Source organism: Bradyrhizobium sp. SSBR45G (assembly GCF_030159255.1).
Taxonomy (GTDB): domain Bacteria; phylum Pseudomonadota; class Alphaproteobacteria; order Rhizobiales; family Xanthobacteraceae; genus Bradyrhizobium.
In genome coordinates this window covers 288,358-345,875 of sequence record NZ_BSCT01000004.1, presented here as the reverse complement: position 1 = coordinate 345,875, position 57,518 = coordinate 288,358, and the positions used below count along the sequence as shown (strand labels likewise).

Sequence of the window (57,518 nt, the reverse complement as noted above, 5' to 3'; positions counted from 1 at the left end):
AATGCCGATGTTCTGTCAGCCATGATACGCGACCTACTCGTTTCAACCACCAGCCTGCCGACCGAAGGCTAGGCCAGTGGCCCAGTTCCCGCAAACCCATCGTTAAAGGTTAGTTAACCCGCAGGCTCAACGCCAGGGCCCGCGGAAGTGCCAGATTGCCGCGGATTCAGACCGAACCATGCGCCCCGCATCTCCCGCAGAAAGGCTGCGGTGATCGGAAAGCCGGAGGCGTCCCCGAGCACACTGTCGATTCCACAGAATGGACAACGCGCGGTGTCGTCCTCATGGATCCAGTCGACGATGAGCGGCACGACGAAGATCCGTTCGCAATAGAAGCAGCCGCACAGACGGCTGGCTTCGATCTCGGCGCGGTGCCGGATCGAGCGGCGATGCGCCAGCTTCAGCGGATGGTCGTCAGGCAGATCGGACATCGGACATGCGACAGCTTCTGCTGCCGCCAATCTGTGGTTCGGTCGACGGGCCACACTGCGTGGCCCGCGCCCACGCTCTCATGCCACGCTCACAGCGGCAAATTGTCGTGCTTCTTCGCCGGCATCTCCATCTTCTTGTCGCGGAGCATCGCGAGCGCACGCGCGATGCGGCGGCGGGTGGAGTGCGGCATGATGACGTCGTCGATATAGCCGCGCTCGGCGGCGATGAACGGCGACAGGAAGCGGTCCTCGTATTCCCTCGTGCGGGCGGCGATCTTCTCGGGGTCCGCCATGTCGGCGCGGAAGATGATCTCGACCGCGCCCTTGGCGCCCATCACCGCGATCTGCGCCGTCGGCCAGGCGTAGTTCATGTCGGCGCCGATCTCCTTGGAGGCCATGACGTCGAAGGCGCCACCATAGGCCTTGCGGGTGATGATCGTGACCAGCGGCACGGTGCACTGCGAATAGGCGAACAGCAGCTTGGCGCCGTGCTTGATCAGGCCGCCATATTCCTGCGCGGTGCCCGGCAGGAAGCCGGGCACGTCGACGAAGGTGACGATCGGGATGTTGAAGGCATCGCAGAACCGCACGAAGCGCGCGGCCTTGCGCGAGGCGTCACTGTCGAGCACGCCGGCCAGCACCATCGGCTGGTTGGCGACGAAGCCCACGGTGCGGCCGGCGATGCGGCCGAAGCCGGTGACGATGTTCTTGGCGAACAGGTCCGCAATCTCGAAGAAGTCGCCCTCGTCGACGACCTTCAGGATCAGCTCCTTCATGTCGTAGGGCTTGTTCGGATTGTCAGGGATCAAGGTGTCGAGCGACATGTCGACCCGCTCGATGTCGTCGAAGCTCGGCCATTCCGGCACGCCGTCGCTGTTGTTCGACGGCAGGAAGTCGATCAGACGGCGCATCTGCAGCAAGGTCTCGACGTCGTTGTCGAAGGCGCCATCGGCGATCGAGGAGCGCGTCGCATGCACGGAGGCGCCGCCGAGCTCTTCCGCGGTGACGACCTCGTTGGTGACGGTCTTCACGACATCGGGGCCGGTGACAAACATATAGCTCGTGTTCTTCACCATGAAGATGAAGTCGGTCATGGCCGGCGAGTAGACGTCGCCACCGGCGCAGGGACCCATGATGACCGAGATCTGCGGGATCACGCCTGACGCAAGCACGTTGCGGCGGAAGACGTAGGAATAGCCTGCGAGCGCCGCGACGCCCTCCTGGATGCGGGCGCCACCGGCATCATAGAGGCCGATGATGGGCGCGCGCGCCTTCATCGCCATGTCCTGCAGCTTGGTGATCTTCAGCGCATGGGTCTCGGACAGCGAGCCGCCGAACACCGTGAAGTCCTTGGCGAACACGAAGGTCTTGCGGCCGTTGACCGTGCCCCAGCCGGTGACGACGCCGTCGCCGGGGATCTTGTTCTTTTCCATCCCGAACTCGGTCGAGCGGTGCTCGACGAACATGTCGAACTCCTCGAAAGAGCCCTTGTCGAGCAGCAGCTCGATGCGCTCGCGGGCCGTCAGCTTGCCACGCGCATGCTGCGCCTCGATGCGCTTCTCGCCGCCGCCGAGCCGCGCGCCCGCGCGCCGCTTTTCGAGGGTGTCCAGGATATCCTTCATGCGCTTCCCGCCCGTTCCGGTGTCGTGACTGTTGGCGGCCTTCTAACACGGCTGTTTCGCAACCGAAAAGCGGCTTTCGGCCCCCGCCGGGGATCCTCCCACAGTCGGATTCGGACGCCAAATCATGGATATGGCCATTTGGCCGGACCTCGTCGTCAAACCGGCGGCCGCCTCCGCTGGTGCTTCGGACGGCGGTCCCCGCTCCTGCCGCGACTCGGCGGGGCGGCGGCGGCTCGGCAGGCGCACGAGAGCGGATCGTCCGGGCGTTTCCCCTCTCCGGTCCCGGCGCCCGCTGTCCCGTCCGTCTGTGCCGGCCCTGGATCAGCGCCGCGTCGCCAGGACGCGACACCGCGTTCGACGACGCTGCACTGTACGACAACAAATAGCGGCGAGGATTGCGACATCGACGCAACTAACAACGTTCGCGGCGCATCGCATCGCCGTGCATTTTGTCGGATTCCCGACACCAACTTTTCTTGACCCTCGCCACGCGCGCTCCTAGTTTCCGCACCCGCTTGCGGCAATCAACAACACGGAATGGGTGGAAACGATGGTTCGCGAATTCGAATACAAGGGCGAAGTGTTCCGGGTGACGGCGCATGGCATTCACGGCCATGAGGAGATCTTCATCGTGCACATCGACGACGGCGTCGAAGGCGGCGAGATCTCGATCGACCGCATGACCGAGGAGAACGACACCTCGGCGCCGCTGGAAGCCATCATCGTCATGCTGTGCGACAAGCTCATTCCCGAATCCAACATCACCTGCCGCGATCCCGACGCGCCCTTCGCCTGGCGCGAGGGCAAGGTGGTCTATCAGGTTCATGACGGCGTGCAGGCGCTCAACCACTGAGTGCGGCTGCGCGAACAGAGCGTCTGCTGAGCTGACGAACGCATCCATGGGCGCATTGCCGTCCTGCATTGGCTTTCCTTGCACATCGCGGCACCGGGAGCGATGCTGGCGCATCGTGCTCCCAGGGGATTCGTCATGTCCATCGACACCGCCGCCGCCACCGACCGCCTCATGCGCTTTCTTGCCGTGGAGGGCGTCAGCGGACGCGAGAAGGCGATCGGGCGCGAGCTCATGGCGGTGTTGAAGCAGGCCGGCGTGCCGGCCAAGGCGATGCGGCTCGACGATGCCAACACGCGCATTCCGCTGCCGACCGAGACCGGCAATCTGATCGTCGACCTGCCCGGCCGCGGCACGAAGCACAACCAGCCGCGGATCATGTTCATGACCCACATGGACACGGTGCCGCTGTGTGCCGGCGCGCAGCCGAAGATCTCCGGCCGCAAGATCGTCAACCAGGCCAAGACCGCGCTCGGCGGCGACAACCGCTGCGGCTGCGGCATCCTCGTGACCTTGGCGGCGGAGCTGACCCGGCAAAAGCTCGATCATCCGCCGATCACGCTGCTGTTCTGCGTCCGCGAGGAGACCGGGCTGTGGGGCGCGCGCCACGTCAAAACCGACGACCTCGGCACCCCCGAGATGGCATTCAACTTCGACGGCAGCTCCGCCTCCGGCGTCACCATCGGCGCAGTCGGCGCCGACCGCTGGCAGGTCGAGATCTTCGGCCGCGCCTCGCATGCCGGCGTCGCACCCGAGCGCGGCATCAGCGCCACCATGATCCTGGCGCTCGCGCTCGCCGAGGTGAAGGCCGGCGGCTGGTTCGGCAAGGTGGTGAAGGGGAAGGGCAAGGACGCCAAACAGGGCACCAGCAATGTCGGCCCGGTCACCGGCGGCGAGGGCCGCCCTGCGGGCGACGCCACCAACGTCGTCACCGACTACATCCATGTCCGCGGCGAGAGCCGCAGCCACGACGCCAAGTTCATCCGCGAGATCACGAAGGCCTACAAGGCGGCGTTCGAGACTGCCGCCAAGCGCGTCACCAACAGCGACGGCAAGTCGGGGCGCGTCAAGTTCACGGCCGAGACCGACTATCACCCCTTCCGCATGAAGGAGACCCTGCCCGTCGTCAAGCGCGCCACCGCCGCCGTCTCCGACATCGGCGCCACGCCGACCTTGCGCGCCGGCAATGGCGGGCTGGATGCGAACTGGATGGTCCGCCACGGCGTCCCGACCGTCACCTTCGGCACCGGCCAGAACGAGCCGCATACGATCGACGAGTGGATCAGCCTCGACGAATACGACCGCGCCTGCGCGCTCGCGCTGCGGTTGGCGACGATGGGGTGAGGCTCAGTCGGAAGCCCGCCCGCGAGGCAGGACGACTCTCAAGCCGCACGGACCTTGCTCAGGAACTCGTCCACAGCGACGCGCAGCATGCTGGACTGACCGTCGAGGTCACGGGCATTCGACAGCACATTGCTTGCCGCCGCACCAGTCGCCTCCGCAGCGGCACTGACGCCGCCGATATGGGCGCTGACTTCGCTGGAACCTGCTGCCACCGACTGGATGTTGCGGGCGATCTCCTGGGTCGCGGCCCCCTGCTCTTCGACGGCGGCCGAGATCCGCATGGTGATCTGGCTCATCTGGCCGATGGTGCCGGTGATGGCGCTGATCGAGTTCACGGCTTGGCTGGTCGAGGCCTGCATCGCCGAGACCTGAGCCGAGATCTCCTCGGTGGCCTTGGCGGTCTGGCTCGCGAGCGCCTTGACTTCGGACGCGACGACCGCGAAGCCGCGGCCGGACTCTCCGGCTCGCGCGGCTTCGATGGTCGCATTGAGCGCAAGCAGATTTGTCTGCGCCGCAATGCTGTGAATCAGTTGCACGACCTCGCCGATCTTCTCGGCGCCGCTCGACAGTTGCTGGACCGTTGCGTTGGTGCGCTCCGCATCGCTGACCGCCTTGCTTGCGATCTCGCTCGATTGCGAGACTTGCCGCAGCACTTCGCTGACCGAGGCCGACAGCTCTTCGGCGGCAGCCGCGACGGTGCTGACATTATCCGACGATCGCGCCGACGCGGCGCCGACGGTTGAGGCCCGCGAGCTGGCATCGCTGGCCGTCGCCGTCATCGATTGCGCACTCGCCTGCATTCCCGTGGCAGCGGCCGACACCGAACGGACGATTCCATTGACGCTGCCCTCGAACTCGTCGGCGAACCTCTGCAACGTCGCCTGGCGTTCTGCAGCCGCACGAGCCTGGTTTTCCGCCTCGAGTTGCTCGAGCCCGCGGATCCGCACCGCATTGTCCTTGAACACCTGCACCGTCTTTGCCATCGCGCCGACTTCGTCGCTGCGACCGACACCTGGGATCTCGTCATCGAGCGAGCCGTCGGCAAGCGACCTCATACGTGCGCCGAGCGTGCCCAAGGGGCGGGTAATGCTACGACCGATCAGCCAGGCGATGAGGCCGGAAACGCCGGCAATCAGCAGCATCGCGGTGCCGATCGCCGCGATGAGCGGCTGGAGCTTGAGGTCGAGATCGTCCAAATAGGCGCCGACACCAATGAACATGTTCCAGGCCGGGATGCCGCCGACGTAGGACATCTTCGGGCTCAGGACCTGCTGGCCCGGCTTGACGAAATCATAGTGTACCGTGCCCTCGCCGGACTTGGCGACCGTGTCGCGCAGCATCCGTGTCACCGGCAGGCCGTTGACCAGGACCTCGAGCCGGTTGGTGCCCGCCTTGAAGCCGGGCAGATAAACGACCGTGCCGTCCATGTTGTACACGAACAGATAACCGGTGCCGTTGTCGTAGGTCATCGGCTCGATGCGATTGACGAACTCGGCGACCGCCGCCTCCTTCGTCATCTGACCGGCCTCGACCTTCTTCTGCAACGCCAGTGCAACGTTGCGCCCGACTTCCATCATGGCTCTCAGCTGATCTGTCCGCTCGGCCAACATCTCGCGCTTGACCATAACGGCAGCGAGGGCACCGGCCACGCACAGGCCGAGAATCGTCACGCTCACGAGAATGACGAGCTTCGATGTGATTTTAAGATTGAGCTTCACGACGGTCCCCGATCCAACAGTGAACAAAGGTTAGCCGACATAATGTTTTGATTTACTTACTTGCAGCGCACACGCGGCGGCTGCGCCGACCATCTCTTGACAAAACTTCTGCGCCCGACGGATCCGCGTCCGTAATAGTACGGAAATAAGTATCCTGATACGGGGGTTCGGGAGCGACGACGGTGCTTGCAGGAACAACTTCCATCGCGGCGAAGATAAGCCGCAGCGTGGTCACCCGAATCGACGCCGCGCCGCGCGCCTGGACCACGGAAGATATGAGTCCGCGATCTCGCGGCATGCTGCGCCCGAGTTCTACCATCATTTGGCACCTCCATTAAAGAGGCGCAGGGAAGACCGGGTATCGACTGTCCGCGTGATCCCTGACCACCGTGTGCACCACACTCCGCAAAGCGGGCCCGCGATGGCCGCGCCGATGACGCCGTGAACAAAGCAACTGGGCCACGCGTTGACCGGGCGGTACCCCAGAAGACATCTAGCCGACGCCGGAGGAACATTATGACCGTACGCAAGTTCGCCGTGACCGACTCCTTGTTCGAGCGCTCGCCCGGACAGGATGGCGAGGTGTTCGCAGCCAATGTGATCGACCAGCGGCAAGGCGCGCCTGTCAGCATCGGCTTCGGCCGCTACGGACCCGACCAGAGCCTGGTCGAGACGATGGCCGTCGATGACGTCATGGTGGTGCTCGCAGGCCGGCTGTCGGTCACGAGCATGGGCGGCACCGTCACCGCCGGTCCGGGCGATATCGTGCATATGCCGAAGGGATCCGCCGTCACCATCCGCTCGCATGACGAGGGCGCAGTCACGGCCTACGTCACCTATCCGCATTGGCAGCAGGCGCGCGGGTGAGACCCCTGAATCCCGAGCCCTCCCGCCGCAACATCATCGCACCCGAATGCGCGCGGGATCCGAACGGGGCCAACCTCCCGAGCAGGCCCGCGCGACGACGCTATTGGCCGTCCGGTGCGAGCACCAGCTCGGCGTCGGCGACGACATAGCGGACATAGCGGTAGTCGCGGATGAAGCTGATCCTTCCGTCGCGCCACCCAAGCCACATGAAGTAACTTGGGTTCTGATCCGTCCTCCGGTCGAAGACGGCGATCACCTCCCTACCCTCGAGCCATGCGGGTGCGAGCCAGATGTCTTCCGTTCGGGCGTAGATGCTGAAGAACATGCCGACATCGGCCGCGCCGGAACGCACGGGATGCGTGGACTGGTTTAGCTTGACATCGCCGGCCAGCAGCGCGCGCAAGCCGTCCCAGTCGCGCTGGTTGAACATCGCCACGTAGCGCGCCACCGCATCGGACACCGGCCGTGCAGGCGGCGGATCGGCGGCGGTGGCGTTGATCTCGCGCAGGCGCGCGCGGCCGCGGGCGAGATGCGCTTTCACCGCGTCGACCGTGAGATCGAGCAGCGCTGCGATGTCCGCGAGCGGCTCATCCAGGACATCCTTGAGGATCAGCACGCTGCGCTGGTGGAGCGGCAGCTCGGTGAAGCGCGATATGGCCGTCTCGATCGCCTCCCGGCGCATCATCATCTCCACGGGATCCGGGGCGGCGGTGTCTGCGATGTTGTCCGCCGCGTCGATCGGGTCTGCGGCCCGGAGCGCGCGGCTGCGCAGCAGGTCGAGCGCGCGATTATGCGCGATGCGGAACAGCCAGGCGCGCGGCGACGCGACCGCCCGCATGTCGTCGACGGCAGCGAGCGCGCGCGCGAGAGCGTCCTGGACAACGTCCTCGCCGTCGATGACCGAGCCCATCAGTCGCGCGCAGTAGCGGTGCAGCTCCGGCCGCAGCCGTTCCGCCAGCGCGATGAGCTCGGTCCGCGCAGCCTCGGACGCGTGCCGGCCGCGGCTCAAGCGGCAGCTCCTTCCATGACGGTCACACCGTCATCGCCGTTGAGACCGAACACGATGCCATCGGCGAATTGCGGGTCCTCCAGCACCGAGACCACACGGTCACCGAACACCCGCGGCGGCATCGGCGCGCCGAAGCGGGTGACGAACGCGTCCGGCGTGATGCCCATGGCCCTCGCATAGGCCCCCGCGGCGGCATCGCCGACGCCGGTGCCAGGGATCATCATGCGCGGCACGATCGCCTGGAAGCGGATGCCGAGGTTCTGCTCCTGGGACACGCCGTTGGCGTATTTCGCCATGAACCAGAGCATGCGCTTGGCACCGCCATAGCCGCCCGACATCTGCGAGCCGGTCACCGCTGCGCCGCTCGATCCGACCAGCACGCGGCTTCCAGGCTTGAGCGGGAGCTTGAGCGCCGCCTGCAGCCAGTACAGGCCCGCCTTCACATCCGTCTCCCAGGCCACCGAAAACTCCTTCCAGCTCAGCTGATCCAGCCGGCCCATCTGCGGCGTGGTGCCGGCATTCAGCACCGGGATGTCGGGGCGCACGTCGCGAACGATGCGATGCGCGGCGGCTTCATCGGTGACATCCGCCGCGATGGTGGCAACGCCCAGGCGGGCAGCAGCGGCCTCCAGCGCCTCGACGCCACGGGCGACGACGGTCACCTTGGCGCCGTGACCGACGAGGGCTTCCACCAATCCCAGTCCGAGACCGCGGCTTCCCCCGGTGACGACGACGTTCTTGTCCTTCAGGCTCATGACGATGCTCCATTCTCCAGATGAAGCCAAGACGATCGAGCCATGGGAAAAGAGTCGGGCCTGCGGCACCAGCCGCCGTGCAGGTCCGCAACGCCGCCCCTTGCGCCACAGGCCGCCGATGGAGTCCGGGTCCATCCGCGCGGCTCAAAACGGCCGCGCCATCTCGCGCGCGAGACGGCCACAGCTATTGGCAGGCCGGCTGGCGCGACTGCCCGACGGGCAAACCTTCACCCGTCGCCAACCAGGCGCAGATCGATGCTGCTGATCAGGTCGGAGCGCAACGCCTCAGCGGCAGCCATCGCCGCCATGGTTTCCCGCAATGTGCTGACGTTCGATCCCAGTGAAACGATGCCGCCCAGAACCGCAGCAATCGCACCGAGGGCGGCAACCGCATTGGACCCGAGCAGGCCCAGCACTGCGCCGAGCAGTGTTCCGGCGCCGACATAGATCAAGAACTTCGAGACCAGGATGATCTTTCGACACCGCTCGGCCACGTCGGCAAGCTCATCGAGCCGGGCCTCGATCTGCGATATCTGCCCGCTGCGGTCGTCATCGTCCATCAAACCAACGGCTCTCCGTGATGTTTCGTGCCATCGCATGTCCCGGCAAAACCCGGTCGACGATCGCGCCGCCGGGGGCGCTTAGCACGCGAGCCTACGATGCCGCCATCACCGCGGCAATCGTCCGCGGCCCCGGCCTGGGAGGCCGTTGACCGCGGCGACGACGTTGTCGTCCTGATCAAGGCGCAGGACGCGGGCTGCCATCATCGGCGTCAGAGCTCCAGGATCGCCTTGATGACACCCGCCTCGGGACGCAGCCAGCTGCGGAACAGCTCCGGCCCGTCGCTCAGCGGCCCGGAATGGGTGCGCATCGCGCGGGTCGGCACGCGCCCGGCCTGCATCTGACGCACCACCTCGGCGAAATCGTCCGGCTGCGCATTGCGGCTCGCGAACAGCGTGGTCTCGCGCTTGTGGAATTCGGGGTCGGAGAAGGTGATGTCCGTCGGCACCACGCTGACCAGCACGTAGCGTCCGCCATGTCCCACGAAGCCGAAGCCGCGCTGCATCGAAGGCTGGTTGCCGGTGCAGTCGATCACGACGTCGAAGAAGTCGCCCGACGTGGCGGCGCCGGCCTTGCGCTCCGCATCGGCGTCGGCGATCAGCGTCGCGTCGGCGCCGAGGCTGTGCTGCGTGAAGGCCAGGCGGTCCTCACGCAGATCCATGACGGTGACGTGGGCGCCGCGCGCCTTGGCGAAGACGACGGCTGACATGCCGATCGGCCCCGAGCCGACCACGAGCACCCGGTCCTGCGACGAGACACCGCCGCGCTTCACCCCGTGGGCGCCGATCGCCAGGAATTCGATCATGGCCGCGTCGTCGAGCGAGGTGTCGCCGACCGGGATGGCATATTGCGCGGGAACGCAGAGCAGCTCCGCCATGCCGCCGTCCATATGGACACCGAGCACGCGGATGTTCTGGCAGGCATTGGTGATGCCCTTGCGGCAGGCGACGCAGCGCCCGCAGGCGAGATAAGGCACGATATAGACGTTCTGCCCCGGCTGCAGGCCGCTGCCGGCCGGTGCGGCTTCGACCGTGCCGGACAGCTCGTGACCCATCACCCGCGGATATTGCAGGAAGGGATGCTTGCCCTGGAAGATATGGAAGTCGGTGCCGCAGATGCCGATCCGGCGAATGCGGATCAGCGCCTCGCCTTCCGCGGGTTGGGGTGGCGGGCGATCGATGACCCGCAGCTGACCCGGTTCGTCGCACAGCAGTACTTGCATGGCTTGCTGTCTTTCTTTGATGAAGGTGGAACGAGGCCCGGTCCACCGCGAGCGGTGGACCGGATTGGTCTCAGGTCAGCATGTCCGCCGGCAGATCGGCGCCGTGATAGGTCTTGTAGATGGCGGCTCATGGCGTCGCCCCGGCAGCGCGGGCGACGATGGCGCGCAGCACGGGCGCCGTGAGTTGCGCCCCGCCGTCGGCCGCCCAGGCAAGAAAGCCTGCAATGCGGCGCTCGACCTTGGCCGCATGGTTCTGCGCGATGTCGGCGAGCCGATGCGCCAGGAAGGGGTTGAGAAAACGCTCCAGCGTCGTGGCCATATAGGCCTCCGCCTGGTCGCGCATGCCGCGCATCGCAAAGCCAGGCAAGACCTCCTGCCGATATACATTCTCCAGCTCGCTCCGGATCCGCGGCTCCGCCAGCATCTGCCGCACCGTCTGCTGCGCGGGCTTTCCCTGTTGGAGCCAGAGATCGGCCAGCACGGTGTGGCCGAGATTGAGAATGTGAAGCTTCAGCCGCTCGAACGGCTCGAGGTCGTCGGCAAGCACGACCGACGGATGCGAGAACGGCAGCGTCAGGCCGGGCTGCCGCTCGATGGCCCAGAGCGCATATGGCTCGGCAATCGCTCCGATCGGCTCGATCGCCTCGGAGACGATCCGGTCCACCAGCGTGTTGACCCACAGCACGGATTCGCCCAGCCAGTGCCGGAAGTCAGGCGCGGTCTGCGCAGCCTCGGCGAGCGCGACAACGCAATCGCGCAAGGCGCGGCCGTTCTGTTGCAGCAGCTCGCAGGGCAGGATCGTCAGGGGCTGCCCGCCCTCCTGCCAGCGATGGTGGAGCAGCGCCGTCAGCTTGCCGGGAAACGACGCCGGTGGCGCGGCCGCCAGCAGCGACGGCTGCCTGTCTGCCGGAGCGACATCATAGCCGGTATCCCCGGTGTTCAAGACAACGACATCGACCGACGTCGCGAACAGCCGGCGCAGCTCAGCCCAGTCGTGAATGGCGGAAAGGCCGCGATCGACGCTGCTGACCATCAGCCGGCGCTCGACCGGCGCGCCATTCTCGAGGCCGCGGATGATCACGGGATAGCCGCCGGGCGCGCCAAAGGCAGCGATCCGGCCCGATCGTTCCACTGCAGCGGACGTCTGGACGACGGTGATGGGGCCGACGGTCTGGCCCGCAGCGCGGGCCTCATGCACGAAAAGATCGACATGCGCCTGCAGGAAGCGGCTGGTGCCGAACTGAAGGATGCGACCGGTCATCAGGCCGCACGGACGAACGAACCAACCACCTTGCGCATCACCTCACCCTCATTTTTCGTTGTATTTGATCGACAAAAACCGATCGTCTTGTGGGGTCAAGCTGTTTTCGTATCTGAAATTCATCCAAGCTGTGGAGACGGTGATTTGCGCCGCCAATGGCCCGGCACGACGAGAGCTTGTCCGAGGATGAAGCCAATCAAAATTCCGGCGGAATCACGCCCTTGCTGAAGATGAAGCAGCCGTAGAACCGGCGCTCGCCGGTCGCAATCACGCAATAGGCGCTCTTGGCCATCTCATAGAACCTGTAGCGCTCGACGCCGACCAGCGGCCAGGACCGGCCTTCGGCGCGATCGATCACCGCCTGGACCTCCTGCTGCACCGGCGTCACCTCCTCCGGCTTGCCGACGACCTCCATCCGGACCGCGGCATCGTCGATGAAGGTGTCGAGCGGCAGCACCGACAGCACCGCCTGGACGGCCCGGGCCGCGCTGACATTGTCGATCCGCAGGAGCTCGCCGAACACGGTCTGCCGCGCGATCGAATCGGCCGGAAAATTGGTGTCGCAGATCACCAGCCGGTCGCCATGCCCCATCGCGCGGAGCGCATAGAGCACGTCGGCATTGAGCATCGGATCGATGGATTTGAGCATGGTGTCTCCCTGCATCGTTTGCATTGTCGTTCCGACTGTCCCCGATTCTCGCGGCCGGACCGGCGTCGGCGTTCGGTCGGATGGTGCGTCATTCTGGTTGGCCGATCCAGACATTCCTGACCTGCGCCGATGGCGCCAATGCGTGCGGGCGCACGCGGGCAGCCCCCTGCGGCAGAGCGCTGCGGCACGGAACAAAGCCGGCAAGCGCGGATTGTCGTGGTCGCAATTTCGAACCGTGCAACCCCCGGCAGATCGGCGAGATCCACATGGCTGCAGACAGTCTGAAGACATTGCACACGGCGCTGGTCGATGCGCGAAACGGCTATCAGGAAGCCGCCAAGGACACCGAAACGCCCGCGCTCAAGTCGCTGTTTGCCGAGATGATCGCCCTGAAGGACAGAGATCATTCGGAGCTGCATGACGCGCTGACCCGGATGGGTGAGACGCCGGACGATTCCGGGTCGTTCATGTCCACGGTCCACAGGACCGTCATCAGCGTCCGCGCCGCCGTAACCGGCCTCGGCACCAATGCGCTCTCGTCCTTCGTCAGCGGCGAAGAGCAGATCGTCGCCGACTATGACGACGCGCTGAAGGACTGCGCAGGCGACCCCGCCGTCACGGCGACGCTGCGCCGACAGCGCGAGACCCTGCTGGCGAAGATCGCCGAGATGAAGCAGCTGGAAGCCTGAGCGTGTCAATCCCTGTCAGGGCGAGGATGAGCTATCGCCCCGGCGGCCAGGCTTGCGCCGTGCAGCTCACCGCGGCCGGCGATCGTCGTCGGCCGCAGACGTCACCGTCAGGATGCTCCTCGTGCCGAACCTGAAAACCGACGAACACTTCATGCTGGAGGCGATCAAGGTCGCCATCCAGGATGGCGCAGATCCCGCGCTGTCGCCGATCGGCTGCGTGATCGTGCTGGGCTCCGAGATCATCGCGGCCGAACGCAACCACGTGGCGACCAAGCATGACGCCACGGCCCACGCGGAGATCGAGGCCATCCGCGCCGCCGGACGCGGCTTCGACAACGGTGAGCTGCGCGGCGCCACGCTCTACACCACCCTGCAGCCCTGCGGGATGTGCACGATGGCCTCGATCTGGAGCAAGGTCGGCCGCATCGTGTTCGGCGCCGGCCGCGAGGACGTGCACCAGATGTACTTCGAAGCACGGCACGTCGACACGCTCAAATTCGTCGAGAAAGCCTATCGTGACGACCTGGCGATCGAGGGTGGCATTCTGCGCGAGGCCTGCAGCAAGCTGTATTATCGCCCCTGGGACGATGTCCCGATCGAGGATCAGGGCAACCGATAGACCCGGCAGTGCGCAACGAGAAGGGCCATCGCATCGCGGACCGCTTGCAGCCGGCGGCACGGACCACAGATCCGGCCCGCCGCCGACCACGTTCAGGTCATGACGCCATCACGAGGTCCGGGACATGCGACCGCATCTGCTCACAACCGCGATTCTGCTGGGATTGATCGCCATGACGCCCGCCTCTGAGGCCTCGCCGCTCGACCGCTACCGATGGACCAACCGCGTCCTGGTGGTCACCGGCCCCGACGGCGCCGCGGCGCAGCAGCAGCGCCGGATCTATGACACGGCCAGAGACGGCATGTCGGAACGCGCGATCATCCTGTTGGAGGCCCTCGACGACAGCGCCCTCTCCCGCCAGCTCCGCTCAGCCCTTGGCGCCGACGGCCGCCGCTTCAGGATCACTCTGATCGGCAAGGACGGCCACACCGCGCTGGCCTCGGAGACGCCGCTCTCAGCCGACGCCTTGTTCAAGCATGTCGATGCGATGCCGATGCGTCAGGACGAAATGCGGCGGGCGAGGTCACGACAACAGCCGCGGTGACGAGGAGCCCGCCGTGCAACTCGGGACGGCGCGCTCATCAGGTTCACCGCATCAAGTCTCATCGACGTCCCTGAACAATTGTCAGCTGTTGAATGTCCCGCTGCGCTTTGGCCTCGGGCGCTGGCGGCCCGATCGAGGACGCCGGCCCCACCTACCTCCTCCGCGGAGCGGCACTGGCGCAACCGCATCGAAGTTCGGGCGGCGCCGGAACTCCAAAGCGAAGCAGCGGTTCTAGTGCAATGGACCGCTTCGGGACCGCCGCAGGCTGTCAAGCAAGGCAGGTCCAACCGCAACTGATCATCTGTCTGCCGGCTTTGTCCGGCTCTGACATTCGTCAACAGTTCTGTACAGAGCCGGACGCCGGGGACATTCGCCAATCACGGCGCACTTCACTGGAGGCCTGATATGTCGACCAAGAATGTTCTGCTCGGCCGCACGGCCGTTATCGCTTCATTGACCGCACTCGCGATCGGCGCCCTCGCCCCGACCAGTGCCGACGCGCGAAATGGGCGCTGGCACGGCGGCGGTGGCGGTGGCGCTGCGGTCGGCGCCGCACTTGCGGCAGGCGCCATCGGCACCGGTCTTGCGATCGCCGCAAGCCGGAACGCCTATGACTATTATGATGGTCCGGCCTATGGCGGTCCGGCGTACTACGAGGCGCCGGCCTACTACGGCGCGAACCCGAACGCCTATGGCTATTATCGCAAGGGCGAATATCCCTATCAGATCTATGGCGGCGAAAGCCCGAACGCGGCTTGCGCGCAAGGCACGACCTGGAACTGCCGCTGAGCCGCTTCTGATTGAAACCTGCGTGGCACCGGGCGAGCCCTCGCGGCGCTCGCCCGGCGTCCGGCCTGAGACCTTCGCTGCCGCCGTGGAACCATCTTGAGCTCCGCGACATTGATGCCTGACACGCGAACACACGTACTCCATAAATGAGAAGCATCATGAGCGACGATCCGGCGCTGCCGCCGTTCATCTATGACGGGCTCTACCCTGCGGAGGACAAGCGATCCGCCATACGGTCGTTCGCCGGTCTCGTGAGTGGGGCTGTCAAGCAGGTGAGCCACGCCGTCGAGGCCGGGCGCAAGCCGGGAATGCCGCTCGACGTTCTGAGCGACATCACCCGCGTGGCCCCGCTCTCTTCCCTAATGGTCGCCTTCGTTCTGGGCGCCGCAGTGGCGCGGCGTCGTTGAATAGAGCCTGGAGTACGCAATTTTCCGGGGCACTCACGGAGCTAGCGCCATACCCTGCGCTGCTCCAAGGAGTGTTCAACTGCCAAGCGCAAGCCATGCTGACTGCCCCGACAACTGTTTAGGTCGCGAGATCGCCGAGGCCCTATGAGTTTCGCTTGACCTCCTTCTGCACGCGAGAATGGGTGTCCGAGCGATCAGCGCAATGAAGCGCTGATCAGAACTCACACGATCCTTCCATTGCTGACCTGCAGGTTAACGAGAATCCAGCACCTGCAACGTGGTCGCACGTGAGGTTATTTAGTCCCGCCCGCCCACCCCCTGTTGCGGTGAGCCTTCAGGTGGCCGCCCAAACTTCCACATGTGCTTCCTCTGGGATCCACTACAACGCAATCTGACATCGATAGGCCAATCCGGACGGATCGGCCGCATGCCGTCAGCCGCGCATAGCCGCGGCGGGCGGCGCATTTCGTCGCGGTCTGGATGGCGGAAAGCCGGAATACTTTCAGTATAATGAGTATCCCCCATCTCCGGATTTGGCCTATGCTTCCCAGCAGGGACTTCTCCCAGTCGGTTCATTTCGAGATCATTGATGCCCCTTGTTAAGACCACCAAACTCGCGAATTCGGCGGCGAAGCGCGGGAATGCGACGGCGAAGGCCCGACCGACCACCTCTCCTCCGGCGGCCGCGCGCAAGCCCGCGAAGGCGCCGGAACGCTCCAAGATCTCCGAGCGACTGGCGGCGGCGACCGAGGAATTGGCGAGCGGATTGACGGAAGCCGCGGCGGCCGCCGAGGAGCTTCGACGCGCCATGGAACAGATCGGCGCCGGGGCGGAAGAGGCAGCCGGCGCCTCCCAGGAACAATTGGCGGCCATCAAACAGATCGCGACGAATCTGTCGCTGGCCAGGACTGAAGCGGACAATTCGCGCCGACGGACCGAAGCGGCGCAGATCATGCTGGCCGAAACGGCAGCGCAGATCGGCACGTCGGTCCAAGCGATCGAGAAGAACGCCGAGCGGCAGACCGCCTCCAGCGAGGTCATCGGCGAACTCGAGCGACGGGCACAGGAGGTGGGCGAAGTGACGGGGGCGGTCAGCCGCATCTCCGACCAGACCAATCTCCTCGCCTTGAACGCGGCCATCGAAGCCGCGCGGGCCGGTGATGACGGCCGCGGCTTCGCCGTGGTCGCGGAGGAAGTCAGGGCCCTCGCCGAGGCCGCGGACAAAAGCGCGCTCGAGGTCAAGACCCTGGCCCAGGATATCCAGACCAGGGTCCGGGACGCCGCCGCCACGATCAAGTCTGCAGCGGTGACGGCCACCACGCAGGTGAAGTCGGGACAGGACGTCATCAAGATCCTGTCCGGACTTCGCGGCTCCATGATGGAGCTTGCTGAAGGCAGTCAGCTGACCCTGACAGCCAGCATCGAAGCCGACAGGGCGATCCAGGAAGCGCAAAAGGGGGCCGAGCTGGTTGCCAGTGCTGCGGAGGAGCAGGCCTCCGCCGCGAATGAAGCGCAGTCGGCGGTGCGGCAACAAGCCCAGTCGCTGGATCAGGGCCAGGCGGCCGCGCAAGCCCTGGCGTCGGCCTCCGAAGATCTGCAAAGCGGCGCGTCGGGGGCGTCCGTCGCCGAGAGCATCTCCAGCATGGCCGAAGAGCTGTCTGCGACGATTCAGCAACTCTCCAGTGCGGCCACCCAGATTTCGACGGCGGTCGAACAGATCAACCGCGGATCTCAGCAGCAGGCGGCCGCCGCGCAACAGACGTCGGCGGCACTGGCGCAGATCGAGAAAAGCGCCCGGATCGCACAGGATCGCGGTCGCCTCACCGTCGAACGAACCGCCGCGATGGAGCTCGCGCTCGCGAGCAGTCGTGCGAAAGTCGAGCAATTGATCGACAGCGTTGGAGAAACGCTCGGCAAGACGCGCGGTACTCTGGAGACCATCGTCTCGTTGGAGAGTGTCGGCCGCAAGATCGAGAAGAACGTCGATACGATCGCGCTGGTGACAATCCAGACCACCATGCTCGCGGTCTCCGGCGCGGTCGAAGCTGCCCGCGCCGGAGACGCCGGGCGCGGCTTCGCTCTGGTGTCCAGCGACATTCGCGCGCTTGCCCGCGAAGCGTCGGAAAGCGTCGAACGCATCAAGGATACGATCCGGGGCATTCTGGACCACATCTCGATCCTGCGGCGCGACATCGAACAGATCATCTCGGCGGGGAATCTCGAGATTCAAAACAACCGCGCGGTGGTCAAGACGTTGGAGACCATGAACGGCGAGATCGCGGTGCTTGGAAGCGCCAACAAGACCGTGCAGCAGGGCGCGGATACGATCCTCACCGCGGCGGGAGAAACGACGACGGCCGCGCGCCAGATCGCGGCTGCGGCAGAGGAAGCGAGTTCGGCATCCCGGCAGGCCGCTTCCGCCTCGGCCGAGCAGGCACAGGGCGCGGAAGATCTGGCAGCCGCCATCGAGGAAATCGCTTCATTGTCCGACGAGTTGAAGAACCAGAATGAATGATGTCAGCAAGTACGGCGAGCACACCGACGAACGGTTTCTGACCTTCAAGAGCGACGGGCATCTTTATGCGGTGCCGGCCGCGTCGGTGTCGGAGGTCGTACGACTGCCGCCCATCGCCCGGGTGCCCCAGGCGCCGCGGAGCCTGATGGGGCTGGCCAATCTGCGCGGTTCGGTCTTTCCGGTCGCGAGCGTGCGTGCGCTGCTGGGAGGGGACGAAACGGCCACCACGCCGGCGTCCCGGCTGATCGTTCTGGACGGGACATCTTCCGTCGCGTTGGCCGTGGACCAGGTGTCGCGCCTGGTGCGGGTTGCGCGCGAAAAGATCAGAACGGCGGAAGCCGATGTCGCCTCGAAGACCGGTGAACGCCTCACCGGCGTGTTTGAAAGCCATTCCGAGGTCGTCAAGATCCTCGATATCCCGGAGCTGCTGCGCCAGGCATTCGTCGCCGGCGTATCGCGCCGAAAGACGGCAGATGGCACGGCCATTTCCAAAGCACCTGCTTCCGTTCAGACCGATGTGAGACGCCAGCGGCTGGTGACGTTCGAGGTCGCCGGCCAGGAATACGCCTTGCCGCTCGATACGATCAGGGAGATCGTCGCGACGCCCGATCACCTGACGACCGTGCCCGGAAGCGACGAGGCGGTCCGCGGCGTCATGCCCTACCGTGACGGCCTCCTGCCCCTGCTGTCGCTGCAGCGCCTGCTCGGCCTGCCCTCGACACCGGCACCGCGCGAACAGGCCCTGATCGTCTCGGTCGGTAACACGCTGATCGGCTTCGTCGCAGACCGGATGCGCACTGTGATCTCCGTGGAGGCGGAGCGCGTGGAGAAGGTCCCGCCCGTGCTCGCGGCGCGGGTCGGGGGCGAGACCAAAGTCAAGGAAGTCTATCGCGCCGCCAATGACAGGCTTATCTCGGTCCTGGCACCCGAGCGTCTGTTGCGGGAGGACGTCATGCAGAGATTGATCCAACGCGATGTCGCGATGAAGCCGGCCACCGCCGAACGTTCGTTGCAATCGGAAGCCGTTGAAATGCGGTTCCTGGTCTTCCGGCTCGACAATGACGAATTTGCGCTTCCCATCAAAGCCGTGGACGAGGTCGCGCGTGTGCCGGAGCAGATCACGCGCCTTCCCAAAACCCCGAAATTTCTCGAAGGCGTCATCAATCTGCGGGGCGAGGTGCTGCCCGTGATCGATCAGCGCCGGCGCTTCGAGATGCCCTCGTCCGGCACCTTGGCCGGCAAGCGGCTGGTGGTGGTGCGGACCGATCGGCATCGCGCCGGCCTCATCGTCGACAGCGTCTCGGAGGTTCTCCGTTGCGCGTCCGACAGCATCAAGCCCTCGCCCGATCTGACCGGAGACGCGCACGGCCTGGTGCGTTCGGTGATCAATCTCGAAGCCTCGGCCAGGATCGTGCTGCTGCTCGATCCGTCCGAACTGCTCACGCGCGCGGAGCTCGGTTTGCTGGAGTCGTTCGGCAAGGACATGCACAACAAGGACGGCGCCAAAGGGTCCCGGCAGACGAAGCAGTGATCAATATCCTGGTCGTCGACGACTCGGCCCTGGTCCGTAAACTGATCAGCAAGATCCTCTCGGCAGAGCCCGATCTGAACGTGCAGTTCGCGCGGAACGGCCGCGAAGCGCTCGAGGCCATCGCGCTCGCGCGCCCGGATGTCGTCACCCTCGACGTCCACATGCCGGAAATGGACGGCTTGACCTGCCTCGATCGGATCATGATCGAACACCCCTGCCCCGTCGTCATGGTGTCATCGGAAACGGCCGCGGGTGCCCAGGCCACGCTCGAGGCCCTCCGACTGGGCGCGATTGATTTCGTGACGAAGCCGACCGGCGCCATCTCGCTTCGGATCGACGACATGGCGGGGCCACTGATCGACAAGGTGCGGACCGCTGCAGGTGCCAAGGTCAGAGGATCGCTGCGCCTTCGCGAGCGGATTCGGCATCGGATCGGTGAAGGCGATCGAGCCCTCTCCCAGAAGCCGCGCAAGCAAACAGAACCTGCCAATGGCGGCCCAGGCCTGGTGCTCATTGGCACGTCGACCGGCGGGCCTCCGGCGCTCGAAACGCTGCTCACGGCTCTTCCGGCGACGTTTCCATGGCCCATCGTCATCGCACAACACATGCCGGCGACGTTCACCGGCCCATTTGCTCGCCGTCTCGACGGCATCAGTGAGCTCACCGTGCAGGAAGTTCGGGAGCCGGTCCTGCTCGAGCCGGGATGCGCCTATATCGGCCGCGGCGACGCCGACGTCATCATTTCACGGCGCGGCACGGGACTGTTTGCCATGGCAGCCCCTGCGCAGAGTGGATACCCTTGGCACCCCAGCACCGACCGGCTGGTGCGCAGCGCGCTGAACCATCTCGATCCCAGCCGGTTGGTCGGCGTGCTCATGACGGGCATGGGAAACGACGGAGCCGAGGCGATGGCACTGATCCACGCGCAGGGCGCCAGGACGATTGCGGAAGCGGAAACGACCGCCGTGGTCTGGGGCATGCCGGGTGAGTTGGTGAAGGCGGGCGGAGCCGACTTCGTCGTGCCGCTTCACAGGATTGCAGCGCAGCTGAGAAAGTTGGTGAGCTGATGCCGCTGGTCAAAAGGCCTGCTTCGGACACGTCGCCCTCCGCGCCGGACCGCGCTCAACTCGCAACCAAGCTGCTCGACGGCACGGATCAGGAGCGGTGGGACGCCGCGCGTGATGCCCTCGAGCATCCCGACGGACTGTCGCTGCTGGGCCGGGCCTTGGCCAGTGAACGCGTGCCGCGCGTGCGCGAGGCCATCTTCACGGCTCTTGCCAAAATCGACACGCCGGACGCGGCAAGCGTTGTGCTGCCCTACCTGCGTTCGGACGACGCCGCACAGCGCACCGCCGCGCTCGATGCGCTCAAGGCCATGCCATCGGCCGCCGGCACCCATCTCCCTGCTCTGCTGAGCGATGGTGACCAGGACGTGCGGCTGCTGGCGTGCGAGATCGCCCGGCGGCTTCCTGCGGACGAGTCCGCCCGGGTGCTGGTCGAATTGATCGAACGGGAAGACCAGGCCAATGTTTGCGCGGCGGCGATCGAGGTTCTGGCCGAGACCGGCGGCCCGTCGAGCTTGCCGGCTCTGGCGCGGTGTGGCGCGCGCTTCCCCGACGACCCGTTCTTGGCATTCGCCGTCAAGGCCGCAGCCGACCGCATCGGTGCGCGCTGACACATGGCCGATCCGCCGCCGCTCACGAGTGAAGAATTGAACAGGCTCGCCGAATTCCTGTATCGCCGCACCGGCATGGTGTTCAACGAGGCGAAGCGCTACTACATCGAACGCAGAATTGCCGAGCGGATGTCCGCCACGTCCAGCCGGTCGTTCACCGACTATTTCGTCCAGTTGCGCGGCGATACGCGCAACGAGGTGGAAAGCCTCATCAACGCCTTTACGGTCAACGAGACCTACTTCTATCGGGAAGACCACCAATTGGCCTGTCTCACGACCGATCTCCTCGAAGAGCGGGTCGCGGCGAAACGGCCGGGCGACACGATCAGGATCTGGTCTGCGCCGTGTTCGACCGGCGAAGAACCCTATTCGATCGCGATCTGGCTGCTGGAAAACTGGAAGGATGTCGACGCCTACGACATCGAAATCGTCGGATCCGACATCGATACGGACGTGCTCGAGGCGGCGGCCGAAGGCATCTTCGGCAAGAGAGCGCTGATGAGGCTGCCACCGCCATTGATCGAACGCTATTTTCACGAACTCGACAACGAGCGCTGGCAGATCATCGATGATTTGCGGCAATCGGTCCGCTTCTCGCGGGTCAACCTGGTCGACACCAAACAGACCCGGGCCCAGGGCCGTTTCGATGTCATCTTCTGCAGGAATGTGCTGATCTATTTCGACGACGAGTCTCGCCGCATCGCCGCGGAAAACCTGTTCGACAACCTGCTGCCAGGTGGTTTCATCTGTCTTGGACATACGGAGTCCATGAGCCGGATCTCGCCGCTGTTCGAGGTCTGCCGATATTCCGGCGCTATCGTCTACCGAAAGCCGCAGGAGCTGCGCGCGTGACCGATGCGGCGAAAAAGCAAATTCTCGTCGTCGACGATGCAGCCCTGGTTCGGACCTACTACCGGGCCGCACTGGAAGCCCGCGGCTTCAAGGTCGAAGAGGCGCTCAATGGGCTGGAAGGTCTGGAAAAGATCTTGCTGCAATCGTTCGACCTCGCGATCGTCGACGTCAACATGCCGCAGATGGACGGGATCACCTTCGTACGCACTGTGCGCGCGATGGAGCTTCCGGTATCGTCGACTCCCATCCTCATGATCAGCACCGAGGCCGGCCCTCAGGACATCGCTGCCGCAAGGCAGGCAGGCGCCAACTATTATCTCGTGAAGCCCATCAAGCAGGACACGCTTGCAGAATTTGCCGCCATCTTCTGCGGGGCGCACTGATGGACGAGTTCCTCGAGCAATTCCTTCTGGAGTCGCGAGACCTCATCGCCCAGGCGATCGATGATCTGCTCGCGCTCGAGGAAAAGCCGAGCGACACTGAACGGCTGGATGGCGCCTTTCGCGCCTTCCATACCTTGAAGGGCGCCGCCGGCATCGTCGACTTCGCCGCCATGGCGCGAACACTGCACGCCGCGGAAGACATCCTCGCGACCATCCGGTCGTCGGGCGGCGCGATTGCGCCTGGTCTTCTCAACGAATGTCTGACCTGCCTCGACCTGACGTCGCGATGGCTGGACGCCATGCAGACGAGCGGCGTGGCACCAGCCACCGCCGAAGCGGAAGCCGACGACATGATTTCCCGCCTCGTCGGTTCGCGCGACGCGGACGAGCGTGATCAGGCTCCGCAGCCTCAGGGCGACGACTGGCTGCAGCGATTGGACGCTTCCGCGCTGGCGCGTTTCGATGGCCCTCGTGTCGCACTCCGATACATCCCAAGTCCGGACGCGTTCTTTCAAGGCCATGACCCGATGGCGTTGATCGCCGGGCTCCCTCACGTGCTCGGTGTCGATGTTGCCCTGACGGATCCGGCGGTCTCTCTGGACAGCATGGCTCCATTCAGCTGCGGCCTCGACATCGTCGTCTGGATGGCTGCTTCGGCCGTGGACGTTCGGGCCGCGCTGACCGGCGCCGTGGGTCTCACCGAGATTCGTGAATTGGCGGCGCCGGGTGTGACCCAGGCGGAGAGCGACACGTCGAAAGCGGCCTTGCTGCTGGAGAGCCAGTTGCTGGTCTTGCAGGACGCGGGATCCGACGGGCTGTCCGGCCGGTTGGCATCGGCGGGGCGCACGGCCGTCCATGCGCTGATCCATCTCGGCCGTGACGAGGCCGCCATCGTGGTCGATCAGGCCACAGCGAAGGCGCTTGTCGAGCGTCGCACGTCTCCCTTGGTCGAGGCGATCGAGCGGGCTCTGACCCGGGCTGGACCGGCGTCCGTCAGGGACGATGCCCCCGCGCGGGTTCACGTGCCCAGAGCGCTGCGCGTGGACATGAGCAGGATCGATGCGCTGGTCAAGTTGACCGGCGAATTGATCGTCCTCAAGAACGCCATTGGCCACGCGGCCAAGCTCAGCCAGGAGAATACGCAGCCGGCCGTGCTGGCGGCGTCCCTGCGTGACCAACACGCGCAGTTCGATCGATTGGCGACGGAACTCCAGACGGCCGTGCTTCGCATCCGTGTTCTGCCGTTGCGCTCGGTGTTTCGACGCTTTCCCAGGCTGGTCCGGGAAATCGCCGGCAGTGTCGGCAAGACCGTCAGGCTGGTGACCGAGGGAGACGACACCGAGGCCGATGCGATGATCGTGGAGGCGCTATTCGAGCCCCTCCTGCACATCCTTCGCAACGCGATCGATCACGGCATAGAGAGCCCGGAACGACGCGCGGCCGCAGGGAAGCCGGCCATGGGAACTGTCGTCTTGCGGGCTCGCCGAGAGTCCGACAGCGTCGTGATCGATGTCGAGGACGACGGCGCCGGCGTGGATCTCGCGAGAGTCCGGGCCGTGGCCGCTCAAAGGCGGATTGCAGGGGCGGATGCCCTCGCAGCAATGACCGACGCCGAGGCGGCACACCTGATCTTTGCGGCCGGCTTTTCGACGGCCACGACGGTCACGGACCTGTCGGGGCGCGGGGTGGGGCTGGATTCGGTCAAGGCCGCCGTCGAGCGCCTGGGCGGGAGGATCGCACTCGAGACCAGGCCCGGGATTGGAACCAGCATTGCCCTGATGCTTCCCTTCAGCCTGATGATGACGCCGGTGATGACGGTCGAAGTCGCCGGCCAGGCGTTCGGGCTTCCCCTCGATAGCGTTCTGGAGACGGCGATCGTCAAACGTAACCTCGTGGTTCCAATCGGCTCCGGTCATGCGGTCGTGCTGCGGGATCGGACAGTGCCGCTCATCGATCTCACCCAAGCGCTGGGACTCCCGCATCATCCACCCGCATCGGACCAGGCCAGGATCGTCTTGATGTCGATCGGACCCAAAGTCGCCGGGCTGGAGGTCGATCGGCTGGGTGAGCGGATGGACGTCATGCTGAAGCCGATGGATGGTCTCTTGGCCGGTGTCAGCGGCGTCGCCGGCACTACGTTGCTGGGGGACGGTCGGGTCCTGATCGTGTTGAATGCCGAGGAACTCTTCGATTGACGGCTGTCCTGCACGATAGCGGCATCATCACGCTCAGCGGCGCCTGCCCCGTCGATGATGCCGAGACATTGCTCCAGCTGCTGCTGGCCAATCCCACGGCAGAGATCGATTGGCGCGACTGCACCGCGGCCCATGCCGCCGTCATCCAGGTTCTGCTGGTCGCCAAGCGCCCGCTCCGAGGACCTCCGGCCGGCCCCCTACTGACGCGGATCGTCACGCCGACCATCAGCTCATCCGGCTGAAAACTTTGAGCTTTCCCTGTTACGCCGGAGATGCGACAACGCCACCGGACCTGGTTTCGACGCCGGTCCTTCCGGAGATTGCATGCCCTACACGCTCTTGATCGTCGACGACAGCAAGCTCGCCCGCATGGCGGCAACCAAGGCGCTGAAAGCGCGGTACCCGGACTGGGCGCGGGTCGAGGCGGCCAACGGCGATGAAGCCGTGGCGCTCGCCAAGGAAACCGCTTTCGACATCGCTCTTCTCGATTTCAATATGCCGGGACGGGACGGGCTGCAGCTTGCAGCCGACCTGCTGTCGCTGCGCCCTGCTACACCGCTGGCCATCGTATCGGCGAACCACCAGACCGAGATCGTCGCGCGCGCCAAGCAGATCGGCGCGGTATTTCTTCAGAAGCCATTGAACGAGCAGGCCTTGAGCGCATTCTTGGAGGAGGCTGTACGGCGGCTGGAAAAAGGAAAAGCATGACCGCAGCCCCCCCGGCCTTTCTCACCGAATTGCAGCTCGACGCCCTCACCGAGCTCGTGAACATCGGAGTCAGCCGCGCCGCATCGAGCCTTCGAGAGATGGTGGGGGCTCAAGTTCATCTGTCGGTGCCGACCGTCTCGCTGCAGACCCGCGCCCGCGCCATCGCCATTCTCAGCGAGCGCGAGATATCCAACCTGGTTGCCGTTCATCAGGTGTTCGAGGGCGACATTGCGGGCCGTGCGCTGCTGATCTTCCCCGAGACCAAGAGCCTGGAGCTGGTCCGCGCGATCACCGGCGGCGATCTGCCGCTCGAGGACATCATCGAGCTCGAGCAGGAAGCCCTGGCGGAAACCGGCAATATCCTGCTCAACAGCTGCCTTGCGACCATCGCCAACATGCTGCATCGCAGCCTCAAGATGTCGCTGCCGGAAGTCCTGCGTGGCGATGCTTCGACCTTCTTCAGTCTGGATCCCACGCCACAGGCTGGCGACGTCGTCATGTTTCTCTACATTGATTTTGCGGTTCGCGAGCGCGACATCAGCGGCTATATCGCGATGATCATGGATCTCCCCTCGCTTGCCGCCCTGGTCCATCTGCTCGATGAATTCATTGAACGAGAGACGGGCATCGCGGTAAATACTGAAAATGATGGAGCTTGAGCGCGACCAACTGGCTGACGCGTTTGACGCATTGGATTCGGGCGTCGCGATTCTCGATCGCGACCAGCAGGTCGTTTTCTGGAATCACTGGCTTCAATCGGCAAGCGGCATCGCGCCGGAGCAAGCGCTCGGACGAACATTGCCCGAATTGTTTCCGCAGACCGCTCTGAAACGGCTGACGAATTGTATTTCCGATGCGCTGTCGCTGGGCTCATCCGCCTTCCTGACCTATTCGCTCAATCCCAACCTGCTGCCGTTGCGGACACGGGCGGGCCTGCCGCTGATCCACAACGCGACGATCCGCCCGTTCGGGTCCCAACTGCCCTACTCGCACTGCCTGGTGCAGATCGTCGACGTGACCGTCACGACACAGCGTGAGCGCGTGCTGCGCGAACGGCAGAACGCGCGCTATGACGCCGTCGTCGAAAGCGCCTCGGATGTGATCGTGACCTTGGACGTCAACGGGATCGTGCAGTTCGCCAATCCCGCGGCGGTGCGCGAAACGCAATATGATCGATCCGAGCTGGTCGGCTTTCCGCTCGGCAATCTGTTTGAAGAGCGACATCTATGGGAGAGCCTTTGGCAGGCTGTGCTGACCGGCGGCCCGTCTCGATCGGTGGAATTGGTGGCCCGCCGCAAGGACGGCACCCGCACCTTCCTCGATGTCTCCGCATCGAAATGGTCGAGCGAGGGACGGATCTTCGTCACCGCCATCCTGCGTGACGTGAACGAGCGACATGCGGCCGTCGCGGCGCTGCGGGACTTGAACCTGACGCTGGAGCAGCGGGTAACGGAGCGCACGCAGGAGCGCGACCGTGTCTGGCAGGCCAGCCTCGACATGCTCGGCGTCGCCGACGCGGACGGCCGCTGGATCAGCATCAATCCGGCATGGACCAAGATCCTTGGGTGGTTTCCGGAGGACATTCTGGGAAAGACCTCCGACTGGCTGGAAAGCCCCGAAGACCGTCGCAAGATGCGCGACGACGTCAGCAAGCTGGCGATGCCGGAACAAACCTCGGATTTCGAAAGCAGCTTCCGGACCAGGGAGGGCAACTACCGGGTTTTGTCGTGGACGGCGATCAACGTCGAGGGTCTGCTCTATTGCGTCGCGCGCGACATCACCGAGCAGCGTCGCCAGCAGGAAGCCCTGGCGAAGGCTGAAGACGCCTTGCGGCAGGCCCAGAAGATGGAAGCCGTGGGACAGCTGACGGGCGGCCTGGCGCACGACTTCAACAATCTGCTGACGGGCATTTCCGGGGCGCTCGAGCTGCTGCGGATCCGCATCTCTCAAAGCCGATACAAGGATGTCGACCGCTACATATCCGTTGCGCAAGGCGCGGCCAACCGTGCCGCGGCATTGACTCATCGGCTGCTGGCTTTTTCCCGGCGCCAGACGCTCGATCCGAAGGCGACCGAAGTCAACCAGCTCGTCGCCGGGATGACCGACCTGATCAGGAATACGGTCGGTCCGTCTGTCACAGTGTCGATGTCCGAAGCTCCGGACCTTTGGATCACGCTCGTCGATCCCAATCAGTTGGAGAACGCGCTTCTCAATCTGTGTATCAATGCACGCGACGCGATGCCCGACGGCGGCCAACTCAGGATCGCGACCGCCAATTGCGACGTTGATGATGTCGAAGCGTTTTCCTACGAGATGCAGCCCGGTGAATATGTCCGCTTGTCGGTTTCCGACACCGGCTCCGGGATGAGCGACGAGGTCGTCAAGAGAGCCTTCGATCCGTTCTACACCACCAAGCCGCTCGGTCAGGGCACCGGTCTCGGCCTGTCCATGATCTATGGATTTGCCAAACAATCGGGCGGCCAGGTTCGGATCGTATCGACGCTTGGCGAGGGAACGACGATGCACCTCTTCCTGCCCAGATTCCACGGCCCCGAGCACGCCGCGAGCGAGCGGCAGGATTTCTCCGCCACACCGCGTGCTGACGCCGGCGAAACGGTGCTCATCGTGGACGACGAGCCTTCGGTGCGAATGCTGGTTGGCGAGGTCCTGGCCGAACTCGGCTACCGCGCGATCGAGGCCGCCGACGGCGCCAGCGCGCTGCAAGTGCTTCGCTCGGATGCGCGGATCGATCTTCTGGTCACCGATGTCGGCTTGCCCGGCGGCATGAACGGACGGCAGCTGGCGGATTTCGGCAGGACCGCACGCCCGGACCTGAAGATATTGTTCATCACGGGCTACGCCGAGAAGGCGGTCATGGAAGCGCCCGGGCTCGATCAGAGAATGGCGATCCTCACCAAGCCATTCGCCATGGATGGGCTAGCCAAGCATATCAGGGACCTGCTGCGTTGATTGATCGGCTGGCGCTCCCGGTAACACGCAAGCGGCGCCTCCACGTTGTGGCGAACACCGCGCGACCAGAATTTCGGAACGCGGCGCCTGGCGAGCGACTGCACGATCCGGCAGGCGATAAGCTGCGAGGCGACGATGTCGACTGGTCCCGTTCCCGGCGCGCCCCTTCCGACGGCGCTTCACACCGGCTTTGCCTCAGGCGCCCAAGTGGATGAAAAGGCTTCTGCCCTCATGGCACCTGTAAACCCCCTGATCTCGTGATCGACGAGACGATGGACGGTGAAAGAGTCGCTGGCGAGCATCTCATCGAGCTCAGCGCGATCTTTGCAGTGGCTGATAATGGCTCCACCGGAATTGTCGTCCAAAGGGCCGGCGACAAGGATCCTACCCTTCTTGGTATGCTCAACGAGCCAATCACGATGGGTATCGAGGTGAGCGCGCACCTCTTCGATCGGACGCACATACTTCAAGATCACAGCATAAAGCATCGGTACCTCAATTTCCGCTAGGGTCGACGCGCCAATGCGCCGGACGACATCAGAGGGCACTGCGCTCCGACAGAGTCAGAACGCAACTTGCCCTTGCGATCAGGTTGCAGCGCTCTGGATTAAGATTTGCTGGATGCTCGCCTGGGCCGCGCGCAGAGCATCGCCACGAACCTCGCCGCCTCTGGAGAGGCGCTCGGCCTGGACGAACTTCACGTTCGCGATCCCGAGGAATCCGAAGAAGGCTTTCAGATAGGCTTCCTGGTAATCCATCACGGCGGCCGGACCGGACGAGTACATGCCGCCTCTGGTCGACGCGACGATGACGCGCCGTCCGCCGGACAGTCCGACCGGGCCAGTTTCGGTATATTTGAATGTACGGCCCACCTGCGCGACGCGATCGATCCAGGCCTTGAGCTGGCTGGGGACGGAGAAATTGTACATCGGGGCGCCGATGACGATCACGTCGCTCGCCAGAAACTCCTCGACCAATGTCTGCGATCGGGCATGCTCGGCCAGCGTCTCGGCGTCGTACTCCTTGACGCCCGTTTCGCGAAAGCCGGCAGCGATCCCTCCGTCCAGGTGAGGAATGGCCTCCGCGGTGAGATCACGGTAAACCACGGCGGCATCAGGGTAGCTTCGCTTCAGCTCGTCGACGATGTTGGCGCTCAGCATCCGGGACGCGGATGCGGCGCCCAGAATGCTCGAATCAAGATGCAGTATTTGCACGGTGTCACTCCAATCGCGTTGTCTCCCCGAGAAAATAGCGCATTGAAACGCATGCACTAGCTGTGTAAATCGAGACTCATTGTTCTACGGATAGAACGGTCCGGCAAACATCGGGGCGTAGCCGCGTTGGATGATCTGAACGATCTTGCACTTTTTGCAGCCGTTGTCGCGAACGGAAGCTTCTCCGGCGCCGCGCGGGCTTTGGGCATTCCCAAGTCGCGCGTGAGCCGACGGATCGCCGATCTCGAGCAGCGGCTCGGCGTCCGCCTGTTGCAGCGCTCGACGCGCGCGGTTCACATCACCGATGTCGGATCCGCGTTCTACAACCATTGCGACGCCATGACTGAAGCCGCCCGGGCCGCTCTCGATGTGGCCCGATCGGCTCACGAGCGTCCCTCCGGCCGCCTCCGCGTGAGCTGCCCGGTCGGCGTCGCGCACATCTTTCTCTCTCCGATCCTGCCGCGTTTCCTGCTTGTCAATCCGAACGTCCGGCTCGAGCTCGAGCTGACCAATCGTCGCGTCGACGTCATCGGCGAAGGATACGACGTCGCCCTTCGCGTCCGGACGGCTCTCGACGATTCCAACCTGGTCGTGCGCTCATTCGGGATCAGCCATCAGGTTCTCGCCGCCAGCCCGTCCTTTGTTGAGAAATATGGTCCTTTCGACACCGTCGCCTCGCTACGGGGGGTTCACGGACTTGGCCCGGCTGAGCCGACGAATGACCGGCCGCGCTGGCGCCTGACCGCGCCGGACGGCGATCCGGTCGAGATCGAATATACCTCAGCCCTCGTGACCGATGACGTCTACATGCTGAGCCGGACTGCCCTGGCAGGCGCGGGCGTCGCCCAATTGCCGTTCAACCTGTGTGCCGACGCCATCGAAGACGGTCGGCTCATCGTTCTGCTGCCGGACCACAGCGTTCCGGCACACCAGCTGCATGCGGTATTTGCCTCCAAGCGAGGGCTGGTACCGGCGCTTCGCGCCTTCATTGAGTTTCTCGCGTCTGAGCTGACGGCCGCGACGGCCGATGCTAACAGCAGATACGACGGCATTCACCGCGGCCGACGCGATTGAACCAGTTGCGGCCGCTCGTTGGCCTCAACGTCACGATGCGATCCTGATGTCCACCAGGGCCTGCGTCCGGTTTCGCCTGACGTGATCGACCGCTCGCATCAAGGCCGAACGAAGCTCGTCTCCCTTTTCGACCTTGATGGCAAACGCCCGACTGGCCTCCGCGACCTTCACGAAATCCGGCGCCGGCTGCAGGGAGATCAGCGGCATGTCGTTGGTCTTCGCCGCATATCCCGCCGGATAGACGTCCAGGACGGATTGCCGGACGGCGCCCCATTCGGAATTGTTGAGCACCAGGATGAGCACCGGCAGGTTCAAGGCTTCGGCGATCTGATGACAGGCCACCGGATTGCTGAACATGTAGGATCCGTCGCCCATGGTCGCCACGATCAAGCGCTCGGGATCGGCAAGCTGCATTCCCAGCGCACAGGGAAAGCACCACCCCAATCCTCCGGAGTGGGGCTCCTGATACCAGGCGTGATGAGACCGCAGCGTGAGCGGCTCGAGCGGGCAGCCCAGCTCGGAGAGCACGGTCGCCTCGTAGTCCACCAGAACTTCCGATAGGCAGTGGCTCACCCAGGCCTTTTTCATGACCTCGCCATTGCCCTGCTCGGCGAGCTGCCGCACCTCCGCACGCCGCTTCGCATGCGCGGCCGCGATCGTCGTCCGGCGCTCCTCGCGTACGGTCGCCGTTTCCTGCAGATGCTGCGCCAGGCGTGCCGCAAGCGCCTTCAGGATCTCCGCCGTCTCGCCGACGAGCGAAATATCGGCCCGGAAGTTGCGAATGGGAAACCGGGAATACAACGGATCCTGTCCGACCTGGATCACCTGACAGCCCGCCGGCAGCTCGTGAATGGCTGGCGACCATGGTGCAAGGGAATCGAGCACGACGACGACATCCGCCTCGCTGAGCCATTGCTCGGGATTGGCGCCGATGGACATCGGATGGTCCGACGGAATGGCGAGCTGGACCGCCCAATATTGGCAGACCGGAAGGCCCCAGGTTGACGCGAGCTCGCTCAGGACAGCAAATCCCTCCCGCGATCCCGCTCCACGCTGTGCGATGATCAGAGGACGCTGCGCTTCTGCGATCAACCGCGCCGCCTGATCCAACGCCGCGGGAGCCGGCGAGGCAATGGCGGGCTTCATGCGCGGCGGGGACTCCAGCTCCGCCGACGAACAGAGCTCACACAGGACCTCGCGGGGAAGGCTGATATAGACCGGGCCCTTCGGGGTGGACGAGGCGATTGCGTAGGCGCGGTCGACGATCTCGATCGCCTGCTCCGGGAAACGCAGCTCATAGTCCCATTTGGCTGCTTCGCGGACCAGGGCCGTCTGGTCGCGCATCTCCTGCCCCCACCCGATCGGAACCGTGCGCGAGCCCAGGCGACCGGATTCTGTGACTGGCGTCCGGCCGGAAAACAGCAGAACCGGAATATGCTCGGTCGCAGCGTTGATCGCGCCGATCGCACAATTGGCGAGGCCGACATTGGTGTGGGCCATGACCGCCTGCGCGCGTCCGGTGGCGAGGTAGTAGCCATGGGCCATGCCCATCGCGGCGCTCTCATGCGGAATGACGAGCGCCCGCGGCAAGTCGATGTCCTTGGCCCTTGCTTCCGCGAGTCCTTCGATGATGGGCGGAAAGTCGGTCCCGGAATTGGCGAAAATGAAGTCGACGCCGACCGCTTTGAGCCGCGCCAGCAACGCGCCTCCTGCAGTCATGGCGCCTTCACGGCTCTGGCTCGCATTCGCCGGAGTTGGATTGATCTTCATGTGTTTCACCCGAGCATCCGTTCCGGCAGCCACGTCGCCAGGAACGGGAATGAGATAAGGATGACGAGACGAACGAGATCGGTCACCACGAAGGGCAGGACGCCGACGAAGATCGTCGACATGTCGACATCCTTGATCACGCTCTTGATGACGAAGACGTTCATGCCGACCGGCGGATGAATCAACCCAAGCTCGACGGTCATGACAATAATGACGCCGAACCAGATCGGGTCGAAGCCCAGGGCCGTGATGACCGGAAACACGATGGGAACGGTCAGGATGATCATGGCCATCGCATCCATCAGACAGCCGAGCACCAGGTACATCAGCAGGATCAGCACCAGGACCCCGTACGGTCCAATGCCGAGACCCGTGAGAAACTGCGTGACGTGCTGCGGGGTCTGCGTGATGGTGAGGAAGTAGCCGAAGCAGAGGGCGCCGATCAGGATCGTGAACACCGCGGCAGCCGTACGCGTTGCCTGCAACAGGGACTCCAGGATGCCCTGCCCCGAGAGCTTGCCGCGGAGGACACCGATGACGAACGCGCCGACCGCCCCAACAGCCCCGGCCTCCGTCGGAATGAACAGTCCGCCATAGAGACCTCCGATGACGAACAGGAACAGCAGCAGCGGCGACCACACGTCGCGCAGCGCGGCCGCCCTGTCGTTCCAGGACGCGCGCGGACCGCTCGGGAGAAACCCCGGCTTGACACGGCCGATGATCGCGATCGTCACCATATGCATCGCGATGGCGAGCAGACCGGGAAAGATTCCGGCGATGAACAGCTTGCCGATGTCCTGCTGGGTGATGATGCCGTAGACGGCCAGCACCGTTGACGGCGGAAGCATGGCGCCGAGCGTTCCTCCCACGGCGATCACGCCGGCGGCGAAAGACTGCGGATATTTGAAGCTGCGCATTTCCGGATAGGCGACGGCCGAAAATGTCGCGGCTGTCGCGACAGAGGAGCCCGAGATCGCCGCGAAGCCGCCGCATGCCGCGATCGTTGCGATCCCAAGGCCGCCGCGCCAGTGACCGACGAAGGTGTTTGCGGCGCGAAACAGCTCGCGACTGATGCCCGAGACCGAGACGAACGCGCCCATGAGCAGGAACATGGGAATGACACCGAACGTGTAGTCGGTGACCGTCCTCATGGTGGTCTGACCAATGAGCTTCAGCGCCGGGCCAAACCCGGTCAGATAGCCGAACCCCGTGATGCCGACGAGGCCCATGGCCATGCCGACGGGGACACGCAGAAGCATCAGAGCAAAGAGCGACACGAACCCGACGAGGGCAACCGTGGATGTCGTCATGATCGTTCTACTCCGCGGTCTTGATCTTCGCGTCATGAACCTCGTCCGGGTGCATGATCAAACGAAAGGTTCGGACCGCGATGAGGAACACGGCCGAGACGTCTCCGACCCAGGCGACGGCGAAGAACGGCCAGTTCGGCAGTTGCAGATCGAAGGTCAGCACGTGATCCTGATAGGTGCTGCGCACCTTGTCGAACAGGGTGATCGTCTGCACCGTCACGACGAACAGCAATACGAGGGTCGCAAAAATGTCGATCCAGCGCTGATATTTCTTCGGCACATTCGCCCACACCAGATCGACCGTGATGTGCGTTCCACGATAGCTCGTTGCCGCGATGCCCCAGAAAATGAGGATGCCCAGCAGCAGGCGGCCGAAATCGTAATAGTCAGGGATGGTGACGGCGAAGAACTTGCGCATCACCACCGCGGTGAATGTGTTCAGCGCAACGATTCCGACAAAGGCGGCGGCGATCAACTCGATCGAGTCGATGAAGCCGTCCATCAGCTTCGAACGGCGCACGGCGGACCGGGGGTCCTCACCGCGCAAGGTCTCAGGTGTATCGTTCATGGGGCACCCAGCTACACGCGACAGGGGACGGCCTGCGAGAACACGTCTTTCTCGCAAGCCGCCTCTCAGCGGCTCACAGGCCTGCGTCGTATTTCTTGATCGCCGCCTGCAGATCGGCTGCTATCTGCGCCGGATCTGCTCCGGTGGCCTTGACCGCCTCCGCCCAATTGGACCGGAGGCTCTCGGTGGCCGCTTTCCACTGAGAAAGCTGGTCGTCGGTCAGCTTGTAGACGTCATGTCCGGCAAGCGCCTTCATCTTGACGCGGCCCGCGGCTTCGAAGTCAGCCCAGGGATCAGCAACCTTCGCGGCCCATTCGGGCGTGCAATGATCGTCGAAGACCTTCTTCTGCGCGGCCGACATCGAATTGTAGGTCTTGAGATTGACGTTGTAGGTGAAGACCGCGGTATAGAGCGGAACGTCCATGTGGTACTTCACGACCTTCTCGATCCCGAACAGGAACATCGACCCCCAGGGGAAGGTGATCTCGTCGGCAACACCTCTTTCGATCGCGTCGCGGGATTCAGGTGCCGAGGCTTGGACGTTGGTACCGCCCAGGAGGCGGACCATCTCCGCGATCGAACTCTGCGCCGGGCGGACCTTCACGCCTGCGAGGTCCGTCGGAAGGACAATCTTCTTCTTGCCGTGGAGCGCGCCGGGATCATAGATGAAGCCGAAGCAGACCTTGGTATCCTTCATCTCCGTCGGGGCATACTTCCGATACCACTCGTCGAACGCCAGCGTGCCCTTCTTCCCGTCGCCGAACGTGAATGGCAACTGGCCGGCCGCAGCGATCGGAAAACGCCCGGGCTGATATCCCGGACTGACATACGTCACATCGGCAATCCCGTCCCGCGCCATGTCATAGTGGTCGAACGCCTTGCCGAGTTGCTCCGACGGAAAGACGATCGACTTGATGGTGCCGCCGGATGCCTTGTCGATGTCGTCCGCCCACGCCTGGGTGGCTGCCACCAGGGGATGGGCCGGCGGCACCCATAGCGATATCTTCAGATTGACGACCTTGTCTTGTGCCAAGGCGGACGAATGCACGGCGATCACGGCCAGTGCGCCCGCACACATCTGCGCTAATTTTCTCTGCAACATCCTGCCCTCCGTTCCATGCCCTGTTGGCGAAGACCTCTTCGCCGGCCGCTCCTCTCCGGGAGCATTTGTTGTGACGCCAAAGTGCTGCGGTTCGCTCACGTCTCGGTGTTCCTGAAGTCTGACCTGCTGTGAGCCGATCACCGGGGCCGAGCGCCGGTTCTCGTCGACTCAGAATGGATAGTGCTGAGATCCCTCGATCGTTATCCAGCGCAGGTCCGTGAACTCCGCGACCGCGGCGCGGCCTCCGAAGCGGCCATAGCCGGAGCCCTTGACCCCGCCGAACGGCATCTGCGCCTCGTCGTGCACCGTCGGCCCATTGATGTGGCAAATCCCACTCTCGATACGGCCAGCGACGTTGAGCGCACGCTGGATGTCCCGGCTGAACACCGCAGCAGACAGGCCGTATTCGGTGTCGTTTGCCACTCGCACCGCCTCGTCGACGCCTCTGACGCGGATCACGCTCTTGGCCGGCCCGAATGATTCCTCGTTGTAGATCCTCATCGCCGGCGTCACCCGGTCGACAATCGTCGCGTCCATCAGCGATCCCTTGCGATGGCCGCCGGAGACGACGACAGCCCCCTTGTCCTTGGCGTCCTCGATCAGGGTCTCGACCTTCTCCGCAGCGGCAACGCTCACGAGCGAGCCCAGCACGACGTGGTCGCGCGGATCGCCCCAAGGCAACGCCTTGGCGCGTGCTGCGAGCTTCTGCACGAACTCGTCGGCGATGCTCTCGTCGACGATGATCCGCTCCGTGGACATGCAGATCTGCCCCTGATTGGCGAAGGCGCCGAACACGGCGGCGTCGACGGCCTGGTCGATGTCGGCGTCGTCGAGGACGACCAACGGCGCCTTGCCACCAAGCTCGAGCAGGGCCGGCTTGAGGTGTCGGCCAGCCAATTCCGCGATGATCCGCCCGACCCGGGTCGACCCGGTGAAGTTGATCCTCCTCACCGCCGCGTGGGCAATGAGCGCTTCGACGATCTCTGCAGCATCCTCCGCGGCGTTGCTGAGGACGTTGACGACGCCAGGCGGAAAGCCCGCTTCACGAAAAACGTCTCCGATCAACCGATGAACCCCAGGGCACATTTCCGAGGATTTCAGAACCACCGTGTTGCCGCAGGCGAGCGGCATGGCGACCGCCCGCGTGCCGAGAATGACGGGCGCATTCCACGGAGCAATGCCGACGCAAACGCCCGCGGGTTTCCGAACGGCCAGCGCAAGCGTGTCGGGCTTGTCAGACGGGATGACCTCCCCCGAGATCTGGGTCGTCATCGAAGCGGCTTCGAGAAGCATGTTCGATGCGAGCGCAACGTTGAAATGAGCCCAGGGCGCAGTCGCCCCCGTCTCCTTCGTCATCAGATCGGCAAACGCCGCGGACTTGGCCTGCATCGCGTCTGCTGCGCGCAGCAGCAGAGCGCGGCGCCCGGTCGGTGGTGTCGCTGCCCAGGCAGGAAACGCTCTGGCGGCCGCATCAACCGCGCGTCGCGCATCCTCGACCGTGCCGGCCGCATATCTCGAAGCGACCTCCCCGGTCACCGGGTCTGTCCGCACGACATGCCGCTCGTTGCTGGCGGCGAGATCGCAATTGTCTATCAGCAGCTGAACGTCCAAGGCGCACTCCCACTCATGATGTGTCTCCCACTGCGCTGATCCGGGAGAGCGTTTGGTCTCTTCAGGCGGCCAGCGCCGTCCTCAATGCCGCGCGGCTATGATCCGCTTCGTCGGTACCACACGCCGTTTGAAGCATCTCATCGACAACCGGCCTCAAGCACTCTGCAGCCTTGGCTGCGGTCGGAGCTTGATGTGAATGTTCTTCTCCCGCGTGAATGACAGCAGCTCGCCCAGGCACTCGTCGCGGCCGATCCCCGACTGCTTCACGCCGCCGAAGGGAGCGCCGACATAATGCGCGCTCACCGTGTTGATCCAGAGAAAGCCGACGTCGACGGCTGCAGCGATACGATGAGCTGTGTTCAGATCATTGGAGAACACCGCGCAGGTCAGGCCAAGCTCGACGGAATTGACGTCGCGCAGCATTGCGGCTTCGTCGTTCCACCTGAGCACCGCCTGAACCGGACCGAACACCTCCTCTTGCGCGATCCGCATGCGCTGCGTCACGCCGGTGAAGACGGTTGGCTCGATGTACCACCCGTGCGACAGAGCCGGGTCGGTCGGACGCCCGCCGCCACAGATAAGCTGCGCGCCCTCCGCCCTGGCAGAATCGATATGGCCCAGGATGCTGTCGTATTGACGCTTGTTGACGATCGCTCCCATCGTCGTCGATGGGTCTCCAGGAGGACCAGGCTTGTAGTGCGCGATCTTCGTCTTCAACCGCGTCAAGACCGCCTCATGGATCGCGTCGTGCAGGAACAGCCGGCTCAACGATCCGCAGGACTGACCGCACCACGCGTAGTTCATACCCTGGACCGCCGCTTCCGCGACCTCATCCGGATCGGCGTCCGCGCAGGCGATGAGCGCGTTCTTGCCGCCTAGCTCGAGAATGACGGGCTTGATGGTGCTCGCCGCCGATTGGTAAACCTTCCTCCCGGTCGGCACGCTTCCGATCAGCGTCACCATGTCGATGCCGGGATGAGACGAGAGCACGGCTCCGACGTCGGCACCGGTCAGAACGTTGAACGTCCCTGGAGGGAACATGTCGCCGATCATCTCGGCCAGTCGCAGCGTCGACAGCGGCGCCTGCTGGGGCGGCTTGATGATGACAGCATTTCCGGCCGCCAGCGGCGCCGCGGCCCGGCCGGCTGCGAACATGAACGGATGGTTGAATGCCGTGATGCGCGCGACGACACCGATGGGCTCACGAATGGAGAAGTTGAGCGCACCAGGCCCCATCGGAATGGAATTGCCCTTCATCTCGGTGACCAGCCCCGCATGCAGCTCGAACAGATCGGCGGCAATGTTGGCGTCGGCCATCAGATCGCGGACGGGGTTGCCCCCGTTGTAGGCATCGAGCAGCGCGATCTCGGCGGCGTGCTCCCGCAGCATCGCCGCGATCCGGCGCAGAATTCTCGCCCGCTCCAACGGATGAACTTGACGCCAGAGCTCGAACCCGCTCCTCGCCGCGGCGATTGCCGCAATGGCATCCTCGTCCGAGGCCTCGGCAACGCTGGCGATGGCCGCTCCCGTCGAAGGATCATGCGTCTCGGCATATTTGCCCTGAATCGGCTCATGCCATCGGCCTCCATAGTAGAGACCGAGATGGCCGGGCATGACGACGCGGTCTGCGACCTGATGGGCTGGAGACGTCATTGGGGGTCCGCTAACTTTGAAAACAAGCCCACCATGGGAAGCAACGTCAAACGAGTTGTGCTCACCATGCTGCTCGACGGTAGATCCAGGGAAACTGTCGGCGTCCCGTCGCAACGAACTTCTGGATGGCGGCCAGATCGTTCAGCGTCTGAGCGATGTCGTCCAATCCCCGCATCAAGCCCTGGCGACGATACTCCGGAATGTGAAAGGTGATGTCCCGCCCGCTCGGACGACGCAAACTCCGTTGCGCCAGATCCAGCTCGAACGCACCGCCTGCGCTGCTCGCCTCGTCGGCCAGTTCAGACACGAGATCATTGGCGAGGACGACGGGCAGCAAGCCGTTGGCAAAACAGTTCGCCGAGAAGATCTCGGCGAAGCTGGGCGCGATCACGCAGCGGATGCCCCACGCGGCCAGCATCCAGACCGCGCTCTCTCTCGAGCTGCCGCAGCCGAAATTCGCGCCCGTGATCAGGAAGCGCGCGCCCTGGTAGCGGGGCTCGTTCAGCGGAAAGCTCTCGATCAGCCGACCCTCGCCGGTATAGCGCCAATTCGCGAACAGATCGTCCGCGAGCGTCGCCGACCCCCGTTCGCCGAACGTTGCCGACTTCCGCCATGGCGGCGCCGACCCCGGCGAAATCGTATCGGTGTCGATATTGTCGCGCAGGATCGGAACGGCCGTTCCTCTCAGCTCGGTAAGGGGCTCAGCCACCGATGGCCTCCAGAGATCTGACATCCACGATGCGCCCGGCGATTGCCGCGGCGGCTGCCATGGCGGGACTCAGAAGGTGCGTTCTGGTCCCAGGCCCCTGGCGGCCCACGAAATTGCGATTGGTCGTCGAAGCGATACGCTGTCCGGACGCGCCGATCTCACGCATCTGGTCTCCAGCACCGGCGCACATCGAGCAGCCGGAGTGTCCCCAGCCGAAGCCGGCCGACATGAAGATCTGATCAAGTCCCTCGGCTTCCGCCTCGCGGCGAACACGCTCAGATCCTGGTGACACCCAGGCGCGCACGCCGGAGGCCACACGCCGCCCTTCGACGACGCGCGCGGCGACGCGAAGGTCGCTGAGGCGCGCATTGTTGCAGGAGCCGATGAAGACGATGTCGATCGGGGTGCCAGCGATCGGAGCACCGGGCACCAGCCCGGAGTAGTCGACAGCAGTCTCATAGGTGGCCAGCGCACTTCCCGTCAGTTGCCCCGAGAGGCTTGGGATCGTCGCCGATATCCCGATCGTCTGCCCGGGATTGATGCCCCAGCTCACCTGCGGCTCGACGCGTGAAGCATCCAGCGTCCGTTCGGCGTCGAATGCTGCCGTCGCATCGGTGGCCAGCGACCGCCAGTCTGCAACAGCGGCATCCCACGCGTCAGCATCGGGCGCACTCGGCCGCCCGCGCAGATAGTCGAACGTCACATCGTCGGGCGAGATGAGGCCGAACCGCGCGCCCATTTCCACCGCCATGTTGCAGATGGTGAAGCGCTCATCCATCGACATCCGCCGGATCGCGTCACCGGCAAATTCGACGGCATGCCCCACGCATCCGGCAACGCCCAATTCGGCAGCCAGCGCGAGGATGAGATCCTTTGCGGACACGTCCGGGGCAAGCCGGCCGGTCACGTTGATCCGCATGTTGAGCGGCTTGCGCTGCACGCTCGTCTGCGTTGCAAGGATATGAACGATGTCCGACTGGCCGAGGCCCCAGGCGATCGCGCCGAGCGCACCAAGCGTACAGGTGTGGCTGTCGCCGCATGCGATCGTGGTGCCGGGCAGTGCAAGCGCCTGCTCGGCGGAGATGACGTGGATGATGCCGAAATCCGGATCGTCGAGATCGAACAACCGGAAGCCATGTTGCCGCGAGTTGTCCCGCAGATTGACGGCGTAGGGATTGTCGTCCGGCTTCGCGGACGCTTTGCGCGCCTCCAAGGTGGCGACGGTATGATCAGCTGCGGCAAAGGTGAATTCGGGATGAGCGACCGGCAAGCCGCGCTTGTTCAGCGTCAGGAAGCCTCGCCCGGCCATGTCGTTGACCATGTGACGATCGACGAAAATCAGTGAGAAGCCATCACCGAGATCCTTGATGACATGGCGGTCCCAGATCTTGTCGAAAAGGGTCTTGGCGCTCATTGGGCGCTCTCCCGCGCAGCGCCATAGAGATCCTCATAGCGCTCCCAGCGTGGCAGCCCGACGAGCTGCTTGAACTCCGCGAAGCTCATCTCCTGCTGATCGAGAGCGAAACGCCCGGATGTGATGTCCGAGATCCGGTCTCGAATTGCGCCGGCCGCGAACATGATGGGCGTCACGCCGTAGCAGACGACCTGGAAGCCGAGCTCGGCGTAATGCTCCGGCCGAAGCAGAGGCGATTTTCCTCCCGGCAGCGGATTCGCAATCATCGGGACGTCGAAGCGCCGGCCGATCGCCTCGAATTCGTCCAGGCTTTCGGGCGCTTCGATGAAGAGCCCATCGGCGCCGGCATTGAGAAGAGCTTCACCGCGGCGCATGGCGTCATCGAGCCCGTTGACGGCGCGCGCATCCGTGCGAGCGAAGATGAAGGTCTCGCGATTGACGCGCTCGCTGCAGGCGGCCTTGATCTTCGCGACGATCTCGTCGAGCGGAACGACCGCTTTGCCAGCCATGTGGCCGCACCGTTTCGGCCAGCGCTGATCCTCCAGCATCAGCGCACTCACGCCCATGCGCTCATAGGACTGCACGGTGTGAATGACGTTCTTCACGTCGCCATAGCCGTCATCCGCATCGACCAGCGCGGGAATGTCGATGGCATTCAACGTATCCCGGACGGCTGCCGCGATATCGCCGAAGGCGCGCAGTCCGAAATCGGGCACGCCATAACGCGCACCAACGACCGAAAAGCCGCTGATGAACACTGCCTCGCCGCCCGACGCCTCGATGAGGCGCGCCGACAACGCATCGTAAGCCCCGAACAATATCAGCGGCTTTCGGTCCGCAAGGACCTGCCGGAAGCTTCGAGTTGGCACGCGGGCCTCCTCCCCATTGCAAAATTGGCTACTTGTATTAATGTAAATACGACAATACGATTACTGTCAACCCCCTTCGAAGCGGCCTCTCATGTCCCACACCTTGGCAAATTGACATGAGTGTCCGGGTCAACTTCCGTCGCAGCGCGAGGCTTTCGAGGCGACCGGACCACAACGTTCACTCACGATGATCGAACCTTGCGGAGTCCCTGCAGGGCCCACCAACCAACGAGATCCCCCATGACCACGAGAAAATCCGACATGACCTTCACACTCGACCGCCGGCAGGTTCTCGCGGCGGCTGCAGCAGGCAGCGTCGCGTCTGCCACTGCCGTACACGCGAAAACGAGCGCTGCCGGGCCGAGAAAAACCAACAATGTCGTCCTGGTTCACGGCGCGTTCGCAGACGGAAGCAGCTGGAGCGAGGTCGCGGCTCGCCTTCTCGCCAAGGGTTACAACGTCTCAGCAGTCCAGAACCCGCTCACGTCGCTCGCGGATGATGTCGCGGCAACCAAGCGTGTGTTGTCCCGGCAGCAGGGTGCGGTGGTTCTCGTCGGTCACAGCTGGGGAGGCGCGGTCATCAGTGAAGCCGGAGCCGTCGCTAACGTCTCTGCTCTCGTCTATGTGTCGGCGCTTGCCCCGGATGCGGGCGAGGCGGTCATGGATCTGCAGTCGCATGGGCCGGCCTCACCGGGAATGCAGGGTGCAAAGCCAGACAACGGACTGCTTTGGTTCGATCCGGCGGCGTATCGCGACGCTCTTGCCGCAGATCTTCCTGTTCGTCGGACCAGAGTACTGGCCGCCGTCCAACAGCCGATTGCACCATCCTGCTTCGGCGAGAAGCTCTCGGCTGCGGCCTGGCACGACAAGCCGTCCTGGTATCTGCTTTCCGAGAACGACAAAGCCTTGTCGCCGGAATTGCAGCGCTGGATGGCTGCGCGGATCAAGGCCAAGATCAAGGCCGTGCCGTCGAGCCATCTGTCGCTGATTTCCCGCGCCGAGGATGTCGTGGAGTTGATCGACCAGGCCGCGAACGCTTGACGTGCGCGAAGCCGAGCTCGAGCCGCACAATTGCGGCTCGGCCGGCAAAGAGATGTCGTGGCGACGCGAGCATGGCCATGGCAAGCACGGTCGCGTTTTGTAGCCCGACGATCGATCTATCGCTCACGCATTGCAGACTTGGCCGAGCTCAAAGCGTGACCGTCACGCTCTTCTGATCGGTGAATGACAGCAGCTCGTCCAAACACTCCTCACGCCCGATGCCCGACTGTTTGCGGCCACCAAAAGGCGTTCCGAGATAATGCATGCTGGCATTGTTGATCCAGACATAGCCTGCTTCCACGCGCCTTGCCGTCCGCAGGGCGTTTGTGATGTCGCGCGTCCAGATCGAGGCCGTCAGCCCGTAGTCGACGGCGTTCACGTCGGCGAGCATGCTCGCCTCATCGGACCAGCGCAGAACCGATACGACCGGCCCGAAGATCTCCTCGCGCGCAATCGACATGCTCTGCGACACGCCTGAGAAGACGGTCGGCTGAATGAAATAGCCATTCGCAAGCTCCGGAGCTGGCGGCCGGCCGCCGCCAGTGACCAGAACGGCTCCCTCGGTCCGCGCGGCATCGATGAACCCCATGATCCGATCGAACTGCGTCTTGCTGATGATGGCCCCCATCTCAGACTGCGGATCGGTCGGAACACCCTGACGGATCGCTTCGCAGCGGGCCCGCACACGCGCGACAACCTCATCGTGGATGCTGTCGTGCAGAAATACCCGACTGGTCGAGCCGCAGGACTGCCCGCTGCACCAATGGAAATTCATGCCCCGGATGATGCCATCGACCAGCCGATCGATGTGCGCGTCCGGAAACGCGATCAGGGCGTTCTTGCCACCGAGCTCGAGGGATACCCGCTTCAAGCCCTCCGCCCCGCTTCGCATCACCGCGCGACCGGTCGCGACGCTGCCAGTCAGTGCGATCTTTGCGATCTTGGGATGCGCCACCAGCGCCGCACCGACGTCGCGTCCCCCCGGAACCATGTTGATGACCCCCGGCGGCAGCAGGCCATCGACGAGCTCGACGAAGCGCAGCGTCGAAAGCGGCGCCTGCTCCGGCGGCTTGAGCACGATCGTATTGCCCGCCGCCAGCGGCGCGGCCAATTTGGACGCACAAAACAGGAGGGGGTGGTTGAAGGGATAGATCCTCGCCACCACACCCAGCGGTTCGCGCAACGTGAAATTGACCGCATCGGGACCGAGGGGGACGGATTCGCCCTTCATCTCCGTCACGAGCCCTGCGAAGAACTCCACCGTGTCGGCGGCGATCAGAGCGTCGTGTTTCGTCGCCGAATACGGGTTGCCGCAGTCGAGCGCGTCGATCATGGCAAATCGATCTGCCTCGGCGCGCAACACCGCCGCGATCTGACGCAGCAATCGAGCGCGTTCCAAGGGAGGCACGTCGCGCCAGATTTCAAATCCGGCTGACGCCGCGGCGACGGCGGCTTGAACGTCTTCGCCGCCGCAGTCTGCGACTTGGCCCAGACCGGTGCGATCAGCCGGATTTTCTACCGCCACGTAAGCTCCACCGATCGGCGGGTGCCATGCGCCTCCGTAATACGCGTCGCGGTGACGAGGAAGTGCAGCGCTCGTGTCAGGGGTACTCGTTGCGTGGCTGGTCATGTTCGTTTCCGATTGGACAGGCTGGACAGGATTGGACGCCGGAAGGGGATCGTGAGCGACAGACGGGCCAGACGATCGATCAGGCCGACAACGCCTTTTGGTTCGAACAACATCATCGCGATCGCGACGAGCCCGAGGATGATGAGATAGATCGGACCAAGATTGGCGAGGCTCTCTCTGAGAACGATGAAGATGACAGCACCGATGACCGGTCCCGCCGTTGACCCGATACCTCCGATGATCACGATGAAGATGATGTTCACCGTGTAGTCGAGAAGGCTGAAGGACGTGTCTGGCGAGATCCTGAGCCGCTGAAGCGTGGTGAGTGCGCCGAGCAGCGCCAGCGCGGCCCCGACGCCCGCAAATATCATCGGCCTCAGGCGGCGCGAGTTGATACCGAACACATGGGCTGCGCTTTCTTGATCTCGTAGCGCCCGCAGCGCGAGGCCGATCCGCGACCTCATCAACACGGCCATGCCGAGCGTCAGACCCGTTGCCGTGATGAATGTCAGATAGAAGATGGCCGTCAGACGTGTCGCGCTCGATGATCCGAAGGCGGTGGCCACGGGGACCGGAAGGCTCGCGCCGAGCCCGTGTCCAAAGCCCGGGAGTTTGGCTGCGATGATCTTGACCGACTCGGCCAGAACCCAGGTGCCGATGGCAAAATAGGCCGTCCGCAATCGGACGATCATCGCAAATGCCGGGAGTGCCGACATGGCCCCGAGCACCGGCGTGCAAAGCAGCGCCAAGGGCGCCGGCCATCCCGCGAGCACTGCGAGCCCATAGAAGGAGTAAGCGCCCACGCCAACGAAGAGGTGCTGGCCGACCGTCGCCATGCCCGCGTAGCCGGAGAGCAGGTTCCACATCTGAGCCAGGCCGATGAGCACGAAGAGTTCGGCCAGATAGCGGAGACTGTTCAACGAGCCGACCATCGGCCACATGACGACGAGCGCGAGCGCGGCAATCGCCACAGCGATGATCGACGTTCGCAATACGTGGCTGAGGCGATCAGAAGCGGACATCATTCGGGCGCCATCCTTTGCAGCAGACCGTTAGGACGCACCGCGAGCAAACCGAGGAAGGCCAGATGGCCGAACAGCACCTGCCAGGCCGCATCGATCTGCGCACCTGCGATCTGTGCAACGCCCAGGATGATGCCTCCAGCAAGCGTGCCCCACAGATTGCCAAGGCCTCCGATGACGACGGCCTCGAATGCAAAGATCAGCTGGGTTGGCCCCGAGCTCGGAGCAAAGTTGGCGCGCATGGCCATCATGATCGCGGCGATCGCGGTCACGCCCATGCTGATTGCCATCGCAATCCGGTAGATCGTGCGGGTGTTCACGCCGAGCAGATCTGCGGCCTGTCGGTCGTCGGAAACGGCCCGCAGCAGCCGTCCGAAGGAAGAGCGGTAGACCAGCAGCTGAAGCGCACCGATCGTGATCACGGCAATTGCGAATGTGAGGAGTGGTAGAACGCCGACATCAATTCCGCTGCCGAGGGAGAGGCTCGCGACTTCGATGCCGCCTGCCGTCAGCTTCTGACTGTCAGCCCCGAAGCCCACCAGCAGAGAGTTTTGAATGACCACGGCAAGGCCAAACGCCACCAGAAGAGGCGCCAGCGGTCCGGCATTCAGTATCCGTTCGAAAAGTGCCGCCTGCAATGCAAAGCCGAACGCGCAACTCAAGGGGATGAGCACGAGAAGCGCCGTGAACGGGCCGAGGCCGAGCTTGTCTGTCAGTAGCAATCCGACGTAGGCCATGAGCACGATGAGATCACCGTGCGCAATGTTCACGAGCCGCATGACCCCGAAGACCAGGGACAGTCCCACGCCGAACAGGGCGTAGAGACCACCAAGCAGTACGCCCTGAAGCAGCAGTTCGATCCAACCGGTCACCATGCGAAGCCCCGCACCTCTAGCCGATGCCAAAGTAGGATTGATTGACGGCGTCCTCGGTCACCTCGAGAGGCCGACCGGAGAGCGACACCTTGCCATCGAGCAGGCAGTAGAACCGGTCGCAGGCACCGAGCGCACGGCGCGTCTCCTGCTCGACGACCAGAATCGAGATGCCGCTGGCGCGGAGCGCCGGAAACATCGAATAGAACCGGGCCACGATGATCGGAGCCAGACCCAGACTGATTTCGTCACACAGCAGAAGACGAGGATTTGCCATCAAGGCGCGCGCGATCGCCGCCATTTGCTGCTGTCCGCCCGAGACGAGATGGCCGCCAAGTGATCGGATCGGCACCAGCTCGGGAAACAGGTCGTAGATCTTCTTGAGCGTCCACGGACCCGGCCGGCCGACTTGGGCGCCGACAAGGATGTTTTCTTCGATGCTCAAGGACGGAAACAAGCGGCGTCTCTCGGGGACGATCGCGATGCCGAGAGCGGAAACCCTGGATGGCTGCAAGGATTCGATGTCGAGACCAGCGAGCCTGATCCGGCCACTTCGCGGACGGCCGACACCCGCGATCGCATTGACCAGCGATGATTTGCCCGCGCCGTTCGCCCCGATGACGGCGACGCACTCCCCCTCGTCGATCCGAAGATCGATGTGCCACAAGGCCTGCACTGCTCCATACCAGAGTGAAAGGCCTTCGATCGAAAGAAGCGGAGTGCCCTGAGGACCGGTCACGCGTCGTCCTCGCCCAAATACAGCGTCCTCACTTTGGGATCGGCAAAGACTGACGACGGCGAGCCGTCGGCGATCGCGCGCCCTTGAGCCAAGACCAGGATGCGGGTGACATAGCGGGTCAGCGCGGCGACGACGTGTTCGATCCAGATCACCGAGATGGCCTGATCCTGGATCGAATCCAGAATTGAAAGCAGCTCGTCGCATTCGGCCGTCGTCAGACCTCCAGCGATCTCATCGAGCAGCAACAGCTTCGGCTTGAGCGCCAGCGCGCGAGCCAGCTCGAGCCGCTTGAGATCGGCGAGCATCAGCGAGCCCGCTGGCCGCGCCGCTTTCGCCGACAGCCTGGTCTGCGCGATGACGTCGTCACAATGCGCACGCGCGGCCCGCATGCTCAGTCCGCGGCCGTAGGTCGCAGCGACCATCAAATTCTCGAACACCGTCATGTCGCCGAACGGCTTCGGAATCTGAAAGGTGCGGCCGATACCGAGATGGCAGCGCGTCCACGCGTCTGATCGCTTCAAGTCGGAGCCATCAAAGCTGATCGAACCGGAATTCGGTGCGACCACGCCCGATATCAGGTTGAACAGCGTGCTCTTGCCGGCGCCGTTGGGTCCAACGACGCCCAGGCGCTCTCCTCGGCCGAGCGAGAACGAGAGCTGATCGAAAACGAGAAGGCCGCCAAATCGCTTGGTCAGCCCGGTGATGGCGAGCAGCGTCATGGGAATAGCATCAGCCCAAGGTCATGGGCGCAGCAGTGGTCTTGATGCTCGGCTCGTCCGCGTTGTCGATGATCGCGAGCTCCAGGGGATATCGCCCGCCCTTCTGCCATTGTCCGCCGGCCAGCGGCGTCTTGGAAATCCCGGGAGGCAGGCCCGGCATCTGGAAATCGACGGGACCGGTCACGGCGTTGTATTTGGTCTGGCGAATGGTGTCCCTCAGGCGCTCCGGGGAGCGCGGATCGGGCGCGCGACGAAGGACATCAAATAGAACTTCGAACAGCGCGTGCTTGAAGCCCAGCGTCATCGACCATTGCCGCCCGCTGACAGTCTCATACTCCGCGGCAAGCTCACGCGCGCTCTGCCCGGTCATCGCGGAGACATAGGGAAAATCGGGCGACCAGAACACAGGAACGGACAGGCCGACCGCGCGCTGCCCCAGCGGAGCGATCGCTGACGGAAACTCTGTTGCCTTGCCGACAGAGACCACCTTCGGCTTGAAACCCTGCTGGCCGGCTTCCGCCCAGAACGTTGCGAATTCGGGCGGCGGCAGCACGCCGTTGACGATGTCGACGTCCTTGCTCTTGAACGATGCGATCTGCGCCGCAAAGCTGCCCACCGGCAGGTCGAAGCGACCGGGATCGACGACCGCAAAACCTGCCTTCTCGAAGGCTTTCGGAAACAGGCCGGACACCGCATTGCCGTCGCCGTCGTTGGGCCACAGCACGCCGATCCGCTTGTTGGTCGCAAAGCGGCCCCACAGCCCGAGATAGGTCGTCGTCAACTGGCTGGCGCCGAAAAAGAAATGGTTGGTCCATTGGAAGCCGGACTTGGGGTCGCCGTGCCGACCGAAGAAGTGCGGCTCCCAGGGCGTATCCGTCGTGATGCACGGCACCCCGTTGAGCTCGGCCTGGTCTGCCACCGGATTCGTCGTTTCCGGCGTCGACGTCGCCAGCAAGACAGAGACACGGTCCTTCAAGATCAGCTCGGCCGCGACTTCCGAGGCACGGCCGGCGCTCGACTGGCTGTCCTTGACGATGATCTCGAAGGGCACTTTTCCAGCCGCCGTCGGCGCCTGATTTCCGAAGGTCTTCTTGACCTGATCGAGCACGAACGGCACGTGCTCGGAAAAGAACGCCAACGAACCCGTTTGAGGGACAACAAACCCGATCTTGACGGGCTCAGAAGCAGCAAGCGCAGGAGCGCTTAACCCAAAGGCGGCCGCACCCACTCCAGCAGCTCCGCCGAGAAATCGACGCCGCGAAACTCCGTCACCCATCCCTGCTCTCCCTCTGCAAGCGCGCTGCCGTCCAACGGCAGCCCCCGCGGTTCGTCGCGGGCCCGCGTCGTCACTTTCTTCAGCTGGGCGAAAATGCGCCGATCAACCGTTTGACGTTTAGACGTATTAATATTACTACCTTCATACGAGTCAAGCGGAGAATGTTGCCGGAAGGCTCGCTTTGCTCGATATTGCCGAGCAGGCGATCTGCGATGATCGGATCGAGGACAAGGACCGGACGTGAAAGCAAGTCGGCAGACGGCGAACAAGGTGCGGCGCGCTCCTGGAGTGTCATTGCATCGTCAGGTCTACCTGGTCCTGAGAGGTGAGATTCAGCAGGGCATCCGCCAGAACGGAGAGACTTTGCCGAGCGAGGACGAACTCGCGGCGCGGTTCGGCGTGTCCCGCGTAACGATCCGGACGTCCCTCGCCGCACTCGAAGCCGACGGATTGATCGAGCGCCAGCAAGGCAAAGGGACGTTCGTCCGCAACTCGGTTTCGGTCGAGCCGCTGCAATCGTCGATGTCGGATCTGCTGGCCCACATGCGGGATGTCAGCAATACGACTGAGGTCACCGTTCACGAATTCGATTACGTGAATCCGCCGCCTGCCCTTGGACTCGGAGGCAGCAACAAGATCGGGATGGTCCAACGCGCCGTCCGGGTCCGTTCACGAGCCGGCAAGCCGCTATTCCACATCACCACGTTCATTCCTGAAGAGATCGGCCGCAGCTTTTCGCGGCAAGACCTCGGCGCCAAACCGCTGCAGCAGCTTCTGCAACGCGCAAAGGTGACGGTGCATTCGGGAGAGCAGGTCGTCACCGCGACCGTTGCCGATCCGACCGTGGCCGCACGCCTCGGGCTTGCCATCGGAGAGCCTCTGATCGTCGTACGCCGCAAGTATTTTGACCGAGTCGGAAAGCTCGTCGAGTACCTGGAAATGCTCGCATCACCATCTGTCTTCGAACTTCAGACTGCCTTGACTCCATCAGAGCTCTAGCTGCGCAGCCCCGACGTCAGTCCGCGTCTTTCCTGGTGCTCGATTGCGCTGCGCCGGGACGACCAAGGCAACGAGACAACTGCTTGCAGGCTCCGGCTGCGCACTCGTCGACAGCCTCATTTTCGATAGCGCAGCTCTTCGATCAACAACCGGAACGCGGCGGAGTTGTTCTTCCTCGTCTGGTAATAGAGGTGATAACCGGGAAACGAGGGACACCAATCCTCCAGCACGCGCACAAGACGCCGCTTTTCCAGCATCTCAGCGACCTGATCCTCCATGAGAAAGGCGATCCCCTGACCATCCACTGCCGCCGCCAGAATCATGTCGGGTTCATCGAAGACCAGCGGCCCGTTGACACGGACCTTCATCTGATGGCGCCTCTTCTCAAATTCCCAAGCATAGAGCCGGCCGGATCGCGGCAGACGGAAATTGATACAAACATGCTTCGCCAGATCGCGCGGCGTAAGCGGAATCTTACGCCGTACGAAGTATTCGGGCGCGGCAACGGCCGCCATGCGCAGATCCGGCCCGATTGGTACCGCGATCATGTTCTCCATCACCAGTTCGCCAAGCCTTACGCCAGCGTCGTATTGATCCGAAACGAGATCCCGAAGCGCGGTGTCGACGCTCAGTTCGATCTCGATCTCGGGATGTTTCGCGACGAACATTCGGAGTGACGGCCACAGCAGGCTGCTGGCCGCGTGCCGTGGAACGGTCATCCGGATCTTGCCTCTCGGCTTTTCACGAAGAACGCTGATGGCGGCAAGGCTCGCGTCGATTGTCTCGAATGCGGGCCTCAATCCGTCCAGCAGATTCTCGCCAGCGAGAGTGACGGCAACGCTGCGCGTCGTTCGCGTCAACAATCGTACTCCCAATCTGGTCTCCAGCCTGCGCAACTGATGGCTCAGAGCCGATTGCGATGTTCCGAGCCGCGCCGCCGCCCGGGTGAAGCTTCGCTCTTCAGCAATGACGACGAAGGTATTCAGATCGACCAGATCGCTGCGGCTCACGACACCATCTCCAGCTATTGATGAATCCTGCGCATAACTGTTTTGTCAATCTCATGCATATTGTTCAAGTATCAAACGACTTAGTCTGGTGCTGCTGACAAATCGAGGCGCAGGCACATGGTTGCCCTTCGCGCTCAAATCCGGGATGAACCAATGGCGGCAGACCATAAGATTGATGTTTCGCGGCGTAGCCTGATGGCGGGAGCAGCGCTGGCGGCGATGGCGTCCGCAGCTCCCATGGCTGCTCAAACCGCACCGAAGCCCACGCCCAAGCAGATGCCGGGCATCCACAAGCACAAGGTGGGGAGCATCGACCTGCTCTCGATCACGGACGGCACCGTTAGCTTCCCCCGCCTTGACAACTTCGTCTCGAACGTGCCTGCAGACGAAGTTGCCCGCACGCTGGAAGCCTCCTTCTTGCCGACGGATGCGATCACACTGACCTTTACCCCGGTCGTACTCAACACCAGCGGGCGGCTGGTGGTGATCGATACCGGCGTTGGGGAAGCCGCCTTCATTCAAAGCAACGGCGTTGGCGGCCAGTTCCGCAACAATCTCGCTGCGGCTGGCTATTCGGTAGCCGATGTCGACCAGGTGCTGATCACCCACTTTCATGCAGATCACATCGGCGGCCTTGTGACCGCAGACAACAAGCCAGCGTTCCCTAATGCGCAGATCTACGTTCCCGCTGCCGAATATGCCTACTGGATGGACAGCAGCAACATGCCGAAGACACCATCCGAGGCGATGGTCGCCAATTTCAAGCGAGCTCGCCGGATTTTCGGCGTGCTGGGAAGCACGGTGAAAAAGTTCGATGGGGGCGTGGAGCTGGCTCCAGGCGTGACCTCGATGTCGACCCACGGGCATACGCCCGGGCACTCCTCCTTCATCGTCACCTCTGGTGCTGACAAGGTGATCATCCAGGGTGACGTGACCACGCATCCGGCCCTGTTCATCCGTCACCCAAATTGGCACGGCGCGACCGACATGGATCCCGTGCAGGCCGAGCAGACACGCCGCAGGCTCTATGATCAGGCGGTGGCGGAGAAAACCGTGATATACGGCTTCCACTTCCCATTTCCTGCCCTGGGTCATCTGGCACGAGAGGATGATGGCTATCGTCTCGTATCCGTGATGTGGAATTCCGCACCGTGACCTGATCATGAGAAAGACTTGGTCTCCCTCACAAGGCCAGCGCCTGCACTCTCGACTCAGGTTTAAGGCAAGGGCAGATCGAGCCTTGCGCCCAGATCGAGCAACGGGGGAGATTCCGTTGCTCCTCTTCAGAAATGAGACTGTGTCATCGCGACGTGGCTTCTTTCCTATTTCCCATGATCGGCCCGCACTGGACTGCGCGCGGCCCGCCATGCCCTCACGATCGGCTCAGGCGGATCTGCTTAACGTGCCAAACAGCAAAGGCGTGAAGTCGCGATCTCGCGGCGCGATGCGCCCGAGTTTTGGAACCGTACGGCCCTCTTCTCGCAAGGAGAGGCGCAGGGAAGGCCGGGTATCGACTGACACCCGCGGTCCGCGTACAGAAAATAAGCACGCGGCCGAACACAGGTTCAGCCCAATAGACGTTGTGCGCTTTCGAGCGCTTCATCCTCTCCTTGGGTATCGACCAGACAGCATTTTCAAAGTCGACCTCATCCCAGGTCGCGTCCTGTAGTTCGCTCTTTCGCACCATCGTCAGCAGGAGCAGCTTCGTCCCTAGCCGAATGGTTGGAAGTGTCGGCACATGTTCAAGCTGGCCGAGCATGACCCGAATCTCAGAGGGCGAAAGGGATCGATTCTTCGGAACGAAGGTCGCGATCGAGGCCGGCCCAACGTCGTTGGCTGGATTCGGGACTTTTCGCCGTGCAGGATCGCGAAGGCGAAAACGAGCTTCGCGATGTCGCGGGCGTGTACGGCCGTAGCCAGCGCGCCCCGCTCCTTCACCTTGGCGCAGATTGCGCGAAGATCGTCAGGCGTGATCTCGGTCAATAAACGACTTCGAAACGTTGGAAGGATGTCGCGCTCGTAAATGGAGCGATGCATCGCACGCGTGCTGTACCCATACGAGCTTCCTGGAACCACTTCTCACCGAACTCCATGGCGGCGTAGTTTTGGATACCGCTGGATAGGCAAAAATCATTCCCACTCGATGGTTTACCGCACAACTAAGCAATTGATATATCTTATCTCGCCGCGCCGTTTCAGGATGCCCATGGTGGCACAGACGAATTTTCTGCGTCTTGATTCCACAGGAATATTTTGCACGATCAGGCCGAGCTCCTTTTGACAACTATCGGGTGCTATCGCTTGTACGGCAATGCCCAACTTCTGAACTGGTGCCGGCTACTATCGAATGAGAGCGGGACGTATCCTACGGATTACAGTGAGCCGGCGACGCAAGCTGCGCCGCGACTCTATTCCGAGCGCTCTCACACCGCGGTGAGCGAACGGATGTCACGCAGCAGCGTGCTCAGCACGTCCTGCTCCGCAGAGCGGACGAAAAAATGGTTACCAGGAAACGCCCTGATAGCGCAGGAGATGGCGGCGTGCTCCCGCCATCCTTCCAGCTCCTCGAGACCGACGCTGTTGTCGCTCTCACCGCCATAGACCAGCACGGGGCAGGACAGCTTGAACGCCTTCGGCGGGGCATAGGTCGCAACCGCCTCGAAGTCAGCGCGCAACACCGGCATCGCAAGCTCCATCAAGTCCCGGTCCGCGAGCAGTTCCTCCGGCGTACCGTCGAGCTTGCGCAGCTCCTCGATGAACTCCTCGTCGGGCAGACCGTGGATCTCGGGCTCGGACCCCCGCAGAACGGGCGGACGACACCCGGACATCACGGCGGCGATCACGGGTTGCCTGGGGGAAAAGATGCGCAACACCTCGAACGCAACCAGAGCCCCCATGCTGTGGCCGAACAGGATGACCGGCCCGGTCATTTCCGCCGCGATCTCGGGCATGATCCCCTGGACGAGATCGACAATCCGGCGCGCGAGCTGCTCGCGCCGGCGAAATCCCCTGCCGGGATATTCGACGGCCACGACATCGACATGCGGCGACAGCGCCACGGCCCAATTGCGATAGCCCGCGGCCACGCCGCCGGCGTAGGGAAAGCACAGCAATTTCGGGCAACCGGGTCGCGCGCCGGCATAGCGCAACAGAGATCGACTAGACGACGCCTGCACGCGACACCCCTTCATGCCCAATCATGGCCGACATATCGGCTGCAACCCTTCCATCATGGAACCTGACGATGCGATCAGCGACGGAATCGAATGACTCGTCATGCGTCAGGACGATAACGAGCCTCCCGTCGCGCTTCAACGCTGGCAGCAGCGACAGATAGAACTGCTCCCGCGATCTCGCGTCCTGATCGGCAGCCCATTCGTCAAAGATGTAGATGTCACGATCTTCCATCAGGGCAGACACGAGCAGCAATCGGCCCTTCTGCCCCCGCGACAGATCCTGCGTATTCAAGAACCTTGCGTGCTCCGTCATGACCTTGCGGCCGATCGACCATTCCCCAAGCAGGCCGCGCGCCCGATCCTCGCAGGTCTCGTTTCCGGGAATGCGCTCGAACGCATGTGCATCCTCGAACAGGCAGCTGAAGATCTGGCGATAAAGCTGGCGGCTCCGATCATCGACCGGCCGACCGTCCAAGAGGATCGCGCCGCTCGACGGTTCGTACAGGCCGGCGAGCAGCCGTGCAAAGGTGCTCTTGCCGCTGCCGTTTCCACCCTTGATGAAGACGATCTCGCCCCGTTTCAGCTCGAGATCCACCGGCCCGAATGCAAAGGCATCGGCGGGCCCGGTCTCGCCGTAGGAATAACAGACTCCCTCGAAGCTGACCTGGCGCCACCGGACGTCACCCGCGCCGCCCTCTCCCCCTTCGGGGTCCACGGCCGCTGACGACGAAAGCACCACGCCGAGGTCCTGAATCCTGCGAAACACCGCATTGACGTGCCCAAGCGACGCGAACGACCCGATGGCGGCATCCAGTGGACCGATCAGATAGATCGCAGCAAAGAAGAACTCGACATGCCGGGCATCGGGAGAATGCTGAAACAGGAGGATTCCGATCACCAGCAGAAACACGGCCTGCCCGACATTCATCGCGATGGCGCCGGCCCATGTCGCCTGCTCGCGAAGACGGAGAAACTCGGTCTGACGCCCGTCGATGTCCTCGGACAGATAACGGGACGTTCGGACCGCGCTCAATTTCAGCTGTTTCAGACCTGCGATCAGCCCACCCAGCACCTTGTCGAGGCGCTCCCACGCCATCCAGGCCTGATAGCTCAACCTGGTCGACCGGCCGACGACGGCCCAGTACAGCGGCACGCCGAACATCGCCGCGCCGACGATCACGCCTGCTCCAGCCGGCGAGAGCCAGCACATGTAGACCAGGAGGCTCGCGACCATCGCGAGGTTCGTCACCATGTTGACGAGGATCGGAGCCGCCGTCGCAATCGTCTGGACGTCGACGGCGACGACAGCTTTCAGCCTTCCGGCTCCGATCATTTCGAGCTGGCGGTAGCGCGTATTCAGAATCGCCGAGATCAAGGTATTTCGAAGCCGGAGAATGACGGCGCTGCCAACACGGACCGAAGCTCTCGCGGCAGCCAGACGGCTCGCGATCGATGCCGATGCGAGGGCCGCAAACGAGATGACCTCGGGCAGAGCAGCCGGCGTCTGCTGGCGAACATGCGCAAAGACGTAGGCAAACAGCGCGACGGTCGTGGCCGCCGCGATGATGCTGCACCCGGAGGCCACAGCGATAGGCCCGGGCACCAGGCGAAGCAGGAAAGAGACGAGCTTGTTCTGCATGAGGATGACCTAGACCGGCTCGGCGGCCAATCTCTCGGAGACGGGCTGGGCCTCCTCGAGCTCGGCCCGCAAGCGAGCCGCGATGTGGTCCGAGGCCGGATACTGGATCATCGAGCCGTGATTGCCCGGGACGTAATGCACGTCAAAGCCGTTCAGCGACTTGGATTGCCAGAATTTCGCAGCCCTGGCGAAGTGATCCGGCGTCCTGACCGGATCTCCGTCCGGCTGGAACAGCAACAGCTTCCCGCCATAGGGCGACACCACGTGCTGCTGGAGAGCATGCAGGTTGGCCTGGAACACGGAGACCACATGCGCGAACTCTGCGTCCGTCATTCCGCTGGACAGCGATTTGTGCCGCTTGGCCAGACGCAGCACATAGTCGGCCTTGGCAGCATCGGCGAGCCGCCAGAACGAATGCCATCGCGACGTCAGCCCGCGCTGTGGCGGAATTTCCAACACGCCCATGAATGTGAGCCACTCGGTGCGTTCGACCTGGCGCCTGTTGTGCCGCCACTCTCCGGTGGAGCTCGGCGGAACGGTATCGATCAGCGCCAGCACCCCGACCTGATGCCCAAGCTCGTTCAGCTTCTTGGCAATGGCGAAAGCGATCAGCCCGCCGGCGGACCAGCCGACGAGATTGAACGGTCCCGTCTGCTGGATCTCGAGCATGCGGGCGACATGGTGATCTGCCATCTGATCGATCGAGACCAGCGGATCCTGCTCGCCATGAAGACCAAGCGCCTTGATGCCGTAGACGGAATAGCCGGGCCCGAGCGACTTCGCGAGGTCGCGATAGCACAGGATGCCTCCTCCGATGGGATGAACGCAGATGATCGGCGTCCCCTGCTCGCTCAGATGTATCGGGATGATGCACGAGTAGTCGCGCCTGCCCGATCCCTGCATCTCGAACCCTTGTTTCGCCGCCCTGGCGACGGCGATATGGGCGGCCATCACCGCGATCGTCGGCTTCTCCTCGAACAGGAGGCGCACCGGCAGATCGACGCCGAGCGCATGTCGGACCTGCGCGATCAGGCGCATCGCCAGCAGCGAGTGGCCGCCGAGCTCGAAGAAATCGTCATGCACGCCGACGGCGTTTAGTCCGAGCAGGTCCGACCACAGCTTCGCAAGAATTTCCTCGGCGGCCGTGCGTGGAGCAGCTTCAGCCGCGCCGTGTCGACGTTGCGGTTGCGGCAGCGCGCTGCGGTCGAGCTTCCCGTTCGGCGAGAGAGGAAGCTGATCCAGAACGACGAAGGCCGAGGCTGCAGGCACCATGTAGTCAGGAAGCCGTCGCTTGAGATGCGCGCTCAGCGCCACCGGATCGATGGTCTTCTCGTCCCCGACGACATAGGCCACGAGCCGCCTGTCGCCGCTGCCGTCAGCCGGCGCCGTCGCCACCGCCTGCGACACGCCGGCATGCTCGGCGAGCGCCGCCTCGATCTCGCCGAGCTCGATCCGAAAGCCGCGGATCTTCACCTGATGGTCCAGGCGGCCGAGATATTCCAGCTCGCCATCGGCACGCCACCGGACAAGATCGCCCGTCCGGTACAACCGCTCGCCGTCTCCGAACGGGCTCGGCACGAAGCGCTCCGCCGTCAGATCGGCACGGCCGAAATAGCCGCGCGCAAGTCCCACGCCGCCGATATACAGCTCGCCGGCGACGCCGACGGGCACGAGCGCGCCGTGATCATCCAGAACATGGAGCTGCATGTTCGAGATCGGACGGCCGATCGGCACGCTGACCGCGTCCGCCTCCAGGCGGCACGCGAACGCGCTCACATCCACCGCAGCTTCGGTCGGTCCGTAAAGATTGTGGAGCTCGCTGCGCGAACTCCGCAGAAACCGCGTCTTCAGCTCTCCCCCGAGCGCCTCGCCGCTGCACATCACGGCACGCAGGCTGGCGCAGCGGGACACATCCTCCGTCTCCAGGAACACCTG

General features: G+C 63.8%; 54 protein-coding genes and 1 pseudogene (2 of these 55 only partly in view). 23 read left to right on the top strand and 32 right to left on the bottom strand.

The features are described 5' to 3' along the window. The 3 genes from QQL87_RS08075 to QQL87_RS08065 form a co-directional block, all read right to left on the bottom strand. On the bottom strand, nt 1-23 hold the beginning of the coding sequence (locus QQL87_RS08075) for a hypothetical protein (RefSeq protein ID WP_284417860.1). 436 nt of this gene lie to the left of the window's left edge; 23 of the gene's 459 nt are visible here — the first part of the coding sequence; the start codon lies at nt 21-23; the stop codon falls past the left edge of the window. A 90-nt stretch (nt 24-113) separates the two neighbouring features. Further along, nucleotides 114-431, bottom strand: a complete 318-nt coding sequence (locus tag QQL87_RS08070) for a cytoplasmic protein (protein WP_284417859.1) — start codon at nt 429-431, stop codon at nt 114-116. Nucleotides 432-520: 89 nt separating this feature from the next. Beyond that, complete coding sequence (locus QQL87_RS08065; RefSeq protein WP_284417858.1) at nt 521-2,053, bottom strand: acyl-CoA carboxylase subunit beta; 1,533 nt, start codon at nt 2,051-2,053, stop codon at nt 521-523. Between the two features lie 550 nt (nt 2,054-2,603). On the opposite strand from QQL87_RS08065, the gene QQL87_RS08060 reads away from it, so the two are divergent. Then, nucleotides 2,604-2,906 (top strand): hypothetical protein, encoded by a 303-nt coding sequence (locus QQL87_RS08060; RefSeq protein WP_284417857.1) that lies wholly within the window; start codon nt 2,604-2,606, stop codon nt 2,904-2,906. Between the two features lie 135 nt (nt 2,907-3,041). Beyond that, nucleotides 3,042-4,247 carry a M20/M25/M40 family metallo-hydrolase gene (locus QQL87_RS08055; protein WP_284417856.1) on the top strand — a complete coding sequence of 402 codons (1,206 nt, stop codon included), beginning with the start codon at nt 3,042-3,044 and terminating at the stop codon, nt 4,245-4,247. Between the two features lie 38 nt (nt 4,248-4,285). Here QQL87_RS08055 and QQL87_RS08050 read toward each other — a convergent pair whose 3' ends face one another. Next, nucleotides 4,286-5,965 (bottom strand): methyl-accepting chemotaxis protein, encoded by a 1,680-nt coding sequence (locus QQL87_RS08050; RefSeq protein ID WP_284417855.1) that lies wholly within the window; start codon nt 5,963-5,965, stop codon nt 4,286-4,288. A gap of 516 nt (nt 5,966-6,481) precedes the next feature. Here QQL87_RS08050 and QQL87_RS08045 point away from each other — a divergent pair. Beyond that, nucleotides 6,482-6,832: a EutQ-related cupin domain-containing protein gene (locus QQL87_RS08045; RefSeq protein ID WP_284417854.1), complete on the top strand. Its 351-nt coding sequence runs from the start codon at nt 6,482-6,484 to the stop codon at nt 6,830-6,832. 100 nt (nt 6,833-6,932) lie between these two features. Here QQL87_RS08045 and QQL87_RS08040 read toward each other — a convergent pair whose 3' ends face one another. The 6 genes from QQL87_RS08040 to QQL87_RS08015 form a co-directional block, all read right to left on the bottom strand. Continuing rightward, nucleotides 6,933-7,841 (bottom strand): sigma-70 family RNA polymerase sigma factor, encoded by a 909-nt coding sequence (locus QQL87_RS08040; RefSeq protein ID WP_284417852.1) that lies wholly within the window; start codon nt 7,839-7,841, stop codon nt 6,933-6,935. Beyond that, complete coding sequence (locus QQL87_RS08035) at nt 7,838-8,596, bottom strand: SDR family NAD(P)-dependent oxidoreductase (RefSeq protein ID WP_284417851.1); 759 nt, start codon at nt 8,594-8,596, stop codon at nt 7,838-7,840. The genes QQL87_RS08040 and QQL87_RS08035 overlap by 4 nt, the downstream gene beginning before the upstream one ends. 227 nt (nt 8,597-8,823) lie before the next feature. After that, nucleotides 8,824-9,156: a hypothetical protein gene (locus QQL87_RS08030; protein ID WP_284417850.1), complete on the bottom strand. Its 333-nt coding sequence runs from the start codon at nt 9,154-9,156 to the stop codon at nt 8,824-8,826. 212 nt (nt 9,157-9,368) lie between these two features. Beyond that, nucleotides 9,369-10,379 carry a zinc-binding alcohol dehydrogenase family protein gene (locus tag QQL87_RS08025; protein WP_284417849.1) on the bottom strand — a complete coding sequence of 337 codons (1,011 nt, stop codon included), beginning with the start codon at nt 10,377-10,379 and terminating at the stop codon, nt 9,369-9,371. Between the two features lie 127 nt (nt 10,380-10,506). Beyond that, entirely contained in the window at nt 10,507-11,640 is a 1,134-nt protein-coding gene (locus tag QQL87_RS08020; protein ID WP_284417848.1) for a mannitol dehydrogenase family protein, read from the bottom strand. Nucleotides 11,641-11,836: 196 nt separating this feature from the next. Beyond that, nucleotides 11,837-12,289: an RbsD/FucU family protein gene (locus tag QQL87_RS08015; protein ID WP_284417847.1), complete on the bottom strand. Its 453-nt coding sequence runs from the start codon at nt 12,287-12,289 to the stop codon at nt 11,837-11,839. A 266-nt stretch (nt 12,290-12,555) separates the two neighbouring features. Between QQL87_RS08015 and QQL87_RS08010 the strand changes: the two genes are divergently transcribed. The 16 genes from QQL87_RS08010 (at nt 12,556) to QQL87_RS07935 (ending at nt 28,166) form a co-directional block, all read left to right on the top strand. Beyond that, a complete protein-coding gene (locus QQL87_RS08010; RefSeq protein WP_284417846.1) occupies nt 12,556-12,978 on the top strand; it encodes a ferritin-like domain-containing protein in 423 nt (140 codons plus the stop codon). Nucleotides 12,979-13,099: 121 nt separating this feature from the next. Then, complete coding sequence (locus QQL87_RS08005; RefSeq protein WP_284417845.1) at nt 13,100-13,597, top strand: nucleoside deaminase; 498 nt, start codon at nt 13,100-13,102, stop codon at nt 13,595-13,597. 172 nt (nt 13,598-13,769) lie between these two features. Then, nucleotides 13,770-14,141: a DUF4174 domain-containing protein gene (locus QQL87_RS08000; RefSeq protein ID WP_349817267.1), complete on the top strand. Its 372-nt coding sequence runs from the start codon at nt 13,770-13,772 to the stop codon at nt 14,139-14,141. Nucleotides 14,142-14,546: 405 nt separating this feature from the next. Further along, on the top strand, nt 14,547-14,930 hold the full coding sequence (locus QQL87_RS07995) for a hypothetical protein (protein ID WP_284417843.1): 384 nt from the start codon (nt 14,547-14,549) through the stop codon (nt 14,928-14,930). 158 nt (nt 14,931-15,088) lie between these two features. Then, the gene (locus QQL87_RS07990) at nt 15,089-15,337 is read left to right on the top strand and encodes a hypothetical protein (RefSeq protein WP_284417842.1); all 249 of its coding nucleotides are present in this window, start codon (nt 15,089-15,091) and stop codon (nt 15,335-15,337) included. 589 nt (nt 15,338-15,926) lie between these two features. Then, complete coding sequence (locus QQL87_RS07985; RefSeq protein WP_284417841.1) at nt 15,927-17,852, top strand: methyl-accepting chemotaxis protein; 1,926 nt, start codon at nt 15,927-15,929, stop codon at nt 17,850-17,852. After that, the gene (locus QQL87_RS07980) at nt 17,845-19,383 is read left to right on the top strand and encodes a chemotaxis protein CheW (RefSeq protein WP_284417840.1); all 1,539 of its coding nucleotides are present in this window, start codon (nt 17,845-17,847) and stop codon (nt 19,381-19,383) included. The genes QQL87_RS07985 and QQL87_RS07980 overlap by 8 nt, the downstream gene beginning before the upstream one ends. Then, nucleotides 19,380-20,450: a protein-glutamate methylesterase/protein-glutamine glutaminase gene (locus QQL87_RS07975; RefSeq protein ID WP_284417839.1), complete on the top strand. Its 1,071-nt coding sequence runs from the start codon at nt 19,380-19,382 to the stop codon at nt 20,448-20,450. Before QQL87_RS07980 ends, QQL87_RS07975 begins: the two co-directional genes overlap by 4 nt. Then, entirely contained in the window at nt 20,450-21,058 is a 609-nt protein-coding gene (locus tag QQL87_RS07970) for a HEAT repeat domain-containing protein (protein ID WP_284417838.1), read from the top strand. Before QQL87_RS07975 ends, QQL87_RS07970 begins: the two co-directional genes overlap by 1 nt. Nucleotides 21,059-21,061: 3 nt before the next feature. After that, nucleotides 21,062-21,910: a CheR family methyltransferase gene (locus QQL87_RS07965; protein ID WP_284417837.1), complete on the top strand. Its 849-nt coding sequence runs from the start codon at nt 21,062-21,064 to the stop codon at nt 21,908-21,910. Continuing rightward, nucleotides 21,907-22,293, top strand: a complete 387-nt coding sequence (locus QQL87_RS07960; RefSeq protein WP_284417836.1) for a response regulator — start codon at nt 21,907-21,909, stop codon at nt 22,291-22,293. The genes QQL87_RS07965 and QQL87_RS07960 overlap by 4 nt, the downstream gene beginning before the upstream one ends. Next, nucleotides 22,293-24,488, top strand: coding sequence for a chemotaxis protein CheA (locus QQL87_RS07955; RefSeq protein WP_284417835.1), 2,196 nt, complete (start codon nt 22,293-22,295; stop codon nt 24,486-24,488). Before QQL87_RS07960 ends, QQL87_RS07955 begins: the two co-directional genes overlap by 1 nt. Next, the gene (locus QQL87_RS07950; RefSeq protein ID WP_284417834.1) at nt 24,485-24,730 is read left to right on the top strand and encodes a hypothetical protein; all 246 of its coding nucleotides are present in this window, start codon (nt 24,485-24,487) and stop codon (nt 24,728-24,730) included. Before QQL87_RS07955 ends, QQL87_RS07950 begins: the two co-directional genes overlap by 4 nt. An 82-nt stretch (nt 24,731-24,812) precedes the next feature. Continuing rightward, nucleotides 24,813-25,196, top strand: coding sequence for a response regulator transcription factor (locus QQL87_RS07945; RefSeq protein WP_284417833.1), 384 nt, complete (start codon nt 24,813-24,815; stop codon nt 25,194-25,196). Next, nucleotides 25,193-25,855, top strand: a complete 663-nt coding sequence (locus tag QQL87_RS07940; protein WP_284417832.1) for a chemotaxis protein CheC — start codon at nt 25,193-25,195, stop codon at nt 25,853-25,855. Before QQL87_RS07945 ends, QQL87_RS07940 begins: the two co-directional genes overlap by 4 nt. After that, nucleotides 25,842-28,166, top strand: a complete 2,325-nt coding sequence (locus QQL87_RS07935; protein WP_284417831.1) for a PAS domain-containing hybrid sensor histidine kinase/response regulator — start codon at nt 25,842-25,844, stop codon at nt 28,164-28,166. The genes QQL87_RS07940 and QQL87_RS07935 overlap by 14 nt, the downstream gene beginning before the upstream one ends. 179 nt (nt 28,167-28,345) lie before the next feature. Here QQL87_RS07935 and QQL87_RS07930 read toward each other — a convergent pair whose 3' ends face one another. Both QQL87_RS07930 and QQL87_RS07925 read right to left on the bottom strand, forming a co-directional pair. Next, nucleotides 28,346-28,654, bottom strand: coding sequence for a YciI family protein (locus QQL87_RS07930; protein ID WP_284417830.1), 309 nt, complete (start codon nt 28,652-28,654; stop codon nt 28,346-28,348). A gap of 99 nt (nt 28,655-28,753) precedes the next feature. After that, complete coding sequence (locus QQL87_RS07925) at nt 28,754-29,380, bottom strand: FMN-dependent NADH-azoreductase (protein WP_284417828.1); 627 nt, start codon at nt 29,378-29,380, stop codon at nt 28,754-28,756. 126 nt (nt 29,381-29,506) lie between these two features. Here QQL87_RS07925 and QQL87_RS07920 point away from each other — a divergent pair, with 126 nt between their 5' ends. Next, a complete protein-coding gene (locus QQL87_RS07920) occupies nt 29,507-30,454 on the top strand; it encodes a LysR family transcriptional regulator (RefSeq protein WP_284417827.1) in 948 nt (315 codons plus the stop codon). A gap of 30 nt (nt 30,455-30,484) precedes the next feature. Here QQL87_RS07920 and QQL87_RS07915 read toward each other — a convergent pair whose 3' ends face one another. The 9 genes from QQL87_RS07915 to QQL87_RS07875 all read right to left on the bottom strand — a co-directional run bounded on the left by QQL87_RS07915 (nt 30,485) and on the right by QQL87_RS07875 (nt 41,460). After that, on the bottom strand, nt 30,485-32,224 hold the full coding sequence (locus QQL87_RS07915; protein WP_284417826.1) for a thiamine pyrophosphate-requiring protein: 1,740 nt from the start codon (nt 32,222-32,224) through the stop codon (nt 30,485-30,487). A gap of 5 nt (nt 32,225-32,229) precedes the next feature. Continuing rightward, a complete protein-coding gene (locus tag QQL87_RS07910; RefSeq protein WP_284417825.1) occupies nt 32,230-33,534 on the bottom strand; it encodes a TRAP transporter large permease in 1,305 nt (434 codons plus the stop codon). Between the two features lie 7 nt (nt 33,535-33,541). Continuing rightward, nucleotides 33,542-34,036, bottom strand: coding sequence for a TRAP transporter small permease (locus QQL87_RS07905; protein ID WP_284417889.1), 495 nt, complete (start codon nt 34,034-34,036; stop codon nt 33,542-33,544). A gap of 139 nt (nt 34,037-34,175) precedes the next feature. Then, entirely contained in the window at nt 34,176-35,180 is a 1,005-nt protein-coding gene (locus tag QQL87_RS07900; RefSeq protein ID WP_284417888.1) for a TRAP transporter substrate-binding protein, read from the bottom strand. 192 nt (nt 35,181-35,372) lie between these two features. Next, the gene (locus tag QQL87_RS07895; protein ID WP_284417824.1) at nt 35,373-36,815 is read right to left on the bottom strand and encodes an aldehyde dehydrogenase; all 1,443 of its coding nucleotides are present in this window, start codon (nt 36,813-36,815) and stop codon (nt 35,373-35,375) included. A 153-nt stretch (nt 36,816-36,968) separates the two neighbouring features. Beyond that, nucleotides 36,969-38,582: an aldehyde dehydrogenase family protein gene (locus QQL87_RS07890; RefSeq protein WP_349817266.1), complete on the bottom strand. Its 1,614-nt coding sequence runs from the start codon at nt 38,580-38,582 to the stop codon at nt 36,969-36,971. Next, on the bottom strand, nt 38,530-39,201 hold the full coding sequence (leuD, locus tag QQL87_RS07885; RefSeq protein WP_284417823.1) for a 3-isopropylmalate dehydratase small subunit: 672 nt from the start codon (nt 39,199-39,201) through the stop codon (nt 38,530-38,532). The genes QQL87_RS07890 and leuD overlap by 53 nt, the downstream gene beginning before the upstream one ends. Then, nucleotides 39,170-40,591 carry a 3-isopropylmalate dehydratase large subunit gene (locus QQL87_RS07880; RefSeq protein WP_284417822.1) on the bottom strand — a complete coding sequence of 474 codons (1,422 nt, stop codon included), beginning with the start codon at nt 40,589-40,591 and terminating at the stop codon, nt 39,170-39,172. The genes leuD and QQL87_RS07880 overlap by 32 nt, the downstream gene beginning before the upstream one ends. After that, a complete protein-coding gene (locus QQL87_RS07875) occupies nt 40,588-41,460 on the bottom strand; it encodes an isocitrate lyase/PEP mutase family protein (protein WP_284417821.1) in 873 nt (290 codons plus the stop codon). Before QQL87_RS07875 ends, QQL87_RS07880 begins: the two co-directional genes overlap by 4 nt. Nucleotides 41,461-41,700: 240 nt before the next feature. Between QQL87_RS07875 and QQL87_RS07870 the strand changes: the two genes are divergently transcribed. Next, on the top strand, nt 41,701-42,501 hold the full coding sequence (locus QQL87_RS07870) for an alpha/beta hydrolase (protein WP_284417820.1): 801 nt from the start codon (nt 41,701-41,703) through the stop codon (nt 42,499-42,501). Between the two features lie 148 nt (nt 42,502-42,649). Here the strand turns inward: QQL87_RS07870 and QQL87_RS07865 are convergent, their stop codons facing one another. Genes QQL87_RS07865 through QQL87_RS07840 form a run of 6 tightly spaced genes read right to left on the bottom strand, consistent with a single transcriptional unit; the run spans nt 42,650 to nt 48,759 of the window. Beyond that, nucleotides 42,650-44,131 carry an aldehyde dehydrogenase family protein gene (locus QQL87_RS07865; protein ID WP_284417819.1) on the bottom strand — a complete coding sequence of 494 codons (1,482 nt, stop codon included), beginning with the start codon at nt 44,129-44,131 and terminating at the stop codon, nt 42,650-42,652. Then, on the bottom strand, nt 44,128-45,156 hold the full coding sequence (locus tag QQL87_RS07860) for a branched-chain amino acid ABC transporter permease (RefSeq protein WP_284417818.1): 1,029 nt from the start codon (nt 45,154-45,156) through the stop codon (nt 44,128-44,130). Before QQL87_RS07860 ends, QQL87_RS07865 begins: the two co-directional genes overlap by 4 nt. Next, the gene (locus QQL87_RS07855; RefSeq protein WP_284417817.1) at nt 45,153-46,028 is read right to left on the bottom strand and encodes a branched-chain amino acid ABC transporter permease; all 876 of its coding nucleotides are present in this window, start codon (nt 46,026-46,028) and stop codon (nt 45,153-45,155) included. The genes QQL87_RS07860 and QQL87_RS07855 overlap by 4 nt, the downstream gene beginning before the upstream one ends. 16 nt (nt 46,029-46,044) lie before the next feature. Beyond that, nucleotides 46,045-46,764, bottom strand: coding sequence for an ABC transporter ATP-binding protein (locus QQL87_RS07850; RefSeq protein WP_284417816.1), 720 nt, complete (start codon nt 46,762-46,764; stop codon nt 46,045-46,047). Then, nucleotides 46,761-47,483, bottom strand: a complete 723-nt coding sequence (locus tag QQL87_RS07845; protein WP_284417814.1) for an ABC transporter ATP-binding protein — start codon at nt 47,481-47,483, stop codon at nt 46,761-46,763. Before QQL87_RS07845 ends, QQL87_RS07850 begins: the two co-directional genes overlap by 4 nt. 10 nt (nt 47,484-47,493) lie before the next feature. Beyond that, nucleotides 47,494-48,759: an ABC transporter substrate-binding protein gene (locus tag QQL87_RS07840; protein ID WP_284417812.1), complete on the bottom strand. Its 1,266-nt coding sequence runs from the start codon at nt 48,757-48,759 to the stop codon at nt 47,494-47,496. Nucleotides 48,760-49,053: 294 nt separating this feature from the next. Here QQL87_RS07840 and QQL87_RS07835 point away from each other — a divergent pair, with 294 nt between their 5' ends. Continuing rightward, nucleotides 49,054-49,758, top strand: coding sequence for a GntR family transcriptional regulator (locus tag QQL87_RS07835; RefSeq protein WP_284417811.1), 705 nt, complete (start codon nt 49,054-49,056; stop codon nt 49,756-49,758). A 116-nt stretch (nt 49,759-49,874) separates the two neighbouring features. On the opposite strand, the gene QQL87_RS07830 is transcribed toward QQL87_RS07835, so the two are convergent. Continuing rightward, complete coding sequence (locus QQL87_RS07830; RefSeq protein WP_284417810.1) at nt 49,875-50,768, bottom strand: LysR family transcriptional regulator; 894 nt, start codon at nt 50,766-50,768, stop codon at nt 49,875-49,877. A 153-nt stretch (nt 50,769-50,921) separates the two neighbouring features. Between QQL87_RS07830 and QQL87_RS07825 the strand changes: the two genes are divergently transcribed. Then, nucleotides 50,922-51,923, top strand: coding sequence for an MBL fold metallo-hydrolase (locus tag QQL87_RS07825; protein WP_284417809.1), 1,002 nt, complete (start codon nt 50,922-50,924; stop codon nt 51,921-51,923). A gap of 352 nt (nt 51,924-52,275) precedes the next feature. Here the strand turns inward: QQL87_RS07825 and QQL87_RS07820 are convergent. From QQL87_RS07820 to QQL87_RS07805, 4 genes and pseudogenes are all read right to left on the bottom strand, one after another. Then, a pseudogene (locus QQL87_RS07820) lies at nt 52,276-52,858 on the bottom strand (tyrosine-type recombinase/integrase); the annotation flags it as partial. Nucleotides 52,859-53,191: 333 nt separating this feature from the next. Beyond that, a complete protein-coding gene (locus QQL87_RS07815; protein ID WP_284417885.1) occupies nt 53,192-53,959 on the bottom strand; it encodes a thioesterase II family protein in 768 nt (255 codons plus the stop codon). Then, the gene (locus tag QQL87_RS07810; protein ID WP_284417808.1) at nt 53,928-55,583 is read right to left on the bottom strand and encodes a cyclic peptide export ABC transporter; all 1,656 of its coding nucleotides are present in this window, start codon (nt 55,581-55,583) and stop codon (nt 53,928-53,930) included. The genes QQL87_RS07815 and QQL87_RS07810 overlap by 32 nt, the downstream gene beginning before the upstream one ends. Before the next feature lie 9 nt (nt 55,584-55,592). Continuing rightward, nucleotides 55,593-57,518, bottom strand: partial view of a non-ribosomal peptide synthetase gene (locus QQL87_RS07805; RefSeq protein WP_284417807.1) — the 3' end only. It continues 5,487 nt past the right edge of the window; 1,926 of the gene's 7,413 nt are visible here — the last part of the coding sequence; the start codon falls outside the window, past its right edge; it ends in the stop codon at nt 55,593-55,595.

Excerpts from the sequence above, each read along its gene's own strand:
- QQL87_RS07845 (WP_284417814.1), bottom strand. The coding sequence starts at position 47,483 with ATGACGCTGCTCGCCATCACCGGGCTGACCAAGCGATTTGGCGGCCTT.
- QQL87_RS07865 (WP_284417819.1), bottom strand. The coding sequence starts at position 44,131 with ATGACCAGCCACGCAACGAGTACCCCTGACACGAGCGCTGCACTTCCT.
- leuD (WP_284417823.1), bottom strand. The coding sequence starts at position 39,201 with ATGTCAGATCTCTGGAGGCCATCGGTGGCTGAGCCCCTTACCGAGCTG.
- QQL87_RS07840 (WP_284417812.1), bottom strand. The coding sequence starts at position 48,759 with ATGGGTGACGGAGTTTCGCGGCGTCGATTTCTCGGCGGAGCTGCTGGA.
- QQL87_RS07935 (WP_284417831.1), top strand. The coding sequence starts at position 25,842 with ATGATGGAGCTTGAGCGCGACCAACTGGCTGACGCGTTTGACGCATTG.
- QQL87_RS08010 (WP_284417846.1), top strand. The coding sequence starts at position 12,556 with ATGGCTGCAGACAGTCTGAAGACATTGCACACGGCGCTGGTCGATGCG.
- QQL87_RS07900 (WP_284417888.1), bottom strand. The coding sequence starts at position 35,180 with ATGTGTGCGGGCGCACTGGCCGTGATCGCCGTGCATTCGTCCGCCTTG.
- QQL87_RS07915 (WP_284417826.1), bottom strand. The coding sequence starts at position 32,224 with ATGAAGATCAATCCAACTCCGGCGAATGCGAGCCAGAGCCGTGAAGGC.
- QQL87_RS07955 (WP_284417835.1), top strand. The coding sequence starts at position 22,293 with ATGGACGAGTTCCTCGAGCAATTCCTTCTGGAGTCGCGAGACCTCATC.
- QQL87_RS07825 (WP_284417809.1), top strand. The coding sequence starts at position 50,922 with ATGGCGGCAGACCATAAGATTGATGTTTCGCGGCGTAGCCTGATGGCG.
- QQL87_RS07855 (WP_284417817.1), bottom strand. The coding sequence starts at position 46,028 with ATGGTGACCGGTTGGATCGAACTGCTGCTTCAGGGCGTACTGCTTGGT.
- QQL87_RS08000 (WP_349817267.1), top strand. The coding sequence starts at position 13,770 with ATGACGCCCGCCTCTGAGGCCTCGCCGCTCGACCGCTACCGATGGACC.
- QQL87_RS07945 (WP_284417833.1), top strand. The coding sequence starts at position 24,813 with ATGCCCTACACGCTCTTGATCGTCGACGACAGCAAGCTCGCCCGCATG.
- QQL87_RS08045 (WP_284417854.1), top strand. The coding sequence starts at position 6,482 with ATGACCGTACGCAAGTTCGCCGTGACCGACTCCTTGTTCGAGCGCTCG.
- QQL87_RS07940 (WP_284417832.1), top strand. The coding sequence starts at position 25,193 with ATGACCGCAGCCCCCCCGGCCTTTCTCACCGAATTGCAGCTCGACGCC.
- QQL87_RS07880 (WP_284417822.1), bottom strand. The coding sequence starts at position 40,591 with ATGAGCGCCAAGACCCTTTTCGACAAGATCTGGGACCGCCATGTCATC.
- QQL87_RS07910 (WP_284417825.1), bottom strand. The coding sequence starts at position 33,534 with ATGACGACATCCACGGTTGCCCTCGTCGGGTTCGTGTCGCTCTTTGCT.
- QQL87_RS07815 (WP_284417885.1), bottom strand. The coding sequence starts at position 53,959 with ATGAAGGGGTGTCGCGTGCAGGCGTCGTCTAGTCGATCTCTGTTGCGC.
- QQL87_RS07905 (WP_284417889.1), bottom strand. The coding sequence starts at position 34,036 with ATGGACGGCTTCATCGACTCGATCGAGTTGATCGCCGCCGCCTTTGTC.
- QQL87_RS07990 (WP_284417842.1), top strand. The coding sequence starts at position 15,089 with ATGAGCGACGATCCGGCGCTGCCGCCGTTCATCTATGACGGGCTCTAC.
- QQL87_RS08020 (WP_284417848.1), bottom strand. The coding sequence starts at position 11,640 with ATGACCGGTCGCATCCTTCAGTTCGGCACCAGCCGCTTCCTGCAGGCG.
- QQL87_RS07980 (WP_284417840.1), top strand. The coding sequence starts at position 17,845 with ATGAATGATGTCAGCAAGTACGGCGAGCACACCGACGAACGGTTTCTG.
- QQL87_RS08055 (WP_284417856.1), top strand. The coding sequence starts at position 3,042 with ATGTCCATCGACACCGCCGCCGCCACCGACCGCCTCATGCGCTTTCTT.
- QQL87_RS07860 (WP_284417818.1), bottom strand. The coding sequence starts at position 45,156 with ATGATGTCCGCTTCTGATCGCCTCAGCCACGTATTGCGAACGTCGATC.
- QQL87_RS08060 (WP_284417857.1), top strand. The coding sequence starts at position 2,604 with ATGGTTCGCGAATTCGAATACAAGGGCGAAGTGTTCCGGGTGACGGCG.
- QQL87_RS08030 (WP_284417850.1), bottom strand. The coding sequence starts at position 9,156 with ATGGACGATGACGACCGCAGCGGGCAGATATCGCAGATCGAGGCCCGG.
- QQL87_RS07870 (WP_284417820.1), top strand. The coding sequence starts at position 41,701 with ATGACCACGAGAAAATCCGACATGACCTTCACACTCGACCGCCGGCAG.
- QQL87_RS08035 (WP_284417851.1), bottom strand. The coding sequence starts at position 8,596 with ATGAGCCTGAAGGACAAGAACGTCGTCGTCACCGGGGGAAGCCGCGGT.
- QQL87_RS08025 (WP_284417849.1), bottom strand. The coding sequence starts at position 10,379 with ATGCAAGTACTGCTGTGCGACGAACCGGGTCAGCTGCGGGTCATCGAT.
- QQL87_RS07970 (WP_284417838.1), top strand. The coding sequence starts at position 20,450 with ATGCCGCTGGTCAAAAGGCCTGCTTCGGACACGTCGCCCTCCGCGCCG.
- QQL87_RS07995 (WP_284417843.1), top strand. The coding sequence starts at position 14,547 with ATGTCGACCAAGAATGTTCTGCTCGGCCGCACGGCCGTTATCGCTTCA.
- QQL87_RS08015 (WP_284417847.1), bottom strand. The coding sequence starts at position 12,289 with ATGCTCAAATCCATCGATCCGATGCTCAATGCCGACGTGCTCTATGCG.
- QQL87_RS08065 (WP_284417858.1), bottom strand. The coding sequence starts at position 2,053 with ATGAAGGATATCCTGGACACCCTCGAAAAGCGGCGCGCGGGCGCGCGG.
- QQL87_RS07965 (WP_284417837.1), top strand. The coding sequence starts at position 21,062 with ATGGCCGATCCGCCGCCGCTCACGAGTGAAGAATTGAACAGGCTCGCC.
- QQL87_RS07985 (WP_284417841.1), top strand. The coding sequence starts at position 15,927 with ATGCCCCTTGTTAAGACCACCAAACTCGCGAATTCGGCGGCGAAGCGC.
- QQL87_RS07810 (WP_284417808.1), bottom strand. The coding sequence starts at position 55,583 with ATGCAGAACAAGCTCGTCTCTTTCCTGCTTCGCCTGGTGCCCGGGCCT.
- QQL87_RS07930 (WP_284417830.1), bottom strand. The coding sequence starts at position 28,654 with ATGCTTTATGCTGTGATCTTGAAGTATGTGCGTCCGATCGAAGAGGTG.
- QQL87_RS08070 (WP_284417859.1), bottom strand. The coding sequence starts at position 431 with ATGTCCGATCTGCCTGACGACCATCCGCTGAAGCTGGCGCATCGCCGC.